We start from the raw sequence: 57671 nt of genomic DNA, 5'->3' as shown, positions 1-57671 counted from the left end.
CACCATCCGGATCATGACCCGGATGAAACTGGAACTGGTCGGTCTCCTGGGTTTTGACGGTTTTCTCCCGTCTCAAATCAGTGGCGGGATGAAGAAACGGGCAGGGCTTGCCAGGGCCATCTCGATGGACCCGGAGATTCTCTATTTTGATGAGCCCACCGCGGGTCTCGACCCGGGAACCTCCGCGGAAATGGACGAACTGATTCTGAAACTCAAAAAGACGTTCAGAATGACCATCGTGGCAGTGACCCATGAACTTCCCAGCATCAAGACCATTGCGGACAGAGTGATCATGCTGGACCAGGGCAGGGTGATCTTTTGCGGAACCCTCCAGGAGATCCTGGCCTCCGCCGACCCCACTGTGCGTCGATTCCTCGACAGGAAGCCGGTGCACGGGGTCTATGACAGCGAAAGCTACCTTGATGCCATAGCAGGAGTCGATATCTGAATCCTCCAAAGGGGAACCTATGAACCACAGGAAAGAGGAGATAAAGGCCGGACTTGTCGTTGTCGCTGCGCTCCTGATATTCGGTGCCATGGTCGTCTTCATCGGTGGATCGGGATTCTGGGAGAGCCTCGACACCTATCGTATCCGGTTTTCCGCAGTCGGCGGTCTGGAAAAGGGAGGCTCTGTCCGCCTGGGTGGGCTTCGGGTGGGCCGGGTACTGTCCATAGCCGTGAGTGGTGAAGACGCCTCCAAGATCGAAGTTACCATAGGGGTGAAGCCCGGAACTCCCATCTATCGAGGCGCCGTGGCAAGGGTGCAGACCCTCGGCCTCGTAGGTGATTACTATGTTCTTCTTACCCAGGAGCCCGGAGCCACCGATCCCCTTCCTCCTCGCAGTATGATTCCCTCCCGGGATATGGTGGAGATGGGAGACCTGCTGGCCCAGGCGGCCGAGCTCTCCCAGACGCTCAACACCTCCATCCAACGGGTCATCCATGCGGTCAACCGGATTTTGAACGAAGAGAATCTCATGGCCGTGCAGCAGACCCTCCACTCGGTCAACAGGCTGGCGGTTGAGGGAGAGAAGAGCCTCTCAACCCTGACCCTTGAGGTGGAGAACCTTCTAAAGGGTCTCAACACGGCGGTGGGCCATGTAGACGGGCTCGTTGTCAAGAACAGCCGCACCGTCCGGCGGACCCTTCTGGCTGTCAGGAGGTCTGCGGAACGCCTCGATGCCCTTTCACGCACTCTCGCTCAGACCGTGGCAGAGAATCGAGAGGATCTGCGGTCCACTCTCGCCACTGTCAAGGAGGACTCTCGGAAAGCAGGAGATCTCATCGACAACCTCAACGGCCGCATCTCTATCACCGGTGACTATCTCGAGGACACCATGGCCAATCTCCTGGAGGTCTCCGAGCAGTTGAGGCTCCTCTCGAGTCAACTCAAAAGGCAGCCGTGGCGACTGATCTACCGCGAAAAGGCAAAAAGATGATCAAACCGTATTCCAGGCTATCGATCGCCCTGCTGGCCTTCATCTGTGGATGCACCACGGTACCTACGCCGAAGTACTACCGAATCCCCTTGGATACCCCTCCGGCCTCCGATGCCTCTCTCCGGCCCTGCCGGGAGTCGCTGCGGATTGCCCGTTTCCATGCAGTCGCCCCCTTGAGACAGGACAGTGTGGTGACCTATCAGGAGGGCTCCCCCCTTGTCTCCTTCTCGCCTTCCGAGTGCTGGGAAAGCTCCCCTCCGGATATGGTGACCCGGAAACTCACGCAGGCCTTTTGGGCAGTCCGATTGTTCAGTCGCGTTGACAGTCGCCCGAGCACTCCTCCGGCGACCTATCTGATCCGGGGTAAGATTCTCCGGTTCAACAGGCTGCAAACCGCACACGGCCTCTACGGAGAGGTCGAACTTCAGGTGGAGTTCGTCGACATGAGGAACCGTGAGATCCTCTGGTCGGCCCGGATCCAGGCACGGAAAAAGGCGAGGGACCGCGGCCGAGAAGCGGCCATTCTGGCCGTGGGCGCGGCCTTGCAGCAATGCATCGGCCAAGTCGTGCAGAGAGTAGAACAGGCCTCGGCCTACCGCAGGCCGTCGTTCTGAACGGGAAAACTCTATCCTGCTCGTTCGGAGAGCTCCGGCGTACTCGCCCTCTTCCCTCTGGTCCTTTTTGAAGCTTTACGGTCTTGTCCCTTGACACCCCAGATCCGTCTCGCTATACTCCCCTCGAATCGACGGATACACGGGCTTGGGGTCGATTCGCGGGGCGACAGGGAGATTTCATCCGGAACTGAGTAGAAGACCCAGGTGGGGGGAACAAGGGCAATGGACCTCGGACTGGAGCGGTTTTTTCACGACATTCGATACCGGAGGGAGCGTTATCGTCAATTCGTCGGTGTAGCCTTTGTGGTCCTGGTCAGTGCGGCAGGCCGACCGGACAGGGCTGTCTTTATCCCCGGGGCCATCCTTGTCGTACTGGGAGTGGCAACCCGCCTCTGGGCCTCGGGTTATATCAAGAAGAACCAGGCCCTTGCCACCGACGGACCTTACGCCTATGTGAGACACCCCCTTTACGTGGGCAACATCACGATGGGGTTTGGCTTTGCCTTGGCCTCAGGCCTGTGGTGGAGCTTCCCCCTGCTCCTCGGCATTCTCCTGGCCTTCTATCCTCCTGCCATCCGCCGGGAGGATCGGAAACTCCACCGCAGATTCGGGGAAGCCTGGGAGGAGTGGTGTAGAGAGACCCGTGCCTTGCTTCCACGTCTCACCCCTTATCGCCAGGACCAGCAGGGCAACTGGTCGTTCTGGCAGAGCCTGCGGCAGAACGGCGAACCCCTTATTGCTCTTTTCCTGCTGTCTTGCCTTTACTTTCTCTACCTCAATCTCTACTGACCCCCGGTAATGGCCATGTTGGAGTGTATGGAAAACCTCACAGAAGAAGAGCTGCTCCACTGGCTGAGGAGCAGCGCCAAGAGCGGGTCGCATATCTTCAGCCACGGCTATCAGGGTCATGTGTATCTTTACGAACACAAGGGGGAGCGCCTCATCCTCAAGGCGCCCACGGGCTGGGGAGTCGGCCGACTCATTCGCCAGGCCATGCTCCGTAACGAGTACAGGGTCTACTCGAGGCTCTCCGGCATGGAAGGCGTGCCCCGGTGTTACGGCCTTCTCCGGGGACGGTATCTGGTACTACAATGGGTCGACGGAATTCCCTTTCGGAGGGCTCGGATCGTCGATCCAGAGATCTTCTTCAGGACCCTCCTCGACCTTATCAAAAGGCTCCACCGGGCAGGGGTGGCCCATGGCGATCTGAAGAAGAAGGACAATCTCCTTGTCATCGACGGCCGAAGGCCCTGCTTGGTCGATTTCGGCGTGGCCGTCATAAAGAAGCCGGGTTTCTCGCCCCTGAACGGTTACCTCTTCAACCTGGCGAGAAGGTTCGATTTCAATGCCTGGGCGAAGTTGAAGTACGGCAGAAGGTTGGAGGCGATGAGCAGGGAGGACCGGGATTACTACCGCAGGACCCTGGTCGAGAAGGTGGCACGCCGCGTGAAGCGGGCCTATAGGGGAATAAGGAAGGGTCTTGGAATCCCGCATAGAAGGCACGAAACGTCCTAACCCCTGGAAAGGGGCCGGGCTGGCTAACAACGGGTGTGAACCCATCATGATCAGAAGGTTCGAGCTTAGAGACTTGGAGGAGGTGCTCCAGATCGAGGCCCAGGCCTTTCCGAAATCCTCCTACACACGGGAAATGTTCCTCCATTACTACCGTGTCCATCCAGAGACCTTTCTCGTCTTCGAGGAAGACCGAGTGTGGGGCTATATCATCTTCAAGCCCGACGGTCATGTGATCTCTCTGGCCGTGGCCCCGCCTAGCCGGAGAAGGGGGGTGGGAAGGAGGCTCATGGAGGCATGCGGGTCCGTGTGTCGGACCGGGAGGCTCCGGGTCGAGGTGAGGGAAGGCAACACGGGAGCTCAGAGCTTCTATAAGAGCCTGGGATTCCAGCTGAAGTCCAGAATCCCCTTCTACTACGGTACGGAAGACGCCTACGTCATGGAAAAGAAGATCGAGTCCTTTGGTCTGCCGGGAAGGGCGGATTGAAAAGCGACTCCCATCAGGACCAGCCGGGTCCATAACAGGATCGCGAGATCTCCAAGAAGGAGCGGCCATGCGAAAGCTCAACCCCGCCTATGTCCAGGCAGCGACCCTTGTGGTGAACCGTTCTCCCTACTTTGCCCTCCTTTCCATGTCGATCCGTGAGATCGGCACGGGATACGCCCTTCTCGATATCGAGGTTCAAAACAAGCACCTTCAACCCTTTGGAGTCGTCCACGGAGGAGTCTTTGCTTCTATCGTCGATGCCGCCGCTTTCTGGGCAGTTTTTTCAGAGGTTGACGAGGACACGGCCATGACCTCGGTAGACCTGAAGGTCAACTTTCTCGCTCCTGCCCGGGCCGGCAAACTCATCGCCCGGGGCCGACGGATCAAGCTCGGCAAGACTCTCGCACTGGCCGACGCGGAGGTGGTCGACGAGGAGAACAGAATACTCGCTCACGGGACCTCGACCTTGATGGTCATACCGGGACCGGCCCTGGCTCTCGGCGTCTCACCGCCCCCCAAGTTCATCGAAGAACCGTGACCCTTGGACAGGCCAGAGCGGTCCGGATCAACACCGAAAGGGGGCCCGGCTCTGTTCTGTCCCTCCCTCCGGCTTCGCTGCCCTCTATGAGTACCTCACCGCCGCAGCAATCGATGCCCATGGGAACGAGGGGGGTCTTCAAAGGCGGGGGCACTGCAGAAAAAGGGTTGTCCTGCCCGCTGAATCGTGCAAGAATTAGGACAGGGTTGAAACCGAGCAACACGGGGGCGATCCTCAGGTGAACAGAACCTCTCTCCTTCTCGCCACGGCGGGCCTGGCTCTGGTCGGCGTTGCGGGGTGCACACACGTCATCTCCCGTCAGGCCAGAGAGACGGCTCTCAAGGGCCTCACGCCGCAATCGATTCTCCGGGACTTTGAAACCTACAGGGGGAGGCTTGTCATCATGGGTGGAGAGGTGATCCAGACCCAGAATCTCGAAGATGAAACCATCATAGAAGTCCTCCAGAGACCCCTGAGCCGGGGTACGGATCGCCCTCGCGAAGACAAGGAAGGGGATGGTCGATTTCTGGTAAGGTACAAAACCTTCAAGGATCCGTATGTTTTCAGCCAGGGAAGAGAGCTCACCGTCGCGGGCATCGTCGTGGAAACCAAGACCTCAAAGATCGACCACAAGAGCTACACGTATCCGGTTCTGGAAAACAGGGAGACCCATCTCTGGCCTGAGAGGGAAGAGATCCCCCCTTCTTACTGGTATCCGTACCACCCCTGGCCGTACCCTTACTACCCGTGGCCCTACCACTGGTACTACGGCCCCTGCCGCTATTACTGATATGAAAGGAACAGGAGAATCGATGGGTTTCCAGTGTCCACGGAATCCTCCTTTCGGTCGGAGATAACCGCCTGCCAAGGACTCATAAGACGGTCTTGAGACCCTCCAGTTTGGAAAACCGACCGTAGAGCCTCAGGACCTGCTCTGCAGACTCCATCTCCAGCCTCAGGGTCATGGAGAGATACCTCCGCCCTGAGCTCTCCCGTACGGAGAGGCAGCGCCCCTCCTCCACCTCCTGCCCAAGCTCCCGGCGGATCTCCTCCAGAACGCCCTCATAGAAGAGAGACGTGTTCTCACCGATCACCTTGAAAACGTAGAGACCGGGAAATGAATGGCACTGATTGAGAAGATCAACTGCTTCCTGCTCCTCCATAGGCTCCCCGTACAGGCCCGAAAATCCCCCTCCACCCTTCCTGCCCCTTTCCCGTGGTCACCTCCCTCTTCTTCTTCTTGCAGGAGGCCCCTTTACCCGGTCAAGAAAAAGAGGCCGTGAGTTCCGAATCATCGATTCCAGGTCTCCCGGAGAGAGGCGGATCCTCGAGAATATCTCCCTCTCGAGGCTCTTAATGTTTCTTGCCATCTCCTCCAGGCGGGCTCTTTTCTCGGGGGTCTTACCGTACCTGACCATGAGATCGGCAAGCCTGTCCTCCAAGGGAACGACCCTGTCGTGTTGAACCCGCTTGTCACTGTAGTTGACGACCCTTGCCTCGTCGATGGAACCGGCGATTTCCGGACCCGAATCGACGTGGTGTCCCACGATCCATGCCACTTCTGGATAGCCCATTTCCAGGACCATTCTTCGGCCCATCTCAACATGGTCCCCCCCCTCGCGAAGGGAACGGGTCTTGGCAATATCGTGAAGCAGGGCTCCTGCAACAACCAGGGGAATACTGAGACAGGCCCCTTTCTCATTCAAGGCCTCCGCAAGGGCCTTGGCCACCCTGGCGACCAGAAAGGAATGACGCCTGATATTGGGCATCATTCCGCTACTCTTCATGATCCGGCCACACTCAGCCACGGAAGGAATCCGGACCGCAGGAGGCTCGGCGAATCTTTTCCTGTTGGTCTTGCAGGCTCCGCCGGCGAGGTCCGAAGGGGTCATTGGATCATCATCCCCTTCCCGTTCGGGATCCTTCTCTCGTTTGTCTCACGGACAAACCTGTCACGGCATCCCTTTCAGAGGAGAAATCCCATCTCCTCGTACACCTCTCGTTCCAGATCCTCGGGATTGGCCCACTCGATCTCTTGGAGGATCCGATCCATCTCCCCGTCCAGGTCCTCATCGGCGACAGAAAGGAACCCATCAAAATCGGCATAGACCTTTATCTGGACCACGTACTTGAGGCTTCCAGGCGGCAGGTACCGCCCGCATTTGAAGCAGCTCTGTCCTTCCACGGCCCCTTCCTTTCCCTTTCCCCTATCTCCCATATCTCACGGCAATCGCAGAGGATTCCACGGGGCTCCCCTTCCCGCACTTCCTCAACGGGCACCCGGCTACGGGTGTCTGTCAACCGAGGCCTTCCACCGGTCGATCTCTTCGAGCCCTCTCAAGGCCAGCAGCCTCCGCCTCTGCCTCCCTTTCTCCCCCGTTTCCAGCGGGGGGAACAGCCCGAAATTGGCGTTCATGGGCTGAAACGTGGCAGGATTCGCATGAGTTACGTATCGCAGCAGAGATCCTATGGCCGTGGCGGGTGAAGGAGTGACCATGGGCTCCCCTTTCATCCACAAAGAAGCACTGATCCCAGCCAGAAGTCCCATGGCAGCAGATTCCACGTACCCTTCAACCCCGGTAATCTGGCCGGCCAGGAATATCCGGGGATGACCCTTGAGCTGAAGACTCTCCCTGAGGAGCAGAGGGGAGTTAACGAAGGTGTTTCGATGGACGCTTCCAAGCCGGACAAACTCCGCGTCTTGAAGGCCCGGAATCATGCGAAAAACGCGCTTCTGCTCCTCCCATTTGAGCTTGGTCTGGAATCCGACCATACTGTAAAGGGTGCCTTCTCGATTATCCTGTCTCAGCTGAACCACGGCAAAGGGTCTCTCTCCTGTCCTCGGATCGACGAGACCCACCGGCTTGAGCGATCCAAAGGCCAGGGTCTCCCGCCCGCGGCGGGCCAGCTCTTCAACGGGCATGCATCCCTCGAAGTACGCCTCCTTTTCAAACTCCCTCAGCGGAACCCTTTCCGCCCGAACCAGGGCATCCACGAAATCGTAGTACTGCTGCCGGGTCATGGGGCAGTTGACATAATCGTCCCCTCCCCGACCGTACCGGGACGCTTTGAAAGCGACGGCGAAATCAATGGAGTCACCGAGCACGATAGGAGAGACCGCATCGTAGAAATAGAGTGCCTTTCGTCCGGTCATCTCTGAGAGGCTCCGGCCAAAAGGCTCCGAGGTCAGCGGCCCTGTGGCGACAATAACGGCACCTCCGGCCGGCATTTCCGTAATCTCCCGGCGGATGATCTCAACCTGCCCCTCTCTCTCGAGGCTCTCCGTCACAAACCGTGAGAATTCCTCCCTATCGACTGCCAGAGATACACCCGCGGGCACTCGAGTCTGGTCCGCCGCTCGGATGATGAGGGATCCAAGCCTCCGCATCTCCTCCTTGAGGAGCCCCACCGCCTTATCCAGGGATTCGGACTTCAGGGAGTTACTGCAGACCAACTCTGAAAGGAGAGGCGACTTGTGAGCCGGTGAAAACCTGTGGGGCTTCATCTCGTACAATACCGTCCTAATCCCCCGCCGAGAAGCCTGCCATGCAGCCTCACATCCGGCGAGCCCTCCTCCTATGATCAGAAGCCTTTCCTCTCCTGCCAAATAGAACCTCCCACTTGGGGTCATGAATCCCCTTCTGCCTTGTACCCGCATTTTTTGCAAAGGATGACATTCCCCTTCCGGGTACGTTTCTCGGTCATGAAGGGAGCCCCACACTGGGGGCAGGGCCGGCCCACCGGGGGGTCCCAGATGACAAAATCACATTGAGGCCAGCGGGTGCATCCATAGAATCTCTTCCCCTTGCGGGACCTCCTCTCGATGATGAAGCCGTCACACCCCTCCCGGGGACATGGAATATCGAGATGTTTCGGTCTCGTCGTCTTACACTGGGGATATCTCGAACACGCGTAGAACTCTCCGAAGGGACCCCGCTTGAGGAGCATGGGACTCCCGCAGGTCGGGCAAGTACCGTGGCTCCCCTCCTCGGCCTGCCGGACCACCACCTCACCCCGTTCATTCCGCTCGAAGTCGTAGCTGTTCCGGCACTTGGGATATGCGGCACAGGCCAGGAAAAAACCCTTCCGGCCCCACCGGATCACCATGGGGCTCCCGCACTGATCACATACAAGGGGAGTGGCAGTCACCTCCTTCTTCAACTGCGGGATGAGACTCTCGGCTCTTTTCAGGCTCCTGCTGAACCTGCCGTAGAAATCCTCCATGGCCTTGGCCCACTCGATTTTCTCTTCCTCGATCGCATCCAGTACATCCTCCATCCTGGCCGTGAATTCCACACTGAGGATGCCCGGAAAACTCCTGACAAGGAGATCGTTCACCAGAAGACCAAGCTCCGTAGGACGGAATTTCCCCTGATCGAGGCGAACATAGCCCCTCTCCTGGATGGTCGTAAGAATGGTGGCATAGGTTGAGGGCCGCCCGATCCCTTTGTCCTCGAGTTCCTTGACGAGAGTGCTTTCGGAAAACCGCGGCGGCGGTTGGGTGAAGTGCTGTTCCCGCTCAAGGGGAGGCAAGAGTTCCAGAACCTCGCCCTCGGTGAGGGGCGGAACATGGACCTTCTCTTCTCCTGACAGCTCTTCCGTCCCCTGAACAGCCATGAAACCCGGGAACTTCATGGTAGACCCGGTCACGCTGAAGATCGCCTCACCGGCCTCGATGTCAACCACCCTGCGTTGGAACACGGCCGGACTCATCTGACTGGCGACAAAGCGGTTCCAGATGAGCCGATAGAGCCTCTCCTGGTCACTGGTCAGGTAGGGGCTCACCTTTTTCGGTTCGTACCGGAGGTCGGTCGGACGGATCGCCTCGTGGGCCTCCTGGGCCCCCTTCTTGCTCTTGTAGACACGGGGCCTTGCCGGCAGATAGGCATCCCCGTACTGGTCGGCAATCAAGCGGCGCACCGCCTCCAGCGCCTCATTCGACACCCGGGGAGAGTCTGTACGCATATAGGTTATCAGTCCTACAGGCCCCTCGTCGCCGAGCTCGATCCCCTCGTAAAGGTCCTGGGCTATCCGCATGGTCTTCTTGGGCGAGAACCGGAGCCTCCGGGAAGCCTCCTGCTGGAGCTTGCTGGTAATAAAAGGGGGCGGAGGATTTCGAAGGCTCTCCTTCTCCTCTACCCTCTTCACCGTGAATCCGGCTCCTTCCAAAGCCGCAACGATCTCCTCCGCTTCTTTTTTATTGGAGATCTTCGGCTTCTCACCCCCAAACCTCGACAGTTTCGCCTTGAAAGGCTCGGGATGGGCTCGGCTCTTGAGTAGGGCTTCGATCGTCCAGTATTCCTCGGGTGTGAAAGCCCAGATCTCCCTCTCCCGGTCACAGATGAGACGCACGGCCACGGACTGCACGCGGCCTGCACTCAACCCCCTCCTGATCTCCTGCCATAGCAGCGGGCTGATCTTGTATCCCACCAGACGGTCCAAAACCCTCCGAGCCTGCTGGGCCTCATACAGACCGCGCCGGAGTTCTCCGGCGTTCCGGATCGCTTCGAGAACCCCCCGCTTTGTGATCTCATTGATTAAGACCCGGTAGAAGCGACGGCTATCCCCGTTGAGTTCCTCCTTTATGTGCCAGGCAATAGCCTCTCCCTCCCTGTCCGGATCCGGAGCCAGGTAGACTCTGGAAGCTCCCCGGCTGGCTCTCCTCAGCTCCTGAATGATCTTGTTCTTGCCATGGATCACCCCATACCTGGGCCTAAAGCCGTGCTCCACATCGATACCCAAATCGTTCTCCGGCAAATCCTTGACATGCCCGACCGTGGCCTTCACGACAAAGTCATGCCCGAGAAACTTGCTCAGTGTCCTGGCCTTTGTAGGGGATTCCACAACGACGAGAGATTTGGACATGAACGCTCCTCACCAATCGGGTTTGAGCCGGTCTTCGCCTAAACCCGTACAAACCGCTTGCCAGGCAGTTGGCTGATCAGACCGGTCAACTCGAGATCCAGCAGGACCCGTGAGACCCGGTTCGCCTGCCACCCGGTCCGGATGACTAAGTGGTCGATATGAAGCGGCTCGTCTCCCAAAAGGCCGTACACGAATCGCTCCTCATCGGTCAATGTACTTACGGGCCCGATCTCCTCATTCCCCTCTTTCCTATCCCGGTGCTGCCACCGAGGAAGGATCTCTTCGAGAACGTCCTCGGCCCTCTCCACCAGCTTAGCCCCTTGCTTGATGAGCCGGTGGGTCCCCCGGCTATGGGGAAGTCGAACGCTTCCCGGAACGGCAAAAACCTCCCTTCCCTGTTCCAGGGCGTAGTCGGCCGTAATCAAGGATCCGCTCCTGAAGTTCGCTTCCACAACGACCACTCCTGCCACCAGACCGCTGATGATCCGATTACGACGGGGAAAGTTGCCGGGCAGGGGTCCGGTCCCCATCGGAAATTCCGAGATCACTCCCCCGCGCTCCACGATCTCCCTCATGAGCCCCCTGTTCTCGGCCGGGTAGACCACATCCACCCCGCATCCGAGGACCGCCAGGGTCTTCCCCCCGCCGAGCAGTGCTCCCCGGTGAGCAGCAGAATCGATACCCCTTGCCATACCGCTCACCACCGTGACCCCTTGGGCGGCCAAGTCCCGTGCGAGCTGCTCGGTAAAGGCCCTGCCTTGGGCGGTGGCCCTCCGCGACCCTACAATCGCGACTGCCGTAGACCCCGCCGCCTCGAGACTTCCCCGAACATAGAGGACCGGCGGAGGATCGAAGATCTCAAGGAGAATCCTCGGGTACCCTGGTTCCCGGTACGTCACGGCAGACACACCGTATCTGTCCATGAGTCTCAGTTCATCTCTCAATCGCTTTTCCAGGGGAAAGCTCAGGATCGCCTCCGCAAGCTTGGGACCTATCCCCTCGACCTTCCCCAGCCCCTTTGGAGAAGCCTTGAAGACCTGCCTGGGACCATGAAAAACCCCGATGAGATTCCTGTAAGAGACGCTCCCTATGCCGGGCACAAGATTCAAGGCGATCCAGTAGCGGTTGTCCTCCACGGCCATCCCCCGTAGCTCATCTATCCTATTCTATACGGGCGTCCTTTTCAACTGGACGGCTCGTTCACCCGGAGACTATCAACCGAAAGTGATTCTCCGAGTCGGCACAGGTGAGAGTCCCGGATGGAAATCCAGAGGCAAGACCTTAGGGCGAAACCAAAAAATATCTCATGGGTGGGATAAAGACAAGAGCCGACCGGGTGCTCAGTGTGACACATATCTTTCCATCTGCTGGCCGAAAACCGTCCGGCAGAGGCCTCGAAACACCGATCCAAGGAGTAGACCGCCCCGGTCTTGAAACAGAGGGGAGACAAACAGATCGGCCGCCGGGAAAAAGGAGACCGGATCCATCGCCATATTCACCTGAGCCCGACCCCTTGAGGTACTACCTTTTCCACAGACAAAACAGAAAGGCCCTCCGTTGCTGAGGAAGGCCTTGCTAGACGAAGCGAAACTGATCTCACTCGAGGGCCCTGTATGTCATCACCTCGTCCCCCCTCAGGACTGCATCCATCGAATCGGTGATCTCAGCCTGATAAAGGACCCCCTTGACGGCTGTGACCCTCAGTGCACCCACCACGTAGATCTTCTTTGTTGTCTTCTTGCTGTAAGGGTTCTTGAGCATCTTCTTGGTTCTGAAGATGAGAAACCTCTCTCCCACCCGTGCGGGGCGCTCCTTTAGAGCCAAATAGACAAAATCTCCCTGTGCAAGAAGCTTCTTCTCATACCTTGCATCAACGATGGTCCCCAGGGACTCCTCCTCAAGAACCAGGTACTCCACATTCCCCTTGCGGAGAACCTGGGCCACTTCTGTTTCACCCACAGGACCGGTCTCTGTCACCTCCATGGAAGGTGAAACCTCCCCTTTCTCCTCTACCGCAACAGCCTCCTCGGATTCCTTTGGTTGTTCCACAATCTCTGCCGGACCCTCGGGCTTTGAGACGCTCTGCGCTTCTGTCGCCGTCCCGCCTGCCGCCTCACCCACCGTTTCGGCGCCTTTTCTCGCCCCCGTTCGGATCTCTGCCGGTTCCCCGTGAAGGCGCAGGGGATTGCCCGGATAGATAAGATGGGGATTCGTAATGTACTGATTCCTCTCCCACAGCTCAGGCCACTGATACGGACTGCCCAGATACTTGCCCGACACGTCCCAGAGGGTGTCCCCTTTCTTGATCACGTAGACGTCTTCTTTCGTCTCCTGGCCGTAACCGGGAAGAGCCGTTATCACCAAAAGAAAGATCAGCACCGAGAAAAATCGAATCCCCTTGTTCATCGCCCTCTCCTTTTGAGAATGCCGGTTTTTGTCTTCACAATGTATCAAAAATTATGCCAGTTCCATACACAAAAGGTTAATTCCTGACTCCCCGCCTGTCAAGCCCTTCGCCGCCCCCCGACATCCCCGGGCTGTGCGGTCGTAACCAAGATGCAATCTCCTCTCAAGGCACCCACCGGAGACCTTGAGAGGATGATTGGGGCATTCCGACAAATCGCAAATTCTACCTTGAAAGAGATGCAATAGACTGCTATACTATTATTAGCACTCATATTAACTGAGTGCTAATCTTTTGGGTCTCATCTATCCCGATGCCTGGAGGAGACGGAAAAGCCATGCACAATCTGCCTGTTACCACAAGCTCCCTGGAGCTCTATCTGACACAGATCAACCAGTTCCCATTGCTCAGTGCGGATGAGGAGTTCGAGCTGGCCACACGGTTCAGGGAGAAGGGCGACATCGAGGCTGCCCACAGGTTGATTACCTCCAATCTCCGATTCGTGGTGAAGGTGGCTTTGGAGTATAGATCATACGGCGTGAAGCTTCTCGACCTCATCCAGGAAGGCAACATCGGACTCATGATGGCGGTTAAGAAGTTCGATCCCAGGCGGGGGTACCGGTTGATCTCCTACGCGATCTGGTGGATCCGCGCATATATCCAGAATTTCATTATCAAGACTTGGAGTCTGGTCAAAATAGGTACCACTCAGACCCAGAAGAAGCTCTTCTACAGTCTCGGAAAGACCAAGAGGCTCCTCGGCTCGTCGAAAGGGGACGAAAAGAATATCCACGCTCTCGCAGAGGCTCTGGATGTGAAAGACCACGACATAGTCGAGATGGAACAACGGATGAGTCTCAGGGATTTCTCGCTGGATTCGGCTGTGGATGAGGATTCTCAAGTCACCCACCTGGATCTCCTTGCCGACGAGAGGCCGAATCAAGAGGAGCTTGTCGGCCAGATGGAGGAGGAGAGAGAACGGAAAGGACAAGTCCGCCGAGCCCTCCGGTGTCTTAGTTCCAAGGAAAAGTACGTGATAGAAAAGAGAATCATGTCTCATCATCCGGCGACCCTCCAAGAGATCGGGGATTCCCTTAATCTCTCCCGCGAGAGGATTCGACAGATCGAAAACGAGGCTCTGAAGAAGCTGAGGAACGAGTTGGAATACGGCCTTCAGGCGGCAACGGCCTGATGGGGCAGGACAGCTAAGGGGAGAAAGATGCCGGTCTACGAGTATCAGTGTGTGGTGTGCGGAAAAATCTTCGAAGTCCTCCATGGAATCCATGAAGACTACAAAGCCGATTGCCCGAGTTGTCATGGCAGGGTAAAGAGAATCCTGTCACCCTCAAACTTCATTCTCAAGGGAGCCGGATTCTACGTGAACGACTACCCCTCGGAAACCAGGCGGAAGGCCGAATCGAAGGAAAAACATCCGGAAAAGCCGGCAGGGGCTCCAGGTGGAGATAACAAGGCCGAAAAACAGGCGTGACCGGGAGATCGGTCCCGGCCGCCCCGGATTCCCCGTCACGTGGTCGGTATCGGCAGTCAAAAGGGGTTATCTTAGCCCAGAAGCCCTTCCAGGGCCTCGACAAGGGATCTTGCGGTCTGGAGGGTGTCATAGTGAGCAAAACTCGCGCGGCATATACTGTCGCGGCCTAGGTGTCTGTATACGGCAGCAGAATAGTGATTCCTGTCGGCTATCTGAAAGCCGTATTCTTCCCACAGGTATCTCTTGATCTGCTCCGGGCTTGTCCCTTCTATCTCGAATGAGAAGGTAGGGTCTCTCTCAAGAACCCTTTGTGGATCGGTCACCCCGTAACACCGGAACCTCTCTGCATCGAGCGCCTCAAAACCTTCCAAGACCACCTGCGAGAGCTTGCCCTCGTACTCTGTAACCGCCTTCATCACAGAGCTGAATCGCTCCTTCCTCGAGAGGTTCTCACTCCCGGCATCCACCGCGAGCTCGTCGCCCAGCCAAAGCAGATATCCGAGTGCCCCTTCGAGAGAAGCCAGAAGGGCGCTGTTAAGCGTACCCTGTTCAAATTTGTAAGGGGATCGATCCGTGCCGGTCTCGACCCTGTACGGGGCGAGTCTATCGAGAAGAGTCGCCCTCCCCCAGAGCACGCCGAGCATGGGCCCGAACACCTTGTAGCCCGAAAAGGCCAGAAAGTCACAGTCCATCTCTCGAACGTCGACGGGCCCGTGCAAGGCGTGGTGCACGGCATCTACACAGATGAGACAAGTGGGCGACTTTTCTCGGATAAGAGGGATAACGTCCCTCAGTGGAACCACCGAGCCGAGCCCGTTCGAGGCCATGGCAAGGGCGACGAGTCCGGTCTTTCCGTCGACCAGGGAGAGCAAGCTGTCCACATCGAGGCGGCCTTCGCCGTCGACTCTCGCCCGCCGGATCTCACATCCCCTCTCTTCTCCCCAGACATCCTCCCAGGGGGATATGTTGGCCATGTGATCGAGGTCGGTGACGACGAGGTTGTTCTCACTATTGAGAATGGCCCGAAGGGAATAGGCCAGATTGAACAGGGCATGGGTGGTTGAGAAGTGAAAACTGATCTCCTCGGGTCTGCTCGCGTTGATGAAATCGGCGACGAGTTGCCGGACTCGCCACTGGAGTTGATCCGTGGCTATCTCGGCCGGGTCGACATCACCGGGCTGGGGGTTGGCTGAGCCGGCTGTTTGGGCGAGGGCATGGACCGCGGAATCGACCATGAGTGTTCCGCCCCCGCTGTTGAGGTAGGTTCTTCTATTCCCGTAGAGGTCCTGTTCCAGCTGAGGAAACCTCTGCCGTATCTTGGGGTGAATCTCCACGAAGCGGTCGGTCACAGAGGGGTAGAACATCGTCTCTGCCCAATAGAGAACACTGCCGAGGATCGGATAGAATCGAAAAACGAATCAATCCTAAAGCATCCGGACCGGCTTTTCAAGGCCTTTACCCCCCTGAAGCCCTCTTCACAGCCTCCCTGAGGCCGGGGAAAGGCAAAAATGCTTGACAATCCCTTTCCATCGGGTTATCTCTGTAGCGTAATTTTTCCGATGAACCGCATGCCCATGACAGCCACGTCGAATCCTCTTCCAAGGTTCCCGGGTTTAGATCCAGCCATGTCTACGACGATGGGGGCGCTTCCATGAGCCGAATCGACCTTTTCAAAAACCTGACGGTCCTCTCCCTCGAGCAGGCCACAACCCTTCCCTATCTGACCTGGAGACTCGTTCACCAGGGTACCACGGTTATCAGATTGGAGCACCCTGTACACGGCGACCCCAACAGGCGAATCGGTGACAACGTGCTTGGGGAGGACCGGATGCTCTCGTACTTCTTGGCCATAAACTCCGGCAAGAAGGCGATCACCCTCGATCTTTCCAAGCCCGAGGGACAGGAGATTCTCAGAAAGCTCATCATCGAGCTCGATGTGGACATATTCACCACCAATCAACTCCCCAGAAACTACGGCAAGCTCGGGATCGACTACGAGATCCTGAAGACCGTCAAGAAGGACATAATCTGGCTCGGCCTGACAGGTTTCGGCCCTGCCAGCAATGAGGCGGCCTATGATCCAATCCTCCAGGCGAGAGGCGGGCTGATGGAACTGACCGGGGAAAAGGGAGGACCGCCCCAGGTGGTGGGAATCCCTCTTGCAGACATGGGAGCGAGTGAACACGCCTTTGGGGAACTGATGAAGGCCCTGTACAAGCGTGCTGTAACCGGGGAGGGGAGCCGCATCGATGTCTCCATGTTCCAGAGCACGGTCTCGTGGTGTACGGTGCCCATAACCCTCACCAGGAGCTTCGGCAAGAGGATCTCCAGAAGGGGCAATACCCATGAATTCTTTGCACCCGTGTCGGTCTATGCCACCAAAGACGGGTATATCTATCTTGCCATCGGAAACGAGAGGCAGTGGAACACTCTGGTCTCCATGGCCGAGTTCAAACATCTGGCAAGGGAGCAGTACCAGACCAACGCGGGACGGATAGCGGATGTCCAAGAGCTGAACAGAGAGATCGAAAAGGTGACAAAGACAAAGACAACGAGAGAGTGGATCGATATCTTCGTGAGGGCGACGATTCCGGTTGCCAAGGTCAACAACATCGACGAGGTTACCCAGGACCCTCACATAAGAGACGTTCTCATCCGGTCCGAGGACCCTGTCACAGGGACACGCCTCACCCTTTCCCCGCCCCCTGTGACGACAGACTACCTCAGATCAGTCGATTTCACCCTTAGCTTTCCTCCCCGTTTCGGAGGCCATAACGAGGAGATCTATGGGGGCGTCCTGGGCTACAGTGCCGAACAACTCAGGAACCTGAGGGAACGCCAGATCATCTAGGTAATGATCACTGAAAGACGGCCGTGGGGCCGGCATTACGGATTTTCTGAGGCTGCCATTCCTGCCGAGAAGCCTCTCCGAAGAGGCCGGTTCCTGTTGTCTGAGGCCGCCCGGCTGTGTTCAGGGTGTTCCGCGCCTCCATGATGATGACTGGCCGTGTCGGAGGTATGGAGATCAGGAAGGAGGCTTAGTTCATGGCCCTCGATTTCAGTTTCACAGAGGAGCAGGAGTTTTTCAGACAGACCATCAGGGACACTGTGGAACGCCTGATCATCCCCAGGGCGCAGGAACTCGACGATACCGAGGAGTGGCCGGAGGACATATGGAGGGAATTCGCCTCTCTCGGTTGGCTCGGCCTTCGTCACGAGGAGAAATACGGGGGCATGAACCAGCCGGTGATCAACCAGATGATCTTCTATGAGGAGCTCTTCAGGGGCTCCCTGGGTTTTGCCATGGCGACGGCCATGCAGGTCCTGATGGGTACCTATTTTATCAAACGATTCGCCACCGAAGAAACAAAGCAACGAATCCTTGTTCCGGCCATCAAGGGGGAAAAGAAATGCGTCATCTGCTTTACGGAAGACCAATCAGGATCTGACCTGGCAGGCACACGGACCCGGGCAACCAAGGTCCCCGGGGGATGGAGGATCAACGGAACAAAGCAGTGGGTAACCCAGGGGCCCCTGGCGGACGTGGCAACCGTGCTGGCCACCACCGACCCTTCCAAGGGGCTCAAAGGACTCGACTTCTTCCTCGTGGAGAAGAAGACAGAAGATCGAGACGGCTTTGTGCCGGGCCAGATTCTTCACAAGGTGGGCGGCCGTTGTGCCATCACAGGGGAACTCGTCTTCGACGACGTTTTCATCCCTGATGAGAACTTCCTGGGTGAAGAACTCGGCAAGGGCGTCCGTCATGCGAACGAGATACTCAATGAAGTCAGGATCATGACGGGGATGAGCGCTCTTGCCATCGCCAAGTGCGCCCTCGAGGATACGGGCGAATACGCGAACAACAGGATCGCCTTCGGCAATCCCATCGGAACCTACCAGCTTATCCGGGAGAAATTCGCGAGGTGCTGGGCCTGGTACGAAGCCGCCAGGACACAGTGTTACAAGTGCGCCTGGATGATCGAAAACGCAGACACCTGCGGTATCAGCTTCAGGGAGCTCGTGGAACTGTGTATGGCCGCAAAGTTCCATGCCACCGAGATGTGCATAACAACCGTGGAAGAGGCCATGCGGGTCTATGGTGGGAATGCCTTCTGCACCGAATACCCTGTCCAGAGATACTGGAAGAACGCAATGTACGCCCTCTATGGAGGGGGAACCCACGAGGTGATCAAGGATTACCTCGGGCGAATGTACCTGAAAAAACAGGCGGTTTGACCTCGGGAGGAAGACTGGATGAATATCTGTGTCCTTGTCAAGTACGTACCCGATACCGAAGCGATTGTCAGGATCCGGTCTGATTCGGAACTGGAGATCGAGAACAAGTATTTCACGAATTTTTTCGATGAGATAGCCATCGAAGAGGCCGTGAAGTTGAAAGAGAAGTTCGGCGGCACGGTTACCGTCGTGACCGTGGACAACAGGAGAATCGACGCCCTGAGAAGAGGGATAGCCATGGGGGCGGACCATGCGGTCCAGATCAGTGATGCGGCCCTGGAGGGGTCCGACTCATTTGGAATCGCAAGGGTACTGGCGGCCTTCCTCAAGAAGGAACCGTGGGATGTCATCCTCTGTGGCCGCCAGGCCATGGACGATGATGCCGCCATAGTCGGCCCTGCCGTGGCAGAACTGCTCGATCTCCCCCACGTGAGTTCGATCCTGGGACTCGAAATCGCTGAAGACGGCAGGTCTGCACGGGTGGCTCGCCAGGTCGAGGGGGGCAGGGAGATCCTCCTCTGTCCTCTTCCCGCCGTGCTGACGACTCAAAAGGGCCTGAACACCCCGAGAATTCCCCAGGTAATGGGCATGATGAAGGCGATGAAGGTCCAGGTCAGAAAGCTCGATCTCGGAGCCCTGGGCGTCGACCCTGCCGAGGTGGGTGAACGAGGCCGGAAGGTCAGGATTCTGAGGTATCTCCCCCCACCCAAGCGGTCAAAGGCGATGAGAATCGAGGAGGATTTCCCGGACAACGTGAGAAGGCTTGTGAGACTCCTCAGGGAAGAGGCGAAGGCCCTCTAGAGGGGGTGTCTTCAAACCGAAAGACCGTATCCTATAAAAGGAGATATCCATGGGCGGAGAGGTTTGGGTATTTGTTGAGAGCGTAGAGGGCGCCATCCGCAAGGTCAGCCTCGAACTGTTATGCGCGGCTGATGGATTCTCAAAGGAGATCGGGGGACCTGTTGGAGCCGTGCTCCTGGGAAGGCCCACGGATTCGGCACTGGAGAATCTCCGGTCTTACGCTGACCGGGTCTACCTTGCCGAAGATGAGAGACTCGCAGCCTACACCAGCGACGGCTACACACTCGCTCTCGCCTCCCTTGTCAGGAAGCACGGTCCCGCTGTCCTGCTGGCCGGTTCCACCTCCACGGGCAGAGACCTCTTTCCACGGGTCGCGGTGCGTCTGAAAACCGGTCTCATCCCCGACTGTACTGGTCTGGCAATCGGCGACGAGGGGAGACTCCTTGCCACTCGCCCGATATACGGAGGAAAGGTCTTCTGCCAGGTCTCAATCCCCGAGGCCTCCCCTCAGATGGCAACGGTAAGGCCCAACACGTTCACCTTGGAAAAGATGAACAAGAGGGCTGAGGTGATCCGGGACACCACAGGTCTCGAGGGGGGCGAGATCCGGCAGAAAGTCGAGGGGGTTGAGAAGACCACCCAGGAGAAAGTCGACGTGGCTGAAGCCGAGGTGGTTGTCGGCGTGGGTCGAGGCATCAGGGACCCGGGCAACTTCAAGGCCGTTCAGGACCTGGCAGATGCCCTGGGAGCCACCATCGGTGTCACCCGGGCTGTGGTGGACAACGGGTGGTGGGATGTCAACGATCAGATCGGCAAGAGCGGCAAGAACATCTCGGCGCGGCTCTACTTTGCCTTCGGCCTGTCAGGGGCCATCCACCACGTCCTCGGGATCCAGACCTGCAAGACGGTTGTGGCCGTCAACACCGATACCAACGCTTTGATCTTCAACTACGCGGACTATGCCCTGGTGGGAGACATGATGGAGGTGATCCCGGCCCTCAAGGAGGAGATCACGAAGATGAAGGACGAGGTCTGAGTAGACTCGCAGGGGCTGAAACGCTGAACCGGTCAGGCGACACCCCCCGGTAGAGCAGAGGTCGAAGTGGAAAGAATCGATGTAGTAATCGTGGGAGGAGGCCTGGCAGGTCTCTCCTGTGCCTATGGATTGGCCGACTCGGGACTTACGGTGCTGGTGCTCGAGAGGGGAGACTTCTCTGGAAGCAAGAACGTCACGGGCGGCAGAATCTATCTCGAACCCGTCCGGAGGCTTCTCCCCGACCTGTGGGACGAGGCCCCCCTGGAAAGGCACGTGGTACGGGAAAGACTCACGCTGCTGGGCAGGACGAACTCAACATCCATCGACCATTACAGCGACAGGCGCGACCAGCGCCCCTATCCGAGCTACACCATCCTCCGGGCTAGGTTCGACCGGTGGCTTTCCGAGAAGGTGGCCGAGAGAGGGGGCTTCGTTATCCCCCAGAAGCGGGTAGACGACCTGCTCATGGATGGAAAGAGGGTGGTGGGAGTAACAGCAGGAGATGAAGAGATCCCTGCGCGGGTCGTTGTGGCTGCCGACGGCGTGCTCTCCTTCCTGGCAGAGAGAGCCGGCCTTAGGAGGGACTTCGAGCCTGAGGATCTCGCCGTGGGGTACAAGGAGATCATCCACCTGGGGGACCGGAAGATCGAGGACCGCTTCAACCTGGAACCGGGCCAGGGAGCGGCCCAACTCTTTGTGGGAGCTATCACCGGAGGTATGATGGGCGGCGGTTTCATATACACCAACAAGGAGACCATCTCCCTGGGTATGGTCCTCGGCCTCGCACCCTTGACCCGGTTGCAGAACGGTATCGAAGCATACCGGCTCCTCGATGCATTCAAAGAACGCCCCGAGATCAGACGGCTTGTCGAGGGAGGGGAGACCGTAGAGTACTCGGCTCATCTCATTCCGGAGGGCGGAATTCGCAGATTGGCAGGCCTTGTGCGCGATGGAATGCTCGTGGTGGGCGATGCCGCCGGATTCGGCCTCAACATGCTCGTCACGGTCCGCGGCATGGAGTACGCCATGATCTCAGGTGTGCTGGCCGCAGAAACGATCAAGCGTGCCGCACAGTCGAACGATTTCTCGGCTTCCACCCTCTCCCACTATGAATACCTCTTGAAGCGGAGTGTGATCATCAGGGATATGGAGACATTCAGACGTTCCGCCGAGATACTGAAAAACCCGAGACTCTTTTCCCTCTACCCCCAGTCCGTCTGTGACCTTTTAGAAAAGGTGATGGAGATAGACGAAAAACCGAAAGAGAGGCTCTCCTCCACCGTTTTCAAGGAACTTCGAAGAAATATCCTCACCCTCCGGGGGATCAAGGATCTCTGGAGCCTACGGGGTATCTAGCCACTGAAGGAATCGCCATGGAAATCCAGGAAAAACTGGCCGTCGATGCCTTCAAGAACGATACGGAAAGCCACATCACCCTCGACCAGGAAAAATGCATGATCTGCAGGGAGCGGTTCTGCATATACGCCTGTCCGGCCCATCTTTACGAACTGAACGAGGAGAGCAGAAAAATGCAGGTTGAATTCGCCGGCTGCCTCGAATGCGGAACCTGCCTGATCGCGTGTATTTACGGGGCCGTCACATGGAGATATCCCAGGGGCGAGTTCGGCGTACAGTACCGGTACGGATGAGCCGGAGTATCTCCCCCCCTCGCACCATCCTTAGATCGGATACCTGGAAAAAGAGAAGAAAGCCCTGTAACCTCATCGACCGGCAGGACGCTTGAAACGGACCGGCCGGGCCGGCCATCCTCTTCCTTCTACAGGATGTGAGGCTCCGAGAGATTCGATTCATCTTCCGGGCCCGGACTGCCGATAAAGATAGAGGATGCCTGTCGTCTTTTTGTTTCTCAAGGGGGCAGCCTTCGGCCCTGTGAGCGGCCGGCGATACAAGACGCTGGAAAAGACGTCCGATAGCCTTTCGGACCAGAGACAAAACGTCGTCTTCGAGGGTGGCGTGACAACATGAAGCAAAGGGGAGACAAATCGCAGGAGGATCTATCAGGGATCTTCACCATCGACCCCGGACAGGTGGACAGGCAACCGGCTCGGCCACCTGAAATTGTCCGGAGAAAAGCAGGCAGAAAAGAGGCCGAATCCGCTCCAGAGAGAATCGAGCAGATGGGAGGAAGAATCGGCATTCAATCGGATGAATCGGGAGCCGCACAAAACCGGGGAACCGGACCGTCCAAGGACCGGAAGGGTAGGTTCAGCCTCTGCATAAACCAGATCGATACGGAGGAATCCAAACACAGAATAGCAAGCCACCTCAACGGTCTCTTGAACTTGGATTATCTCGTTATCAAGAATGACCTCTTGAGAAGAACCCCGGCTCTCGTGCCCGGCCAATACAGCTACGACGAGGCGGTAAGAATCAGAGGAGATCTCGAAGAGCTGGGATCGAAGGTGTTGATCATCCAGGCGAAGCCAGAGAACAGGGCACCGGCACCGGGGGCTTCCCAGATCCAACGGGCAAGCTCTGTCCTGATAGCAGGCGTCCTGGTGTTGCTCTCCCTTTTCTTCTTGCTCATGATGAATCGTTCTCAGGATGGAAGAGAGAATCTGAAAACCGAGGCCATGTTCGCTTCACGGAAACAGGAGGCTCTCCAGGAGAATGGCCCGGAAAAGAAGGCGGATCTTGCACTCGCCGGAGAGGCTGTCGAGGCCCTGCTGGTGCTCGATGCGGACTACCGGAGCGGGATCTCATATCAGGCCTATGTGGATGAATTGGAGAATGCCAAATCCAGAGTCGAGTCTTTCATGGACAGCGATGAGGCACGAAAGAGACTCACACTGGCCCACTCGATCGGGAATATCCTGATCCATTACGAAAACGTGGCTGAGCTTTGGAGATACAAGGTCAACAACGGCGCCGCCTACCTGTCCCAAGAAGCCGATGCAGCGCGATCCCTGCTCAGGATCTATCCCCGGGCGGCAAGACCCAAAGAAAACGGCGGAGCAAGGGGGACCACAGATAACCAAAGGCAGGTCCTCTGGATCGATCCTCTCATCTCCATCATGGCGACTGAGGCCTCCAAGGAGCTGAAGAGGGTCTCAAGGATACTGGGAGTGGCCTGCCCGGTCTCGGGGCATGCCTCATAACGACGGGCCCGCCGCCTGACCTTGACAGATTTCTCCCTGCCATCTATAATGGGTGCCGTGCTGCGGCGCCTGTCAGCCATTTCCCCAAGCCTTGTTCAACCTCGCAATTCCACCGGCACCTTTGACGGGCCATGAAGGTGAGAGTGGGCGAACCCCATGAGAAAGGGGATTGTGAAGGGGGATCCATGGACTTCGAATTGAGCGAAGAACAGAGAGACATCATCAAGGCTGCCCGGGAATTTGCCGAGGGGGAATTCCCGGATTTGGCCCAGGAGTGCGACCGCTCGGAAGAGTTCCCCAAAGGTGTCTGGAAAAAGGCCTGCGAGCTTGGCTTTGTCGGGGTCTTTATCGAGGAAACCTATGGAGGGGCCGGGCTTGGATTTCTGGAGCACTGTCTGATAAACGAGGAGTTCTGGAGAGTGGATCCCGGAATCGCCGGATCTGTCCTGTCAGCCACTTTCGGTTCGGAGATGATCCAACTCTTCGGCAATGAGGAGCAGAAGACCAGATGGCTCCCTCCTCTGGTTCGTGGAGAGGCCATCACCGGAGCCGCCATCACCGAACCCGATGCAGGAAGCGATGTGGCCTCGGTCAAGACCACGGCCACCCTGGAGAATGACGAGTATGTCATCAACGGTAACAAGATGTTCATCACCAATGGAACGATCGCCGATTTCCTCCAGGTCCTCTGCCTGACAGAGCCAGAGGCTCCTTCCAGGCATGACCGTTTCAGCGTGATCACGGTCGAGACGGATCGAAAAGGTTTTGAAGCCAACAAGCTGACCAACAAACTGGGGATCCGGGCTTCGGACACGGCCGAGATCTCTTTCAGTGATGTCAGGGTGCCGAGGGGAAACCTGGTGGGAACCCCCGGCCGCGGATTCCAACAGCTCATGACCTTCTTCGATCATACCCGCCTCCACATATGCGCCCAGGCAACCGGTCTGGCCCAGGGAGCGATGGAGCAGGCGATCGACCACGTGCGGCAACGGAGACAGTTCGGTAAAGCTCTGGCCTCCTTTCAGGCGGTTCAGTTCAAGATCGCCGAGATGGCCACCCGCATCGAGGCGGGACGTACCCTTTACCAGAAGGCCGCCTGGCTCGTCGACCAAGGCAAGGTGGACCCACACCTGATCTCCATGGCCAAATGGTTCACAGGGGAGACCGCTGTCCACGTCGCAGACGAGGCCCTCCAACTCCACGGAGGCTACGGATATATCGGCGACTACAACATCGAGCGATTCTATCGAGACTCAAAAGTGGTCGAGATATACGAGGGAACCAAGGAGATAGAGAAGATCATCATCGCCCGGAATCTATTGGGCAGGTATTGAAAATCCCTCAAATAGGCCGGATACACTCGCCAAGCGCTCCTCTGCATCGCCTTTCCGGGTTTCTTCTGAAACCCGAAATCTTCAAGAAAGGAACAGTCATGAAGACCAGCTATGATCTCGAGGGTAAGGTCGCCATAGTCACAGGTGGGGGCAGAGGTATCGGCAGGGCCATCGCCCTGGCTCTTGCCCGTTTCGGGGTCAAGGTGGCGATTGCCAGCAGAACCCCGGAGGAACTGGAATCCGTGGCCGGGGAGATCCGTAAGGGGGGAGGTGAGGCGGTCCCCCTGGTGACGGACATTACAGATAGCAGGCAGTTGGAACTCCTCGTCGAGGCCACGGTGAGTGAATTCAAGCGGATCGACATTCTGGTCAACAATGCGGCCAGGAGTTTCCTCAAGTCCCTTATGGAATTGCGGGAGGACGGCTGGAACAAGATCTTCGACACCAACTGCAAGGCCCCTTTTCTCCTCAGCCGCGCCGTGGCTCGGCATATGATCCAACAGGGGGGAGGCGGAAGAATCATAAACATCACCACCATAGGAGCCGAAAGGGCCGGAGCCGGCATGGGTGCATACCACGCCAGCAAGGCGGCCCTCAAGATGCTCACCATGTGTATGGCCGCTGAGTGGGCACAGTACAATATCAATGTCAACGCCGTAGGGCCCGGATTCACAAGAACAGCCTTCAGTGAGCCTGTGTGGAGCACTCCTGAAGTGCAGGACCGGATTGTCAAGAGAATCCCCAAAGGTCGCATCGCGGAGCCGGAAGAGGTGGTCGGAGCGGTTCTGTTCCTGGCCTCCGACGCCTCGGATTATATCACAGGCCAAACCATCTACGTAGACGGTGGCACCATGGTCGCCCTTTAGGGTCTGCCCACAGGCAAGGGGAGGCTGTCCGAGCAATGGGAAGGATCAAGGCGGCGATCTTCGATATGGATGGTCTCATGGTGGAGACCGAGAGTCTCTACTTCCAGGCCGAGTCCGAGGTCGCCAGGCGGTACGGGAAGACTTTCACCCGAGAAGTCATGGAGAAGATGATGGGCTACAAGGCCACCCGGTCGATACAGATCATGATGGAAGCCCTTCTCATACAAGGAGACGTCCACGAGATCGAGACCTTGCGTGACGACCTTTACAGGGAGCTCCTCCTGAAGGGTGTCAAACCCATGGACGGGCTCTTCGACCTTCTCTGCTGGCTTGAGAGTCATGGTTTTCGTAAGGCCGTGGCCACCTCCTCGAAACCGATCTTCAAAGAGATCATTTTCGACCGCCTCCACCTCCACGACCGGTTCGAGCTGGTCGTGACCGGAGAAGACGTCTCCAGAGGCAAGCCATCGCCTGAGATCTATCGACTCGCTCTCCACAGGCTCGGACTCGGCCCGCGGCAGTGTGTGGTATTGGAGGATTCGGCCGTGGGTCTGAAATCCGCAAAAGGGGCAGGATGCTCCTGCATCGTAGTGCCCAACGATTACACCCGCAACCAGGACTTCTCCGGTGCGGACCTGGTCGCTCCCCATCTATTTCACGAAGGAATAAGGCGCTTCTTCCAGACGACATAGGACTGCCTTTGCCGGGCGATCCATCCCCGGCGGGCCCGGGGAGACGGAGAATCGTGAGGTCTGCGACCTGCGAGACCTTTGGCCCAAGAATCGGGGAACTCAGCGAGACCGGCTATTGACTTGCGGCCGAGAAGCCAATATATAGTTATACTTCGGGATCAAAACTGACACGTGTTTCAAGATATCGGTTTTTCCGGGAGCAAGGAGAATGCGCAAGAAGGAGAATAAGATCTACATTATCGACGTCACGAACCGGGACGGCGTCCAGACCTCCCGGTTGGGCCTGGCCAAACTCCAGAAGACCATCATCAACCTGATGTTGAACGAGATGGGAATCTACCAGAGTGAGTTCGGATTCCCTGTGACACGCCACGAAACCCACTACCTCAACGCGAACCTGAAGCTCGCCAAGATGGGGGTTCTGAAACCGATCATCCTCAGCGGATGGATAAGGGCCATCGTGGGAGACGTCAAACAGGCGCTGGCTCTCACAGAGGTGGAGCATCTCAACATCTCGGCCTCCACTTCAAAACAGATGATCCGGGGAAAATACAGGGGCAAAAGGTCAGGCAACGATGTGATCAAGGACATGACCGAAGCCCTTGACTATGCCAAGACCCATGGGATCAAGACCGTGGGCGTCAATGCCGAGGATGCATCGAGGACAGATCTGGATTTTCTCATCCGGTTCGCCCTGGCCGCCAAGGACCACGGGGCGGACCGTTTCCGATACTGCGATACCCTCGGTTATGAGGACCCCTTCACCATCTACGATAGGATCAAGACAGTCGCCCGGAAGGTGGAGATCCCCATAGAGCTCCACTGCCACAACGATCTGGGCATGGTCGTCGCCAATTCGGTGGCAGGAGCCAAAGGGGCAATCGATGCCGGCGTGGACGCCTATATCAATACCTGCATAAACGGAATGGGTGAAAGAGCCGGCAACGCCGATCTCGTATCCGTCATTCTGGCCGTGCAGAAATCGAGCGGATTCGCCGACAAGTACCAACTCGACGAGCGCGTCGACCTCTCTAAGTCCTGGCAGATTGCCACCTACGCCTCCTATGCCTTCGACGTGGCCGTCCCCATCAACCAGCCAGGGGTGGGGGCCAATGCCTTTGCCCACGAATCAGGGATTCACGCCGACGGTGCCCTCAAGGACCGGCACAACTACGAACTCTATGACTACGAGGAGCTAGGCAGAGGGGAGCCGGAAATCATAGAAACCGGGAGGAAGATAACCGCAGGCGAGTACAGTGGAATCAGAGGATTCCGCAATGTCTACGAAAAGCTCGAAGTGCGCTTCAATGACGACGAGGAGGCGACGAGAATCCTCGAACTGGTCAGGTATGCCAACGTCCACACCCAGAAGCCCCTTACCAAGCGGGAATTGCTCTTCATCGCCCGGTATCCTGAGATCGCCAAGGAACTGATGACGTTCACCCCCCTGGCGGAATGGGAAACCAAGAAATGACACGAGCCTTCAGGGATTTCCATGGTCCGTGGGCCTAGAGGAAAGCTCCCGATGAAAAGATTTCTTCGACACACTCCTCGAGCCAACCCATTTCATAGGCCAGATCGAGCACGGTGTACCGTTCGCGGATCATCTGTGCCAGGAAGAAGGTCTCCCTTACCTGCCCGCGCGAGAGATTGATCTGATCCGGTGAGGTGGGGCACTTTGCCCTGGCCAACATCCCCCTCAATTCCGAATAGGGGAGCAACTGAGCTTTCACCCTCGACCGCAGGACGTCCCACCGGGATCGAACCAGTGCAAGCCTTTCCCGCAGTTCGTCCTTTGTCAGATGTTTCGCCAGAGTCGTCGCAACGATCCGGTCCACGACTCCTTTGCCCGCTTGATCGACGATTCGCCTGCCCAGGGATTGGCCGGCCGACAGGCTCTCACTGTCTCTAGGACCCACTCCCGTGCCTGCCGGATTACCGAAAAAAGCGCCTCGGACCTGGTTTTGCCGGTCTTCCAGACTGGGGTACCGATCGCAGGCGGCATCGACATCGAGCCGCCCGATCTCTCTGGCAAAAACCGTCTCCAACATGGCCGAGGCGGCAAGGGTTCCAATGGCGACCTTGAAACCGTGGGAAACCGGAATCCCGTCTTTCTCCAGATTCAGCATCTCCCAAACGTGGCTGAAATGGTGTTCCGTTCCCGATGCCGGGCGGGAACTCCTCTGAGCCTGCATGGCCAGACCCGATACTGTCAGACCTTCAAAAAGCTGCTCAATGGCATGGAGGTCCCCTTCCAGGAGTCTCTCGGGTTGGCCCAACCACTTGCGCAGATCCTTCTGTACCATTTCCCAAGTGAAAGGGTTGACGGCCTCTACATTGACGCTGTCGGCGATAATCCAATCGGCTCCGGCCGTAATCTTTCCGAGGAGATCGCCGTAACCCGCGGCGGTCATCTCCGGCGGGGCGTCTTTCAAAACGCGTGTATCCGCAACAATCGCCAGGGGAGCCGGAGAATCGATTGTCTGCTTGAAACCATCCACCAGTATCGCGGCGCCATAGGCGGAGTAACCATCGACTGAGGCGGCCGTAGGCACAACCATGTACTTACGGCCGCTTTCGTGTGAGGCCAACTTTGTAATATCATTGATGGTCCCCGATCCCACCGCGATCGGAATCGCATCGCACTCGACCAGGAATTGCCTCAGATCCTCCACATGCCTGTAGTCGGCATGGAGCGTCGGCGTACCTGGAAAAACGAATTTTCCTGCAACATCAAGCCCGGCGCCATACAACCCATCGATTACCATTCCCCCGGCTGCCCTGAAGGTATTGTCATCTGCAACAACAGCGATTCTGGAACCCGGAAAGCTCCTCTTGGCAGCCCCCGGGATTTCAGAGACGAACCCGGGTCCCATCAGGAATTCGCGGGTATAACTAACAGACTGGAGAAGTCTTTCGATCCTGGCTTTATCCATCACAGACGCTTCCCCGGCGGCCTTCTCCGCCCTATGAAGACCTTGCAGGTACTATATATACTCTTATCGAGCCGTACAGGTCAATAGCAACGGGCTCCTCCCGGCGGAGGAGAGCCGAACGCCGGAAATACGGGAAGACCCCGGTCCATTTCTGATTGACATACAAGGCCGGTTTCCCTATACTGCTCTCCGTGGCAAGGAAGTAACTGAAATGGAGTACATAGGATCTTCGTGCGAGTGACTTACTCCTTGTCGGCAGACAAACAGGAGGGGAGGGAGGGCTAAGTGCGGCTTCGCATTGGACTGATAACCGACATTCACAGTGGACCGGATATGGATACGCGTCTCGGATCGGCTGCGTTCCCTCTTTTGGATAGGTTCGTGAAGGAGATGTCACGGCGATTTCGGCCGGATCTGATCGTCGACCTTGGAGACCGTATCAACGACGTCAGCGCAAGCGAGGATGTGGAGAGAATCGGAAGGGTGAAGAGTCGTCTGGAATCGGTCGGCGTTCCGGTCCTCTTCCTTCACGGGAACCACGATTTGATCAATATAGACAAGCGACAGATGCGGGAACTTCTCGGCAAGAAATCCGATTACGAATCGATGGACTTTATGGGGTACCACCTGGTTCTTCTGAACACTCAGGATCCGACATTCGGCGGAGTGGGCGGCACCATCTCAGAAGATCAGCTCAGGTGGCTCGACGAGGACCTTGACAGGTGCACTGGTCCTGTCTTGATTTTTTCCCACCACCCCCTTGACGAACAGAAATTCGACTCTCACTGGTTTTTCGCGAAGCATCCGGACTTCGCTCTGGCGGTAAACCGCGAGCGATCACGGGCTCTCTTCGCGCGTTCCGGCAAAGTCAAGGCCGTCTTCAACGGGCATATGCACTGGAACAACGTGGAGGTGATCGATGGAATTCCGTATATCACCATCGGATCCCTCGTGGACGGCGGCCTCACCGACGGACGCCCGGCCAGTGCTTTTGCCGAGGTGACCTTGGATGAAGGCGTACGGGTCAGCGTCGAAGTGAGGGGAGAACTGCCGATGTCGTTCTCGTATCCGTGATGCGAGTACCCGCCTCCCAACACCCCCCTACGTGTCACCCTGCAAGTGGGGAACGGCTTCCCTCTGCCGGCCCAAAAAACAGGGGCGGTCGGTCTACCCGGCCGCCCCAACGGCGTAGGTCTTAAGGCGCCGAGGCGTGATCCTTGTTGTAAGGAGCCATGATCTGGTTGGCCTTCTTCTGCGCCTCTGCTGCGGCCTTCTCAACGGTCGTCTTGTTGTTGAGGAGCGCGTGCATCTCGTCTTCGAGGGCCTTGCGGACGGCGATCGAATTGTAGACCTGGAGGATCGGATAACCGTAGAGTCGGAGCTGGTCCAACCCCACCACGGCATCCGGGTGGGCCGCGGTGAATTCCTTCATCACCGGGAGGTCGTAGGAGCTCTTACGCGGTGCAAAGTAGCCCGTAAACCGGCTCCAGCGGGCGAGGTTCTCGGCGTTCGTAAGCCACTTCAGGAAATCCCAGGCAGCCTTCTTCTTCTCAGGGCTCAACCCTTTCATTATCACCATGAACGCGCCGCCGAGGGGCGCCTTGTGGCGCACGTTCCTCGGAATGAAGGCGACGTTGTACTTGAACTTCGCATTCTTCCGCACGGCGGTGAGGGAACCCGTACTCAGCATGACCATCGATGCCTTTCCAGCAAAGAACGCGGCTCCGACCTCCCTGCCTTCGGTCACACCCGCAGGCATCACGCCGTGTTTGTAGACGAAATCGTACCAGAGTTGAAGCGCCCCCTTGGTTGTAGGGGTGTCGTAGTAGACCTCGCCACGGTAGTCGGTGTTGAAGAAACGGCCGCCGTTCGTGAGGGTCAGCGCCTCCAAAAGCCAGCCGAGGTAGTCGTAGTTCGAGGGCATCATGATGCCCCAGCGGATGACCTTGTTGCCCTGTTTCTTGGTCAGCTTCTTGGCCGCAGCAACGAGCTCCTTCCAGGTGGCCGGAGGCTTCTCGCAGCTGAGGCCGACCTCTGCCAGATGCTCGCAGTTGACGTAGAGCAGGGGAGTCGACATCTGGAACGGCACGGCGACGATCGTGCCGTCGAAAATCGCGTTGGGGTGGGCAGCCTCCCAGAAGTCAGCGAAAAACTCCTCGGGGTCCATGCCGTCCGCCTTGATCATTGGGTTGAGAGGCTCGAGATAGTCGCTCAGTACGAAGTCGAATATCGAGAAAGGCGACATCAACACGACCGCCGGGGGTTTGCCGGCCTCGAAGGCCGCCTGGGCCTTGATCTTTGTCTCGTCGTAGGTGCCGGTATAGGCGGCGATGACCTTTACCTGGTCCTGCATCTTGTTGTACTCGTTGACAATCTTGGTCATCTCCCGAGCCAGCGGTCCTTCCACCATGGTCGGGAAGAAATACTCGATCTTGGTTCTCGCAAATGCCGACAGGGGCAACACCATTGCAACGATTGCAAGGACCACAACTGCCACTACTGCGTGCCTTGAAAGCTTCATCAATCCATCCTCCTTTCCAGATGATCAGATCACAATACGAGATCCGTCGACACCAGGGCGGCTCCGCCCTATACACGATCCACACGGGGTAACGCCTATCCGCTCAAACCCTTTGATTCACCTCCTTTCTCGATTGTTCAGGATACGGCCAAGCAAGAAACTATTTGATCCCCGAGAACATGAAGCTGTTCACGAACTGCTTCTGGAAGGCGATAAAGGCGACCCCCAGCGGAAGAATTACGATCACGGTGCCGGCTGCGATGACGCCCCATTCAGATGCTCCCTCAGCGGCCTGGGTGAAACTGGCCAGGCCGATTGTCAGCGTCCGCGTGCTGGGGGAACTGGTCACCATCAAAGGCCAAAGGTACTCATTCCAATGATAAACAACGCTGACGATCCCAAATGCGGTCAGGGCCGGCCTGGCAAGGGGCAGCAAAACATGCCACAGGACCTGAAAGAAGGAGGCACCGTCGATTATCGCCGCTTCCTCGAAATCCGCGGGAATCGTCTTGAAAGTCTGCCGCATGAGAAAGGTGCCGAAGGCAGAAGCAAAATAGGGGGCCATGATCCCCAGCAGGGTATCATACAGGCCCAATTTGACAAGGGTCGACAGGTTGGGGACGATGAGGATCGGCGGAACGATCATGAGTTGCAGGAGAAAAAGGTAGAAAAGCGTATTCTTGAACGGAAAGGTGAGGCGGGCGAATACGTAGCCTGAAAACGAGACCGTAACCAGCTGGACAATCAGGATGCCGAGAACCACGATGACCGTATTCATGTAGTAGATAAGAAACGGCGCGCTCTCCCAGGCCAGTTTGAAATTGATCAAAGAGGGTGAAAAATCCGGCCACAGCGAAGCCATGTCCAGGCCGCCGTAGAGCTTGGGCCGGAACGAGGTTATCATCATCCAGATAAAGGGAGTGGACCAGAAAAAGGCGACCGCGCTCATCACCATGACGAAGACAAAGGCCAGGACCCGCTTTCTAGATTTCATAATGGATCCCTCGTTCGAGCACACGCAATCCCACGATGGAGACGGCCAGAAGGATCACCACGTTCAAAACCGTGGCCGCAGAAGCTTTGCCTACGTCGTAGAACTCGTTCAGATTCTGGTAGATATAGAAGAGCAGGAGATTGGTCGAGTTCTGGGGCCCTCCTTTGGTCATGACGATCACGTGGTCCACGTTACTGAGCATCTGCATGAAGGCGATAACCAGGACAAAGGCGGTGGTCGGCCTGAGAAGGGGCAGAGTGACATAGCGGAGCTGCTGCCACCAATTCGCCCCTTCGATCACCGCCGCTTCGGTCACGTCCTGCGGGATCCCCTGCAATCCGGCAAGAAAAAACACCATGTAGTACCCGGCGTTCTTCCACACCGTGAGGAGCATCAGCGAATAGAGGGCGATATCGGAATCACCCAGCCAGTGGGTCTCGCTAAAGCCGAGTTTGGCCAGATAATAGTCCAGCAAGCCGTAACCGGGAAAAAAGAAAAACCACCAAAGGCCTGCCGCTGCAACAAGCGGAATGAGGGTTGGGAAGAAAAAGAGGGAACGGATAAAGTTGTTGAACCGGTTCGACCTGTTCAACAACAGCGCCAATGCCAAGGCCAGGACGATGCTGGGCACGACCGTGCCAAGGGCGTAAAGGCCATTGTTTTTCATGGCCTTTTGAAATGCCATATCACGGAACATTCGGGCATAGTTGCCGGCACCGACGAAGATCTCAGCCCTTTCTCCATGGGGCTTGGTGAACATGGATTGCCGCAAAACCTTGACCATGGGATAGTAGGTAAACATCGTCAGGAAGAAAAAGGCGGGCAGCAGGAGCAGGTAGGGCTTGAGTTGCGTCCGAACACGAAACCCTTTTGCCGACCTCCATTCGGTCAGTCTCCGAAGCGATCTATCGGCTACATTCATGGCAGGAAAAGTCTTTTCCCAAGGAACTCGAAAGTGACCGCGAGCAAACCTTGCAGAGGGATCTCTCCCCTGTTAAGACGTCAGAATACCAGACCTTGAAACAAATCCCGAATTTCCAGCAGAGATCGGGTGCCAGTCCTTACCGTCTGCCCCATCGGGGAGATCTCTTTATTAGGCAGCAAGTATAGAAGAAATCGAAGTATGTGTCAAGAAAAAACCAGGTGGAGTTTCCTGACTTTTCGAGGACACCCCTGTCCACGAGCGTTGTCGCGCAAACGGTGGAGCAGCATCTCTCCCCCATTCCCCCGTGCGCAGGCGGAACTCGGCATCCTCCAATCGGCCGGGCAAAACGCCACACAGAAGCGGTCACAACGGCAGCCTCGGGATAAGATCGGCCAGATCTGCACTCTCCACAACCAGGTCGGCCTCCCTTACGAGCTCCGGAGAAGAGGAATTGAAGGAGACCCGGAAGCCCGACAGCGAAAACATCCCGAGATCACCCCGGCTGTCCCCCACGGCGACAATCTCTCTGCCTTGGACACCGAACCTCCTCATCACCTCTTCCATCCAGGTCCGTTTGCCGTCATGGGCGACCTTGATCCTCACCTCCCCTGTTAGGACCCCTTTCTCTACGAGGAGGTCGTTGGCCACCGAAAAATCGAGGCCCAGTTCCCGCTCCACCCTCGTGGAAAGTATCGAGAGGCCTGACGAGATCCCTGCCAGCCGCAACCCCTTGGCCCTGAGAAAGTCCCGAAGCTCAAACACCCCCGCATGGTAGGGAACCGAGTCTGCGATTGCCCTCAAGTCATCGGCCCTCATGCCCTTCCACACCATGGCGTCCCGCCTGCAGAACTCCTCGTAAGAGATACTCCCCGCAAGAAAAAGCCTCTGGAAATGCTCGGCGTGACCCTCCCAAGTACCCAGCACCCTGTGAATATGCTGCCAGATGCTCCTCTCGGTGGTCAGCGTCCCGTCCAGGTCGAAAACAACGACCTTGAACCCCTTCATATTCGGTTCTCGCCGATACGGCATCTCGATGGTTTCCCGGTCCTAAACACTACGGGCGGGGTAAACCCCACCCCTACTCTTCTCACGCCCAACGCTGCACGTTATGGGCGGGGCGCCCCCACCTCGTCATCCTCCCATATCCGGAAAGCAGGCATGCCCGTCCGATCCCATCGCTCCCGAACTCTGACTTCCGCCCCCTCACCCCCCTATTCAACACCCAGGCTCCTCTCAAGGGATTCGATCTCCTCCTTGGAACGACGGATGCGGAGGGCCCGATCCTCCTCCCACTTGACATATCCCTTGAGTCTCTTCCTGAGTGCAGAGATGCTCCTCCTGGCAGCAGAAGGGCCGGGGCCTCCAAAAAGCCTCTCTCCCTCCAGGATCCTTGTCGGATCCTGCCATTTGGCCACATCACCGGGTCTCAGCCGCAGCTCAGCCCCGGTCTCTCGCGCCGCATGCTCCAGATCGGCGAGATCCACCTCTTCTCTTCCTGCCGCTTCCGCATGGCGCACGGCCTTCTCCACAAGAATCTTTGCCTGCCGGAACGGGAGACCCGAGTGTTTCACGATCGACTCGAGCAGATGGGTGGCTCCGAGAAACCCCCTGCGCGCCTGGGCTTCCATGACCGCCTCATCGACCCTGAGCAGTTCTATAACCTCTCCCATCATCGAAACCGCTGGGGCACACTCCGCAATCAGATCCATAATCAGATACTTCGTCCACTGGGAATCCCTGTTGTATCCTACCATGTTACCCTTTCCCATGGAGACGAGACCGGCCAGCATGCCGTGGGCCAAGGAGGCCTTGCCCTTGATCACCTCGAGGAGGTCCGGATTCCTTTTCTGGGGCATGATCGAACTTCCGGCAGAGTGCCTGTCGTCCAGTCGAATCATGCCGAACTCCGTGGTACTCATCAGGATGAATGTCTGGGCAGCGCTGCTCAGGTGGTTCATGACCATGGATATGGCAAAGGCCAGATCCGCTTCCGGCTCCCAACGGTTGGTCATGGGATCGGTCGAATGGTCTTGGGGTCCGTCAAAGGCCAGGAGTCTGGAGGTAAGATGACGGTCGATGGCAAAGGAGGTCCCGTACCCGGCCACCCCACCCAGGGGATTCCGGTTGAAGAGGCCGTACCAATTCACAAAACGGAGAAGATCCCTCTCCAGGGGCATGGCAAGACCCATCAGCAGGTGACCGAAGGTGGTCATCATTCCATGCTGGAGATGGGTGAAACCAGGCATGACGGTCCTGACGTGCCGCTCTGCCCGCGTCGCGATCCTCTCGAGGAGATCTATCAAATCCCTGATGAAACCCGATGCCTGATCTCTCAGGTAGAGACGCATGTCCAGGGCGATCTGGTCGTTTCGGCTTCGAGCCGTGTGCATCTTGCCCGCCGACTCGATCCCCCGCCGTGCCGTGAGTTCGCTTTCGACGTTCGAATGAACGTCCTCCCGGGAAGCCTCCAGTCTCAACCGCCCGGACACGTACAGATTCTCGAGCTCCTTCAGACCCGACAGGATCTCCCGGGCGTCCTTTTCCGAGACTATTCCCTGCTTCCAGAGCATGATGGTGTGAGCCCTGCTTCCCCAGATGTCATAGGGAAGGAGCATCTCGTCACAGGGCGGCCTTGCTCGAAGGTCCCGGCCCGAGAGGAAATCGAGAACCCGACGGGGCATCTCATCTTCAAACCTGGCTCCCCAGAGTCTCTCAACCCCCATACTCCCTTCCCCCCGTCACACCTTTCCCTCAAGCCACCCGATCCTGCAACCGCTTCTCCCGTCAAAGGCGGGCACATAGGGCTTGATGTCGAGCAGAGGGCTTCCCTCCAACACGTCGACACCGCGGATCTTGAGAATGTTCCCTTTCTTCTCCAGAAGACGCACCACGCTGAATCCCAACCTGTTCGGCCGCCTGAGGTCCCTTGTGGCAAAGATACCGTGGGTTCTGGTCCCCAGCACGGGCTTCACTTCGAGGCGCGTCTCTCCCGTCTCGTAGTAATACAGCAGGATAATGTGGGAGAATCCTTCGAGATCTCTCAGCCCTCTCTCGTATTCCTTGTTGACTTCGACCCATCCCAACTCATCCGAATGAAAAGACTGGACGGGGATACCGGTCTTGTCCGTGAAAGGGGAGTGAATGACACCGATCGGTTTCAAAAGGATCTCCATCTCCTGGCACCCCTCTCCGTATACTGCAGAGTCACGTGCTTCAAAGATTTCCACAGGCGTGCAGAGATGTCAAGTGAATCTTGTCGCCGGGGTCTCCCGGCTTTGAATCAAGCATCCGTGGAAGTCTTCGAGTCCAAGACCCCTTCTGTCTGACAGTATCACGCCCCTATCCCCTGGCGACATCGCACGAGCGGTTGGCTACCCCTAGGGCGAGGCCCCGAATGCCATTCTCACTTCCTGGGTTGATATTCTTGGAGCCGGCCTTGACAACTCACCGAGAGGGCTGGTACTTTCTGGTAGAACATAAAGGAAACTCGTTTCACATAGGGAGACAACCCAAAGGGCCTGCTCCTTCTTGTTGAGGGGTCCTGTGGCAGGAACGATGAGAGTGGTTATCATCGGAGGCGGTGCCGCGGCGGTGAGCGCCATCGAGGCCTTCCGCAAGCATGACCGGACAAGTGCGATTCTCCTGGTCTCCTCTGAAAAGCACCCGCCGTACTCCCGTGTTCTTCTCCCGTATCTTGTTTTGGGGAGGACGGATATCCAGGGTCTTTTCTATCGGTCCACCCGTTTCTATGACCGGTTCAACGTCAGGACTCTGTTGGGCCGGTCGGTTGTAGGAACGGACCTTTCCCAAAAAAGGCTCTATCTCGATACGGGCGAGACGATCCCCTTTGACAGGCTGCTGATCGCCTCGGGTTCCTCACCTGTGAAGCCCACTGTCCGAGGCCTGGACAGCGAGGAGATAGGGCATTTCTGGACCATGGAAGATGCCCTCCGAGTCGGCAGGTGCTTCAAGGGGAACAGGCGCCTCATGATCATGGGGGGAGGCTTTATCTCCCTCATGCTTGCATGGGTTGCGGTGCAGAGGAATCTGGAGGTGACGATCACTGAAATAATGGACCATGTCATGCCCCAGAGTCTCGATAGAACAGGGGCTGAAATGGTGGAGACGGCAATGCGCCGCGAGAGAGTCCGCGTCCTGACGGGAACGGCTGTCCAAAGGGTGGAAAAGAGATCGAGGGGCCAGTACAGGGTCTACCCGGCGGACCGGCGTCCCTTCGATGTGGACATGGTGGTCGTGGCAGCAGGGGTGCGGCCCAACATCGCTTTCCTGGAGACCGACTCGGTTCGCACCGACAGGGGCATCCTGGTGAGCGACACAATGGAGACGAGTGTACCGGGAATCTATGCAGCCGGTGATGTCGCCCAGGGGCCCTCTGTTCTCGGAGATCGGTGGGCAACCCATGCTCTCTGGACAACTGCCGTAGAGCACGGCACAATTGCCGGGAGCAATATGGCGGGGAGGGAGGTTCACTATCGGGGCAGCCTCAGCGGCAATGTGAGCGAATTCTTCCATTTGACGGTGGCATCCATGGGAATGGTGAGGAAATCTCCCGAAATAGATGAACAAGCCTACCTCGATAGGGAAGGCGGGGTCTACGTTAAGCTCCTGCTCCACCGTAGAGTTCCTGTGGGCGGAGTCCTAATAGGCCGAGCCGAGGACGTCGCCTCTTTTGGCATCCTGAGATCCTGCATACTCAGAAAGAGAGAGATACCCCGGACCGAGGACCTGCGGGTGCACCCCCTGAGATTACTCCGCCCTCTGGTTGGCAGGAGCTAGAACCGGGTCCGGGGAATTCCCGGTCTCAACAGGAGAGCCCATGAGAATAATCTACATCGACCTCGACCGCTGCATCGGATGCCGGAACTGCGAACAGGCGTGTTCCCTTTACGGAACAGGGGGGTTCAGGCGAGAGGATTCAAACATTCGGGTCAACCTCTATCCCGGCGAACGGTTCATTTCGACTCTGACCTGCTCCCAGTGTGAAACACCACCCTGCATGGAGATCTGTCCCAGCGGTGCCCTCAGCCGAGACCCCCGCACCGGGGCGATCGTGGTCGACCAGGACCGCTGTGTAGGATGCAAGATGTGCATGATGGCCTGCCCCTTCGGGAATATCCATTTCAATACAGAAAGGCATGTGATCCAGAAGTGCAACCTCTGTGAAGGCGAACCGAGATGCATCATGTTCTGCATGCCTCATGCCCTGAACTACATCGAGGCCGCGGATCTGTCAGATCTGAGGAGGAGAATCGTGGACAACCGTTTGATGAGATGCCTTGTGGTCCACCAGTGAGGAATCCCAAGATGACGGGAGAAACAGTCGTGAGAAACGGGACGGTCCAGACCCTCTGCCGCCAATGTGACATGCGCTGCGGGGTTGATGTCCATATCAGGGACGGCAGGATAGCGGAGATCAAGGGATTCAAAGATCACCCACAGAACCGGGGCAGGATCTGCCACAAGGGACATGCCGCGGCGGACCTGGTCTACAAAGAGGACCGCCTCCTTAAGCCGCTAAAGAAAAAGCCGGACGGAACCTTCCGCGAGATCTCCTACGACCAGGCACTCGATGAAATCGCCGCAAAAATGGAGGCCATCAAGAAGACCTATGGGGCGAGATCGATGGGGGTTTGGAAGGGGGAAGCGCTCGGGTTTTTTCAGCAGGAGGAATATGCCAGGCGGTTCGTCCATGCCTTTGGATCTCCCAACTACTTTTCGAACGACTCGGAGTGTTTCAACGGCCGCTACATCGGGTACGGACTCGTCCAGGGTTACTGGAACGGCTGCCCCGACTTTGAAAACGCCGACCTCATCGTTCTCTGGGGAACCAACCTCCCCTTCTCGCATCCACCTTTTATGAGGCTCATCGCCGACGCCCGGGCCAGAGGGGCGAAGCTCGTCGTCATCGACCCCCGTCTGGTCTCTGTGGCTTATAAGGCGGATATCTTCGTGCAGCCCTTTCCGGGCACCGATGGCGCTCTGGCCTGGGGGCTGGCCAACCACCTCATCCAGACCGGGAACTACGACCGGCCCTTTGTCGAGAAGTACTCGATAGGCTTTGACGGATTTGCCGAATACGCCGAGAGGTTCACCCCCGAGTTCGTCGAGAAAGAGACAGGAATCGAGGGGCAGAGGCTCGTGGAGATCGCCCAGATGATCGTTCAAAACAAGCCGAGAGTCATCAACTACGTGGGAAACGGCCTGGAACACCACGAGAACGGGATAAACAACATACGGGTCGTAGCCTGTCTGGGCGGTCTCTGCGGAGCCATCGACGTAAAGGGAGGACAGACCTGGCCGCAAGGGATGGGAGGGCGGAGCCTGACACTCTATGATGAGCTCCCCCTCCTCGATCAAAACCCTATCGGGGCGGACAGATACCCCGTCCTCTACCGGTTCCGCCGGGAATGCCACACCATGACGGCCATGGACTATATTCTCGGCAAGGGAGACTACCCCTTGCGCGGGCTCATCGTGACGGGGGCGAACCCCGTGCTCACCAACCCCAATGCAAGAAAGGTGCGTGATGCCTTTGCGAGTCTCGAGCTTCTGGTCGTGAGGGAACTCTTCCTCACCGAAAGCGCGAAACTGGCCCACTACGTTCTTCCTGCAGCGTCCTTCCTCGAAAGGTCCGAACTCCACTACCACACGGACCGGCAGCTCGTAACCCTTACTACCAAGGTGCTCGATATTCCAGGCGTCACGGACGAGTATACCTTCTGGAGGGATCTGGCCCACCGGCTCGGTTTCGGCGAGAGGTACTTCCCCTGGGAGAACGAGGAGCAGGTCAACCGCTGGATCCTTGAACCGACGGGCATCTCCCTGGACGATCTGAAGAAACACCCTGAGGGCTATGTATACAGCCCCTTGAGATACAATAAGTACAAGGAACAACCATTTCCGACACCTACGGGAAAGTTCGAATTCGCCTCCCGCTATTTGAAAGAACTCGGCTATCCGGAACTGCCCGTCTACGAGCCGCCTCGCTACATGAGCCACCCGAGCAGGGAGTATCCCCTTGTCCTCATCACCGGTGCAAGGAAGTATCTCTTCTATCATTCGAGATACCGTAACATTCACCGCTTCCGCACCGCCGTGCCTGCGCCCGAGGTGGAGATCCATCCCGATGATGCCGCGAAATTGGGCATCGGAGACAAAGAACGGGTCCGGGTAGTATCGGAGATCGGTGCCGTGGAGATCCAGGCAAAGATCGTCCATACAAGGCAGATCCTTCCAGGGGTCCTCCAGATCACCCACGGCTGGGAGGAGGCCAACGTGAATCTGATAACCTACGATTCCGTGAACGATCCCATCAGCGGGTTCCCCCTGCTCAAGGCCGTGCCTGTAAGGATCGAAAAGGATGGCCAGCGTGATGAAGAAATCAAATTCCCTTAGATTGCGGGTCCTCTCCGAAGAAGAAACGGAACAGATACACCGGACAGCCCTCCGGGTCCTGGGCGAGATCGGCATGGACGTCCAGGACGAAGAGACGCGAAAGAGATTGAAGGAGATGGGATGCCGAGAGGGGGGAGACGGATACCTCCTCTTTGGACCAGAACTGGTCGCGCGGTCTCTTGCCACTGTTCCCCCCAGCCTGACACTGTACGATCGAAACGGCAACGTGGCCGTAAACACCGGTGACGGCAGACCCAGGTTCAGTCCGGGTACAGGGTGCCTCAACATTCTGGACTACAGAACGGGAGTCCACCGGCCCTTCCTCCTCGAGGATATTGTCAGGACGGCCCGGGTATGCGACAGGCTTTCCAATATAGATCTCGTCCTGTCGCTTGGGGCTCCGAGTGACGTCCCCCCCCAGCAAGAGGCCATACGGACTGTCCGGGCAATGGTCGAGCATACGGGCAAACCCCTGGCCTTTCTCGGCCACAACGAGAAGGAGACCGGACAGGTCTGGCAGTTTCTCGCCGACGTGGCCGGTGGCTGGCAGGCTCTCTCCCAGAGGCCTTTCGGGATGGACCTCACCGGCCCCACTTCTCCCCTGAGACTCGGCGAGGAGGCATGCAGACGGCTACGTTTCGCCGCAAAGCGGTCTCTTCCCGTGGTCTGCTTCCCCGCAGTCATGCCGGGAGCAACTGCCCCAATGACCCTTGCCGGAGCACTGGCACAGACGGCAGCGGAAATCCTGGGAGGAATCGTAGTCCACCAGATGGAGGGCCCCGGAGCACCGGTCATGTCGGGAGCGGCGATTATCCCCATGGACATGCGGACGGGCAGCATCTGCTACGGGAGCCCGGAATACGGACTGGTCTGCCTTGCCACGGCGGACTATTTCTCCGACATAGGCGTCCCGAGTTGGTCCGGCTCGGGCTGCTCCGATGCGCACACCGTCGATTCCCAGGCGGCCGCAGAGGCGGGAATGAACATGGTGATGTCTGTCCTCATGGGAACCGGTTTGACCCACAACCTCGGTTTTCTATCCTCGGGCAAGACCGGGTCCCTCGAGATGCTCGTCCTGTGCGACGAATTGGCAGGTATGGTATCGAGGATCGCCGGAGGGATCGCCGTGGACGAGGAAAGGCTGGCCTACCGTGTCATCAGGGATGCGGGAAAGAAGGGGGCTTTCATAAGCAGCAACCACACTCTCGAGCACGCCCGCACGGAGATGTGGACACCCTCGCTCCTATGCAGGGTGCCTCTGGCCCAATGGACCGAGTCGGGTTCAAAAACGATGCACGAGAGGACAAGAGAAAAACTGAGGGATCTGCTTGGTGAATGACACCGAATCGGCCTAACCGGCCTGCAGGAAGCCCGAGTTTTCTCCCTGTACCCTCCGCCGAGGAAGATTCCTAGGCCACGCAACTCGACCGAGCCCGCTACCGCCCGGCAGTCCGTGACTGCAGAGCCGTGAAGCACGGAGAGTCAAAGCAGGGCGGAATTTTTCGAAGAGAATCAACCGCTACTACGATCCAAACCCATCATTGAGAGGTTGTCGATGAACTCGAAGACCGCTGTCGCAAACGGAGAGATTCAGACCCTATGCCGCCAGTGTGACATGCGCTGCGGGCTCAATGTCCATGTCGCTCACGGGAAGATACACAGAATCAGCGGGTTCAAAGACCACCCGGCCAGCCGCGGACTGATCTGTGCCAAAGGGCGTGCTGCGGTAGATCTCGTCTACCATCCCCGCCGCCTCCTCAATCCTCTAAGGAGGAAACCCGACCGGACCTTTGAGGAGATCTCATACGAACAGGCCATGGATGAGATCGCCGGCAGGATGCGTGACATCAAGGAAGATTACGGGGCCAGATCAGTGGGGGTTTGGACCGGTGAGGCCGTGGGTTTCTTCCAGCAGGAGCAATACGCCCGCCGTTTTATCCATGCCTTTGGATCGCCGAACTTCTTTTCCGCCGACTCGGTTTGCTTCAGCGCCCGTTACATCGCCTACCGACTGGTGCAGGGATACCTGAACCCGTGCCCGGATTTCGAAAGGGCGGCCCTCATTATTCTCTGGGGATCGAATCCCCCTGTCTCACATCCCACTTTTATGAGCAGGATCACCGAGGGAAGGAAAAAAGGGGCAAAACTCGTGGTCATCGATCCCCGCCGCACCGCCATTGCCCGCAAGGCCGATATCTTTGTTCAACCCCTCCCAGGAACGGACGGCGCGCTCGCCCTGGGCCTAGCCCGCTATCTGATCGAAACAGGAAACTACGATCGCCATTTCGTAAACAACCATACCGTCGGATTTGATCGATTTGCAAGTTACGCCAGGACCTGTACCCCCGAATGGGTCGAGAGACAGACCGGAGTCGACCGGACCAGAATCCTTCAGATCGGCGGAATGCTGGCTGCGAGCCGCCCGAGAGTCGCCGGTTATGTCGGAACCGGCCTGGAACACCACGACAATGTGCTCGACACCGTCAGAGCCGTTGCCTGCCTGGGCGGACTCTGCGGCGCGGTCGATGTCGAGGGGGGCGACCCCTGGCCAGAGACGATGGGAGGACGTACCCTAACACTCTACGACGAGATCCCTCTGGAAGGGCAAGAGCCCATAGGTGCTGCAGAATATCCGACTCTCTACCGGTACACCAAAGACTGTCACTCCCTCACTGCCATGGATCGGATTCTCTTCTCAGACGGCTATCCTTTGAAGGGGCTGATCGTAACGGGAGCCAACCCGGTACTCACCAATCCGAATGCCCAAAAGGTCGCAAGAGCATTTGCCCGGTTGGATCTACTGGTTTTCAGAGATCTCTTTCTGACCGAGAGTGCAAAGCTCGCCCACTACATCCTCCCTGCGGCATCCTTTCTCGAAAGATCTGAGCTTCACTACCATACCCATCTCCAGCTTGTCACCCTCACGACCAAGGTTTTGGATATTCCCGGTGTCCGGGATGAGTACACCTTCTGGCGGGATCTTGCCTGCCGGCTCGGTTTCGGGGAGAGGTACTTTCCCTGGGAAAACGAAGAGCAGGTCAACCAGTGGATCCTGGAACCGGCAGGCATATCCCTCGATGAACTGAGAAGGCATCCAGAGGGATATACCTATCGACCCCTCAGATACAGGAAGTATACAAATCGGCCTCTTCCAACCCCCACGGGAAAGTTCGAGTTCTCGTCGGCGTATTTAGGCGAATCGGGCCATCCTGAGCTACCCGAATACCGACCCCCCCGTTATCGGAGCCGTTCGAACCCCGACTATCCCTTCATCCTTATCACAGGAGCCAGGAAGTCTCTCTACTATCATTCGAGGTACCGTAATATTGCGCGGTTTCGCGCATCCATCCCCGTGCCGCAAGTCGAGATCCATCCTGACGATGCCGCCCGGATGGGAATCACCGAAGGGCAACGGGTAAAGGTAACCTCAACGGTGGGCTCCATTGAGATTCCGGCAAGGGTTATGGGCGAAAAAGACATCCTCCCGGGTGTCCTCCAGATCACCCACGGGTGGGACGAGGCCAATGTAAACCTTCTCACAGATGATCGCGTCACCGATCCTGTCACGGGCTTCCCCCTTCTGAAGGCCGTGCCGGTGAGGATCGAAAAGCTACAATAGAAAGAGAACGTTCAGCCCCTTGCCTCTCTCCGATCCACCGGGTCGGCCGGTGGCAGTCAAAGAACCGCTCAGCCTCTTCTGACAGGAATCCAAAGGTTCACAGGGGTTCCACATGGGCAAGGCAGGACCTTCCTGCCCATGATGGACTACTAATAGCATAACATACCGAATGTCCAAGATAAATCGGTTACAAGACTCAAATCGAGATTTGACCCTATGGGGGACCCCATGGGGTCTACCGGAAAAATCGGCGGAATGACTCACAACGAGACTCGACCCTCGTCCTTGACTCCCGTCCCCTATCCTCCCGTCTGCCCCCCCTCTCACGTCTGTGCCAATCTACTTGACATTCGAAAAGAAATATATTATTAAGAACAGGCTACGAAATATAGAAATATTTCGGGGAAACTTTGCGAATAGAAGGTCTTTGTTCTCTTTGCCTCTTGTGAAGCGGGTCCGGCGACACCGCTCTTTGCCTTCCCGAGGAGGCGCAGATGGATTCGGAAACCCCGGAGATAGTTCCCTTCGTCTCCGCCCTGAAAAAGGAACTGCTCACCCAGTCCCAGGTCGAAACCCTTCGTGGCGGAACGCTCCGCCTGCTGGAAGAGGTGGGTGTCCACTTTCCCTCCCGGACCGCCCTCGAGCTTTTTTCCGACCACGGGGCCCTGGTGGATATGGATAGACAGATCGTTCGCATCCCGCCCGGCCTTGTGACCAAGGCCATGTCCACGGCGCCCCGGTCATTTGTCCTGGCAGGACGACACGAACGCTTCGACCTGGTCCTCGATGGGAGCCGGTCCTACCTCTGCACGGACGGGTGCGGGGTCCACGTGGTCGACCTGTGGACCCGAAAGCAGAGACCTTCCAGAAAGGACGACGTGGCCCGGATGGCCCGTGTCTGCGACGCCCTGCCCATGATCAGCTTTTTCTGGCCCATGGTCAGTGCCCAGGATCACGGGCGTACAGCACCTCTCCACGAGTGTCACGCAGGTCTGGTCAACACGCTCAAGCACGTGCGGGGCGGCACGACGGTTTTCGCCCCTCTGGCACGTTACATAGTCGAGATGGCTACCGTCGTGGCCGGCAGCGGCGTGGAGCTGCGACGGCGTCCCCCTATCAACGCCAACATATGCACCATCGCGCCTCTGGCCCAGGATGCCGATGGGATCGAGTCGGCCCTGGTCTATGCAGAGGCAGGCATCCCTGTCAGCTTCATGGCCATGACCACCATGGGGTCGACAGCACCGGCCACTCCCCTCGGGGCCCTCGTCACGGGCGATGCAGAGGTGGTGAGCGCCATGGTGCTGATCCAGTTGGCCTACCCCGGAGCACCTGTGTTTCACTCGGTCCTCGTGTCGCTCATGGACCCCAGGACCGGAGACTATGTCAGCGAGGTGCCGTTGCCTGTCAACATGATTTCCGTCCAACTCGCCCATGCCTGGGGTGTGCCCAGCCTGGGGGGAGGGGGGGTGAGCAGCGACGCCCTCGACATAGGCTGGCAGTCCGGCATGGAGGCGGGAATGGGTGCGGCCCTCATCCCCCTGTGCGGTGGAGAGATCTGCGGATACCTGGGGCTGCTCGGAGGGTCCATGGTTCTCTACCCCGAGCAGGTGATCCTCGACCACGAGGTCTGCCGGGCCGCCTACGACCTGTTCCGCGGATTCGAATTCGAGGGATACGACATGGCTCTCGACGTGATCGAGAAAGTGGGTCCCAGGGGACACTTCCTGATGGAGGACCACACCTGCGACCACGTACGGGATTTTCGCCTCTCTCGCTTGCTGGGAAGGAAGGACGGACAGGGCAGGCTACTCGATCCGAGAACCCTGGCCCTCGAGGAATTCAAGCGAATCGATGAGAACCACCACCCCGAGCCTCTGCCCAGGGAGGTTCTTGCAGAGCTCGATCGCATACTGGCGGCCGCCGACCGCGAGGCCCAAAGGATGGCTTAGGCTCATTACCCGGCCCGCGGCGAGAAATCGGTGAAGCTGCTGAAAAACCGAGATTGAAGCAGAAAGAATCGGACGGAGCCGGGGGGGGCGGAATCCCGCGAAAAGGAGGTGAGGAGCCCAGAGAAACCTTTTGGAATCAAGACCCTATGATGAAGGAGGATTGGGATGAAAAAGATCTGGCCAAGAGTATCACCCGGTAGTGTTTTTGTATCCTGTCTGGTTCTTCTCCTGGTCCTGGCCGGCGGGTGCTTTGTGCCGAGCGCTCATGCGGGGCGGAACCATATCGTGGTCCAAACCTGGGGGGGGAGCATCACCGAAGCCCAGGAAAAGGCCTTCTTTGAGCCCTTTACCGAGGAGACCGGCATAAAGGTAGTCGCCGTGGAAGCCGGGGTTTCGGTGGGAGGCAAACTCGATGCCATGATGAGAAGCGGAAATATCGAGTGGGATATGATTTCGGCTGATTACGAAGGGTACAACCAGAAGTACTACGACAAGGGTTACCTCGAAGATATCGACTACGGCATCGTCACCCACACAAAGGACCTCGTCCCCGGTTCACTCAAGAAGTGGGGGGTGGCCCAGTACCTCGAATGTGTGGTACTGGCATACAACACCAAGGTCTTCCCCGAAGGAAAGCGACCCAAGAGCTGGAAGGATTTCTTCGACGTAAAGAGGTTCCCTGGCCCCCGAGCCATGCACAACTGGGGAGGCCCATCGGACAACCTCTCCATCGCCCTCATGTCAGAAGGGGTCAGCCCCGACGACCTCTTCCCCCTCGACTTCGATCGAGCCTTCAAGATCATGGACAAGATCAAACCCCACATAAAGGTCTGGTACACTAGCGGTGAACAGCTCATGCAGGCCCTGATAGACGGAGAGGTGGTCATGGCCGTATCGACCGACGGTCGTGCCAAAACGGCAAAGCGCCTCGGGGCACCCGTTGCAATCGAATGGAACCAGGCGCTGTATTTCCTGGCTTACAACTGTGTGGTCAAGAATTCCCCCATGAAAGAGGCTGCCATGCGGTTGATCGATTTCTGCAATCGGCCCGAGCAGCAGGCCGTGTTCACGAACTATATGGGGTACAGCGGGACCAACAAGAAGGCTGTGCGATACATACACCCCTCCATGCAGAAGGATCTGGCCACCTACCCTGCCAACTTCGGCAAGCTCATCAACCTTTACGGCGTCAAAAACGGGAAGTGGCAGCTTTCCCACATGGATGAAATCGATGAAAGGTGGAACACCTGGATCGCCAAGTAGCTCGGTCCGCTGGCTCCACCCGGGGAAGAGGGAGGGCAGCGAATCCTGCCCCTCTTTCCCCGCCGAATCTTCCCGCACTCGCATGAGCCGTCCCGGCAGGGCGGACCGGTGCCGAATCAGGAGGTTCCGTTGTCTGTAAGATCAAGATTCGTAGGCAGAGAGTCGATAACGAGGTACTCCCTTTTTCAGTCCATTCTTCTCACCGGACCGCTGTTCATCCTTCTGGGTGTATTCTACCTCTACCCTCTCGTCACACTCTTCCCCGAAAGCATCCTGAAAAACGGCCACATCACCTGGGAGCATTACAGGCACTTCTTCAGGGAACCCCTCTACACTTACATTCTGTTGAGAACCGTCAGGGTCGCGGTGGTAGTTACCGTCATCTGCTTTCTTCTGGGCTATCCAATAGCCTACTTTCTGGCCGGCCTGAAGAGCCAGAAGACAGCCAATCTCATGATGATCTGCGTGCTGCTCCCCTTCTTCACCAGCATTCTGGTTCGATCTTACGCGTGGATCGTCCTGCTCCAGACAAAGGGAATCCTCAACCGGTTTCTCATATCCATCGGGCTCATAGAGAGGCCCCTCAACCTGCTCTACACCGAATTCGCGGTTCTTCTCGGGATGGTCCACATTCTGCTGCCGTTCATGATTCTGCCCGTCTACAGCGTGTTGAAGAACATCGACAGGAATCTGCTCAGGGCCGCCCGGAACCTCGGCGCCAATGCCGTAAAGGCCTTTGCCCTGGTCACCTTTCCGCTGAGTCTGCCCGGTGTGGGGGCCGGGGTGATGTTCGTGTTCATTCTCTCCCTGGGGTTCTATATCACCCCTGCCCTGCTGGGCGGCCCCAAGACACTCATGATTACTACGCTCATCGACCAACAGATCAACCGCCTGATCAATTGGGACTTTGCCGGGGCCATCGTGGTGGTCCTCCTTGTGACGACAATCCTCATGATCCTGATTTTCGACAAGATCGTCGGCCTGGACAAGATCTACAGGGACTAGTCGAGACCCCAGGTGCAAACAGGCCTGGGAAATCCGGGGGGAAGCGAGGAGATGAAAAATCGGCCGGAAACAGACTACGGGAGAATCATTCTGGGGTGCTTTGTGGCGGCTGTCTTCGTCTTCCTGGTTATTCCCACCATCCTCGCGGTGCCCATGTCCTTCAGCACGACCAAGTATCTGGTCTTTCCACCAAAGGGTTTCACCCTCTACTGGCACCAGAAATTCTTCACCGACCATCGCTGGACCGCGGCGACGCTTTTCAGCTTGAAACTCGCGTTTATCGCGACCGCGGTCTCCCTTGTCATAGGAACCCTTGCCTCCCTGGCCCTGGTAAGGGGCATCCTGCCCGGCAAGAGGCTGCTCCACCTCTTTTTTATCTCCCCTCTGATGATTCCCGTCATCGTCACGGCCTTTGCAGTATACGGGATCTTTGCAAGGCTTCATCTCATAGGGACGCTTGTTGGAATGGTTATAGCCCACACGATCATATGTGTCCCCTACGTGATCCTGGTGGTTACCGCCAATCTCTACCGCTTCGATATCTCGCTGGAAATGGCATCCAGGAACCTCGGGGCCGATGCTTTCAGAACCTTCATGTACATCACCCTGCCCCTGATAAAACCCGGCATCATCGCCTCGGGTGTCTTCTGCTTCATCGAGTCCCTTGACGAGTTGCTCCTCGCCATGTTTCTTATCGGTACGACAAAGATGACTCTTCCTCTGCGGATGTTTTCAGAGATTCAGTTCCGGATCAACCCCGTGGTGGCTGCAGCCTCTACGGTTTTCATAGTGGCCGCAGTCGGTACCATCATCGCCCTCTCATTCATGGGCAAAGAGAAAAAAGCAGTCGAGCTTCAGGAGTAGGCTCATGAACCCATCCAAGACGAAACCTATTCTCCGGCTAAGGAACCTGAGCAAGCGGTTCGGCGAGGTTCTGGCTGTCGACGACGTATCCCTCGATATCGGTGACGGTGAGTTCCTCACCCTCCTCGGCCCGAGCGGGTCTGGCAAGACCACCATCCTTCTGATGATCGCCGGCTTTGAGTTCCCAACCAGGGGGGAAGTGGTCCTCCAGGACAGGCCTATCAGCGTCCTTCCCCCGGAAAAGCGGAATATCGGCATGGTCTTCCAGAACTACGCCCTCTTCCCCCACATGACGATCTACGACAACATCGCATTTCCCTTGAAGATGCGGAGGTTTCAGAAGGATGAGATCCGTGACAGGGTCGCAGCTGCCCTCGATCTGGTCCGCCTGCAGGGATATGAGAAACGCTTTCCCAAACAGCTGAGCGGCGGCCAGCAGCAGCGCATAGCCCTGGCACGGGCCCTGGTGTTCGATCCTCCGCTGCTCCTTCTCGACGAACCCCTGGGCGCTCTGGACAAGAAGCTCAGGGAACATATGCAGCTCGAGCTGAAGCACATCCACACGCGGCTGAAAAGAACCATGATCTATGTCACCCATGACCAGGAGGAGGCACTGGTCATGTCGAACAGGATCGCAGTGATGGATCGGGGCAGGATAGAACAGATCGGCACGCCGGACGAACTCTATGAGAAGCCCGCAAACCAGTTCGTCGCCAGTTTCATAGGAGAGTCCAACTTTCTCAAGGGCAAGGTCATTGAGAGCCAAGGCGGAAAGGTGACCCTCCAGATCAGCGACGGATCAAAACATCGAATCCCCTGGACCGGCGAGGCGGTACCGGGAAAAGAGGTGACCTTCTGCATCAGGCCGGAAAAGATCTTCTTTGTCGGTGAGGATTTCAACGGTTTCTCCCTCAGCGGCGTTATCGAAGAGACGATCTACGTGGGAGAGACAAAGAGATACAAGGTCAGGATCAGCAAGGACAAGACCCTCAATGTGAGGGAGATGAGCGTCAGGACAGGGGGCGGCCGCGGGGAAGGGGAAAGAGTCAGGATCAGCTGGCACAAGGAGAGCCTCAGAAGGATCTAGCCACGGCCTATCCCCTGGCGAAGCGCGACCGGGTGTGGCTCGGAAAGGCAGGGTGGAGAAGACCGGGGTCGACTGCGTGCAGGAGTACCTGATCGAAATATGAGAAAACTCCAAGGGGGAGGAGCCATGTTTACTCCACTCGACAAGGGAGAGGTGGAAAGGATCCATCGCATGAGCCTGGAGATCCTGGACAGGGCGGGAATCGAGGTGAAGAGCGAAAAGGCCCTCTCTCTCTTCAAGGGAAGGGGAGCCCGGGTGGATTGTGAGGGAAGCCGATATCTCGTCCGCATTCCCCCGTCTCTCGTTGAAGATGCCCTGGGCGAGGTGCCCAGATCCTACGTTCTCTATGGCCGCAAACACGGGTGTGAGGTCCGTTTCGAAAGGGGGAATCCCCCTCTGTTCGGGCCAAGCGGGGTCCCATGCATCATCTACGATCTAGAGACAGGAGTGAGGCGCAGGGCCGGCCTGAAGGATTTCGTCTCTCTCATAAAGCTCTTCGATGGTCTGGAAAACGTGGATTTTGTCACGACCCCCTGCACTTTCGACGACGTGCCGAGCGAGGTTACCGAGGTCTCCACCTTCTTCCACTTGGTCAACACCACCCAAAAGCCCTTCGATATGGACTTCTCCGGCCAAACCGGGTTTAAAGACGTCCTTTCAATGGTGGATTTGCTCAAGGAGACGGTTTTTGAGGGCAGGCCCTTCGTTTCGTTCGGGTTCTGCCCGGTCATAAGCCCCCTCCGGTTGGACACCGTCCCCACGGATCAGCTCATCGAGGCCGCTCGGGCAGGCATTCCAGTCGCCCCCATAACGATGGTTCAACCCGGTCTGAGTGCTCCTGCTACCCTGGCGGGAACTCTGGTCGTGATGAACGCAGAGATTCTGGCACTCCTGGTCCTCGCCCAGGCGGCCAGGCCTGGGACACCCTTTCTCTACGGGACCATCCCCGGAACCACCAACTTCGCCACCGGCCGGATGCTCACGGCCTCCCCCGAACTCCCCCTTCTGAACGCGGCGGCAACCCAGCTTGCCGGACACTGCGGACTGCCCAACTGGGCTACCGCAGGCAGGACAGATGCCAACCTTCTCGACATTCAGGCAGGCTACGAGCACTGCTTCGCAATCCCCTGGGTCGTCCTGTCAGGCGCGACCTACATCAGTGCCATAGGAGGATTCCTGGAATCGGTCTCCGCCCTTTCTTTCGAAAAGTTCGTCATCGATGATGAAGTCGTCGGAATGACGAGGAGGGTTCTCAGAGGACTCGACACGGATCCCGAACACTGCGCGGTGGAGCTCGTCTCTTCGATGGGTCCTGGGGCGAATTTTCTTGCAGAGGATCACACGATCGACCATATGAGGAGGGAATTCTTCCGGCCTTCGGTGAGTGAAACCTCAGACTGGGAGGATTGGAACCAGAGGGGAAGGCCCACCGCTCTCCAGAGGGCCAGGCAAAAGGCCAAAAGGATCATAGAAACCCATTCGGCTCCTCCCCTTCCGCCTCAGGTCATCAAACAGGTAAGGGACCTTTTCCCCGGCATCGTGATCGATTTGGATCAGGCAGGGACCCGGCAGACCGGCCTCTCTGACTAGAATGGCACGGCGAGCCCGCTCTAAACGTGATTCCCGCCGAACCCGAAGCTCCGGAGACCGCGCATTGGCACACCCGTCAGAAGGTTCGCTTCCAGACAACCGGGAACTCAAATTCGCCTCCTATCTCGGTATGTTCAATTCCGGCCTGCTCAACAGCGCCGTAGGCCCCCTTCTGATCGAGCTCACGGGTTTCTACCAACTGAACGTGGCCCGGGTGGGACTCCCCGTCCTGCTTGACGGAACCGGGTATCTCCTCGGGACCATCATCCTCTCTTTTGTCTGGAAGGTCCACCGGGCCAGACTCGTCCTCTGCCTCTCCACCCTCTCCCTTGTCTTCTTGCTCGTCAGTATCGGGCCCTTCCATAGCAGGTTCGAGGTCTTCCTCGGTCTCATGTTCTTCCTCGGTTCCGGGTTCGGCTTTTTGACCGTCGGTCTGGATTCCCTCTTTTCGGAGATCTACAGGCAGAACCGAGCAAAGTACCTGAATATCCTCCATCTCTTTTTCGGTGTGGGGTCTTTTCTCGGCCCTCTGGCGGTCGTCGCAATCCTCAAAGCGACGGGGAAGTGGTTTTACTTTTATCCCCTCATCGGTCTCCTTAACATACCGATGCTCCCACTTCTCCTGAGAAGGAAGAACTACCCCTTCGGCTTGGATCTGGAGGGGGGTGAGACGGACGGCCGTCACGAAGGGATCAGGAACCTCATGGGTTCCGCCGCCTTCTGGGCCATTATCGCCGCCATGTTTCTCCATCTGGGCATGGAGGCCTCCTTTGGTGCGTGGATGCCCCTGTTTCTGAAGAGTACGAGAAACATGACACCGACCCTGGCAAGCTACTGTGTCTCGATCTTCTGGCTCGCCTTTCTCCTGGGCAGGGCGTCCTACGCCCGGCTATTCCCAGATGTCAATCTCTTCCTCTCCTTGATCGTAGCGATCTCCGGGGCCGCCCTGTTCATGTGTCTCACGTTTCTGAGCAGAGACGCGGCCCTCATCTTCTCCTCCACATTCTGTGCGGGCCTCCTCCTATCCATCGTCTACCCCAACTTCCTCGCTCTGGGAGCAGGTATCTTCCCGAACCGGATCGGCTTTATCACCGGGACACTCAGCGCGAGCGGAGGAGTCGGCTACATGTTTTTCCCATGGCTGATCGGCCCTGTATCTCAATCCCTCGGCCTGGCAAAGGGAGTATTCATGATCCCCCTACTGGGCACGGCCTCGATAGGCATTCTCCTGTTGCTAAGGAGCCACAAAAAAGGAGGGGCCACAACGACCCCTCCTTCTTGAGGGAAAACCGGCGGCAAGACTTACAAGAGCATGGGATCCCGGGCTTCCCCGGGACTCTTCCCGAACCGGCTGGAGACCCGCCACTTACACTTTCAATTCATCTGCGACCCAGCCGAGACCGAGGCGCTCCAGGGTCTGCCGTGTCGGCGTTCCGGTCTTTACATCCCATCCGGCCTGGCGGTAATACTCCTCCAGAGCAGCCTCGAACTGATCCCTCTCCACCTTGAAGCCGTCGCTGGGCCCCCCCTTCAGGGGACGCTTGAAGAACTTCTCGGGAAGCCTATCCTGGTTCCGGTTGATGCCCTCACGGGCGTTGAAGGCACGGAGCATGTTCAAACGGCGCTCGCCCACCTTCTGAAGTTCATCGACCGTTACATCCCAGCCGGTCACGGCCCGCACCATCTTCACTACCTCTTCCGGCCCATAGAGCTGCCAGGCCGGACCGCAGGCGAACTGGCAGAGGTTCAGACTGTCCATCATGCTGTAGAAGTACTCCGTCTTCAGGGCGAACTCCACCTTCTCCGGCCCGAGGCTCTGGGGCTTCTGCGGCTTGGTGAGACCCAGGGCACCGAGTCTGTCTGCATAGTACTCGTACTCGTCTTCGTAGGCGGGGTCGTGTTCGCTGCTCTGGTGATCCGCTCCAAAGGGGTTGACAGCGTAAATCAGGGCCAGGCTCCGTTTGACCTGGGGCATGTGAGCCGGTGCCTCCTGTCCTTTGCTGGTTATGAGAAAATCCCTGCCCCGGCCCAGCCGCTCAGCCGCACGAGCCGAGCCCTCTGCGAGCACGTCGCCGAAGCCCTCTCGTTTGCCGATCATCTCGACCAGCTTCACCAGGGCCTCGGCATTTCCAAACCTGAGTTCCAGCCCCCCCGTGTCCTCCAGGGTCAGCTCTCCTGCCTCGAAGGTCTCCATGGCCCAGGCGATCGTCGCCCCGCAGGAAATAGTATCCATCCCGTACTTGTTGCACAGCTCGTTCGCCTTGGCGATGGCGGCGAGATTATCGTTGCCGCAGTAATTGCCGAAGGTGCTGGTCGTTTCGTATTCGGGACCACCGTAGTGGGGATCCACCTGAAAGGGTCCCTCCTTGATCTCAACGACCCGCTTGCACCGGATGACGCAGCCGAAACAGGTGTCACGGCCGTACCGATCCTGCTCTCCCTTCTCCCTCCCCCTTAGAACGGTATCATACATGGTCGTTCCATCGATGGCTTTCCATCCGTCAAAGACACCTCTGGTGAAGTTGTAGCTCGGCAGCCCGCCCACGGCCTGTTGCTTGCCTGTGGTCTCGGCCGTTCCGTACTTGCCCAATCCTACCACGTATGATTCCGGAAAGGTCTTCGCCCCCCACCGAGCCAGATCATTCAAGGCCTTCCGGTCGGCCAGCGGCGGCCTCGCCGTGCCCCGCACGGCCACGGCTCTCAGGTTCTTACTCCCCATTACCGCACCCATACCCGTCCTTCCGTTGGCCCGGCAAGACATGTTTATCAATGCCGCGAAACGCACCCCCTTCTCACCGGCTGGACCGATCTGGACGACCTCGATCTTTGAGTCTCCCAGTTCCTTCCTGATAGCCTCTTCCGCCTCTCCCGTGAGTTTTCCCCAGAGATGCGAAGCATCACGGATCTCCGCCTTCCCGTCCCGGATCCACAGATAGACAGGAGACGGGGCCTTCCCTCTTATGATGATCGCATCGAAACCGGCAAACTTCATCTCTGCGGGTAGGAAACCGCCGCACTGAGAATCGCCGATCGCCCCGGTCAAGGGTGATTTGGCATTGGCCGTCATTCGGCTCTGGCCGGAAACAGGGGCACCGGTCGTCACACCCACACTGAGGGCCAAGATGTTCTCCGGTCCCAGGGGGTCGGCACCCGGCGCCATCTCTTTGAGGAGATAGTGGAGGTTTAGGCCACTGCCTCCCATGTAGGTCCGATAGAACTCCTCCGGCGGCTCCTCAACACTGAGGGTCGAGGACGAGAGGTCAACGTGCAGGATCTTTCCGTTGTATCCGTACGGCATCGCATCCTCCTCAAAAGTGGTTTCTAAAAAACCCCGCGACTGTCCGGGCGGTTAGTGGCAAATTTAGCATGTTCCCTCCCCGCTAATCAATACCTTTTTCCCTGGGCTCGAGGCCTTCGGTCGGTTCACACCGTGCCCCGGTCCCCGAGGCCCCTCTATCCAAGGCGGTGCCGCTCTTCAATCTTTTGGTGAACCTCGATTCGGCGCTTTGCCAGTTCGGCGATAAATACGTGGGGATCGAGGGCCGTTTCAGGCGGGACCACTCCCCTCTCGCTCACATCCCCCCGGGCGATCATCTGAGCACCGATGCTCAGAGGGATCCCGATATTCTTGAAATAGGCCGCCTGCCCCCCCCACTCCTCCTGGGGCGGGTGGCGATTCCAGAGCGTGACCTTCGTGTCGCGTCCCTGCCGCTTCCCGTAGACCTCGACCAGAAGGCCGTATGCCCACAGGGGGGTCTGCTTGCTCTCCGGCAGGCGTATCAACAGTTCATGCATGATCTCCAGGGGGGTCGTCTCGATCCCCTTGATCGTCACCGGCTCCTCACTGTACAGGCCGTGATCCAACATGGCCCTTGTCAGCCTCATCGCCTGGGGCGGAAAACACCCCTGGACCGAGACACGCTTGGCCCCCAGGCTCTTGGGCAGGGTGACCGTTTCAGGGTGTGGAATGTAACAGACCTCCTGCCGGCCGATGGGCCCAGGGAAGTCGACCGTCTTTATTCCCTCGAAAGGCCCCACGGACCTGAATTCTCCCTCCTCGTACACAAGCCGTTCCTCCTCGATGTGGGGATGGAACTCCCAGAGAAAGGTGACCAGCAAACCCGGAGCCGGCGCTATGCAGCGGAATGCGGCAAAGTGTATGCGGATCTCCTCCACCTCGTCCATCTGGTCCGCTCCATGTCTGGCCATGACATTGGTGATGCCCGGGGTGGCGCCGACTCCCGGCACAAAGACGATGCCCTTTTCCCTTGCCGGCCCGTCAAGATCCCACTGTTTCTCCTCGGTGGAAACGTCCAGGCCGTTGACGCCCGCCTCCACACAGGCCCTGGTAACGGCCAGGTCGTATTTGAAGGGCAGCCCGTTTAGAATCAGATCAAAGTCCCCGAACAGGCCCACAAGCCCTTTCTCGTCGCCGGCATCCACCTTCAGCGCCTTGACTCTGGGATCGCCTATCTCGGCGGCCAGTTTTTCCGCCGCATCCACATTGTAGTCACCTATCACGATTTCGTCGAATTCGGAAAACTCGGCAAGATCCCTGGTTGCATGTCGGCAGACGGCACCGCATCCGCCTAAGGATAAGACTCGCATCGCTGCTCCTCCTCTCTTCGATTCCGGTGAATCCCACTGACCCCCGCGTGAAGGGGAAAATCGCCTGTCCTCCCCTCGCCGAGGGGCCAGACCTCCAGTACCCAGATTTATAGTCTCCCGGCCGGGGATTGTCAAGCCTTGACATGCGAAATGAACTACATTATCCTCAAGAGATTACGAAATACCTAAGTACCTTACTCCAAAGTTGCGAATACTTCTCGGTTTCCATCTCAGTCCCGCAGGGTTCACATGACGCCCGACGAAGTAGGAAAACAAAGAAAGAAGGTTCTTGCCATGACCAAACCGCTCGATGCGACAGACTTGAGGATAATCGACCTGCTCCAACAAGACGGGAGAATTTCCAACATCAGGATCGCCAGGACCCTCGGGGTCTCGGAGGCGACCGTGAGAAACCGCCTCCAGAAGCTGCTGGAGGAAAAAGTAGTTCAAATCGTCGCG

52 protein-coding genes (1 of these 52 running past the window's edge) are annotated in these 57671 nt (G+C 57.7%); 35 read left to right on the top strand and 17 right to left on the bottom strand.

The window, feature by feature from the left end; all coding sequences use genetic code 11:
- From JRJ26_04525 to JRJ26_04490, 8 genes are all read left to right on the top strand, one after another.
- Window positions 1-448: the 3' portion of an ABC transporter ATP-binding protein gene (locus JRJ26_04525; GenBank protein ID MBW2056746.1), read on the top strand. 347 nt of this gene lie to the left of the window's left edge; only the last 448 of its 795 coding nucleotides appear in the window; its start codon lies off the left edge, out of view; the stop codon is at window positions 446-448.
- Between the two features lie 19 nt (window positions 449-467).
- Window positions 468-1439 carry an MCE family protein gene (locus tag JRJ26_04520; GenBank protein ID MBW2056745.1) on the top strand — a complete coding sequence of 324 codons (972 nt, stop codon included), beginning with the start codon at window positions 468-470 and terminating at the stop codon, window positions 1437-1439.
- Complete coding sequence (locus tag JRJ26_04515; GenBank protein ID MBW2056744.1) at window positions 1436-2053, top strand: membrane integrity-associated transporter subunit PqiC; 618 nt, start codon at window positions 1436-1438, stop codon at window positions 2051-2053. The genes JRJ26_04520 and JRJ26_04515 overlap by 4 nt, the downstream gene beginning before the upstream one ends.
- Window positions 2054-2275: 222 nt before the next feature.
- Window positions 2276-2842, top strand: a complete 567-nt coding sequence (locus JRJ26_04510) for an isoprenylcysteine carboxylmethyltransferase family protein (GenBank protein ID MBW2056743.1) — start codon at window positions 2276-2278, stop codon at window positions 2840-2842.
- Window positions 2843-2869: 27 nt separating this feature from the next.
- Window positions 2870-3568 (top strand): hypothetical protein, encoded by a 699-nt coding sequence (locus JRJ26_04505; protein ID MBW2056742.1) that lies wholly within the window; start codon window positions 2870-2872, stop codon window positions 3566-3568.
- A 46-nt stretch (window positions 3569-3614) separates the two neighbouring features.
- Complete coding sequence (locus JRJ26_04500) at window positions 3615-4052, top strand: GNAT family N-acetyltransferase (protein MBW2056741.1); 438 nt, start codon at window positions 3615-3617, stop codon at window positions 4050-4052.
- A gap of 67 nt (window positions 4053-4119) precedes the next feature.
- Window positions 4120-4590, top strand: a complete 471-nt coding sequence (locus JRJ26_04495; protein MBW2056740.1) for a PaaI family thioesterase — start codon at window positions 4120-4122, stop codon at window positions 4588-4590.
- Between the two features lie 238 nt (window positions 4591-4828).
- Window positions 4829-5380 carry a Slp/YeaY family lipoprotein gene (locus JRJ26_04490; protein ID MBW2056739.1) on the top strand — a complete coding sequence of 184 codons (552 nt, stop codon included), beginning with the start codon at window positions 4829-4831 and terminating at the stop codon, window positions 5378-5380.
- 82 nt (window positions 5381-5462) lie between these two features.
- Here JRJ26_04490 and JRJ26_04485 read toward each other — a convergent pair whose 3' ends face one another.
- The 7 genes from JRJ26_04485 to JRJ26_04455 form a co-directional block, all read right to left on the bottom strand.
- Entirely contained in the window at window positions 5463-5753 is a 291-nt protein-coding gene (locus JRJ26_04485) for a DUF493 domain-containing protein (protein MBW2056738.1), read from the bottom strand.
- Window positions 5754-5810: 57 nt separating this feature from the next.
- Window positions 5811-6482, bottom strand: a complete 672-nt coding sequence (locus JRJ26_04480; protein ID MBW2056737.1) for an HD domain-containing protein — start codon at window positions 6480-6482, stop codon at window positions 5811-5813.
- 74 nt (window positions 6483-6556) lie between these two features.
- Window positions 6557-6775 (bottom strand): hypothetical protein, encoded by a 219-nt coding sequence (locus JRJ26_04475; protein MBW2056736.1) that lies wholly within the window; start codon window positions 6773-6775, stop codon window positions 6557-6559.
- Window positions 6776-6874: 99 nt separating this feature from the next.
- Window positions 6875-8221 (bottom strand): methylenetetrahydrofolate--tRNA-(uracil(54)-C(5))-methyltransferase (FADH(2)-oxidizing) TrmFO, encoded by a 1347-nt coding sequence (gene trmFO, locus JRJ26_04470; GenBank protein MBW2056735.1) that lies wholly within the window; start codon window positions 8219-8221, stop codon window positions 6875-6877.
- Window positions 8218-10455 (bottom strand): type I DNA topoisomerase, encoded by a 2238-nt coding sequence (gene topA / locus JRJ26_04465; GenBank protein ID MBW2056734.1) that lies wholly within the window; start codon window positions 10453-10455, stop codon window positions 8218-8220. The genes trmFO and topA overlap by 4 nt, the downstream gene beginning before the upstream one ends.
- A gap of 38 nt (window positions 10456-10493) precedes the next feature.
- The gene (gene dprA / locus JRJ26_04460) at window positions 10494-11597 is read right to left on the bottom strand and encodes a DNA-protecting protein DprA (GenBank protein ID MBW2056733.1); all 1104 of its coding nucleotides are present in this window, start codon (window positions 11595-11597) and stop codon (window positions 10494-10496) included.
- Window positions 11598-12051: 454 nt separating this feature from the next.
- Window positions 12052-12861: a LysM peptidoglycan-binding domain-containing protein gene (locus tag JRJ26_04455; protein ID MBW2056732.1), complete on the bottom strand. Its 810-nt coding sequence runs from the start codon at window positions 12859-12861 to the stop codon at window positions 12052-12054.
- A gap of 335 nt (window positions 12862-13196) precedes the next feature.
- On the opposite strand from JRJ26_04455, the gene rpoH reads away from it, so the two are divergent.
- The gene (gene rpoH, locus JRJ26_04450; GenBank protein MBW2056731.1) at window positions 13197-14051 is read left to right on the top strand and encodes an RNA polymerase sigma factor RpoH; all 855 of its coding nucleotides are present in this window, start codon (window positions 13197-13199) and stop codon (window positions 14049-14051) included.
- Window positions 14052-14078: 27 nt separating this feature from the next.
- Window positions 14079-14348 (top strand): zinc ribbon domain-containing protein, encoded by a 270-nt coding sequence (locus tag JRJ26_04445; GenBank protein ID MBW2056730.1) that lies wholly within the window; start codon window positions 14079-14081, stop codon window positions 14346-14348.
- Between the two features lie 71 nt (window positions 14349-14419).
- Here JRJ26_04445 and JRJ26_04440 read toward each other — a convergent pair whose 3' ends face one another.
- A complete protein-coding gene (locus JRJ26_04440) occupies window positions 14420-15712 on the bottom strand; it encodes an aminotransferase class V-fold PLP-dependent enzyme (protein ID MBW2056729.1) in 1293 nt (430 codons plus the stop codon).
- Window positions 15713-16008: 296 nt separating this feature from the next.
- Here JRJ26_04440 and JRJ26_04435 point away from each other — a divergent pair, with 296 nt between their 5' ends.
- From JRJ26_04435 to JRJ26_04385, 11 genes are all read left to right on the top strand, one after another.
- A complete protein-coding gene (locus JRJ26_04435; protein ID MBW2056728.1) occupies window positions 16009-17199 on the top strand; it encodes a CoA transferase in 1191 nt (396 codons plus the stop codon).
- 194 nt (window positions 17200-17393) lie between these two features.
- A complete protein-coding gene (locus JRJ26_04430) occupies window positions 17394-18584 on the top strand; it encodes an acyl-CoA/acyl-ACP dehydrogenase (protein MBW2056727.1) in 1191 nt (396 codons plus the stop codon).
- 18 nt (window positions 18585-18602) lie between these two features.
- Window positions 18603-19385 (top strand): electron transfer flavoprotein subunit beta/FixA family protein, encoded by a 783-nt coding sequence (locus JRJ26_04425; GenBank protein MBW2056726.1) that lies wholly within the window; start codon window positions 18603-18605, stop codon window positions 19383-19385.
- A gap of 49 nt (window positions 19386-19434) precedes the next feature.
- Window positions 19435-20421, top strand: coding sequence for an electron transfer flavoprotein subunit alpha/FixB family protein (locus tag JRJ26_04420; protein MBW2056725.1), 987 nt, complete (start codon window positions 19435-19437; stop codon window positions 20419-20421).
- A gap of 66 nt (window positions 20422-20487) precedes the next feature.
- On the top strand, window positions 20488-21777 hold the full coding sequence (locus JRJ26_04415) for an FAD-dependent oxidoreductase (GenBank protein MBW2056724.1): 1290 nt from the start codon (window positions 20488-20490) through the stop codon (window positions 21775-21777).
- 17 nt (window positions 21778-21794) lie between these two features.
- Entirely contained in the window at window positions 21795-22070 is a 276-nt protein-coding gene (locus tag JRJ26_04410) for a 4Fe-4S dicluster domain-containing protein (protein MBW2056723.1), read from the top strand.
- A gap of 333 nt (window positions 22071-22403) precedes the next feature.
- The gene (locus tag JRJ26_04405) at window positions 22404-23540 is read left to right on the top strand and encodes a hypothetical protein (GenBank protein ID MBW2056722.1); all 1137 of its coding nucleotides are present in this window, start codon (window positions 22404-22406) and stop codon (window positions 23538-23540) included.
- Between the two features lie 185 nt (window positions 23541-23725).
- On the top strand, window positions 23726-24874 hold the full coding sequence (locus tag JRJ26_04400) for an acyl-CoA dehydrogenase family protein (protein MBW2056721.1): 1149 nt from the start codon (window positions 23726-23728) through the stop codon (window positions 24872-24874).
- A gap of 98 nt (window positions 24875-24972) precedes the next feature.
- A complete protein-coding gene (locus JRJ26_04395; protein ID MBW2056720.1) occupies window positions 24973-25740 on the top strand; it encodes a glucose 1-dehydrogenase in 768 nt (255 codons plus the stop codon).
- Between the two features lie 35 nt (window positions 25741-25775).
- Complete coding sequence (locus JRJ26_04390; GenBank protein MBW2056719.1) at window positions 25776-26432, top strand: HAD family phosphatase; 657 nt, start codon at window positions 25776-25778, stop codon at window positions 26430-26432.
- A gap of 208 nt (window positions 26433-26640) precedes the next feature.
- Entirely contained in the window at window positions 26641-27906 is a 1266-nt protein-coding gene (locus tag JRJ26_04385; GenBank protein ID MBW2056718.1) for a homocitrate synthase, read from the top strand.
- 34 nt (window positions 27907-27940) lie between these two features.
- On the opposite strand, the gene JRJ26_04380 is transcribed toward JRJ26_04385, so the two are convergent.
- Window positions 27941-29368 carry a sn-glycerol-1-phosphate dehydrogenase gene (locus JRJ26_04380; protein MBW2056717.1) on the bottom strand — a complete coding sequence of 476 codons (1428 nt, stop codon included), beginning with the start codon at window positions 29366-29368 and terminating at the stop codon, window positions 27941-27943.
- A gap of 285 nt (window positions 29369-29653) precedes the next feature.
- Here JRJ26_04380 and JRJ26_04375 point away from each other — a divergent pair, with 285 nt between their 5' ends.
- The gene (locus JRJ26_04375; GenBank protein ID MBW2056716.1) at window positions 29654-30442 is read left to right on the top strand and encodes a metallophosphoesterase; all 789 of its coding nucleotides are present in this window, start codon (window positions 29654-29656) and stop codon (window positions 30440-30442) included.
- Window positions 30443-30563: 121 nt separating this feature from the next.
- Here JRJ26_04375 and JRJ26_04370 read toward each other — a convergent pair whose 3' ends face one another.
- From JRJ26_04370 to tsaA, 6 genes are all read right to left on the bottom strand, one after another.
- On the bottom strand, window positions 30564-31889 hold the full coding sequence (locus JRJ26_04370; GenBank protein MBW2056715.1) for an ABC transporter substrate-binding protein: 1326 nt from the start codon (window positions 31887-31889) through the stop codon (window positions 30564-30566).
- 160 nt (window positions 31890-32049) lie between these two features.
- Window positions 32050-32883 carry a carbohydrate ABC transporter permease gene (locus tag JRJ26_04365; protein MBW2056714.1) on the bottom strand — a complete coding sequence of 278 codons (834 nt, stop codon included), beginning with the start codon at window positions 32881-32883 and terminating at the stop codon, window positions 32050-32052.
- The gene (locus tag JRJ26_04360) at window positions 32873-33805 is read right to left on the bottom strand and encodes a sugar ABC transporter permease (GenBank protein MBW2056713.1); all 933 of its coding nucleotides are present in this window, start codon (window positions 33803-33805) and stop codon (window positions 32873-32875) included. Before JRJ26_04360 ends, JRJ26_04365 begins: the two co-directional genes overlap by 11 nt.
- A gap of 366 nt (window positions 33806-34171) precedes the next feature.
- Window positions 34172-34837, bottom strand: coding sequence for an HAD-IB family phosphatase (locus JRJ26_04355; GenBank protein ID MBW2056712.1), 666 nt, complete (start codon window positions 34835-34837; stop codon window positions 34172-34174).
- Between the two features lie 182 nt (window positions 34838-35019).
- Entirely contained in the window at window positions 35020-36531 is a 1512-nt protein-coding gene (gene argH / locus JRJ26_04350; protein ID MBW2056711.1) for an argininosuccinate lyase, read from the bottom strand.
- Window positions 36532-36546: 15 nt separating this feature from the next.
- Window positions 36547-36981 carry a tRNA (N6-threonylcarbamoyladenosine(37)-N6)-methyltransferase TrmO gene (gene tsaA, locus JRJ26_04345; protein ID MBW2056710.1) on the bottom strand — a complete coding sequence of 145 codons (435 nt, stop codon included), beginning with the start codon at window positions 36979-36981 and terminating at the stop codon, window positions 36547-36549.
- Window positions 36982-37363: 382 nt separating this feature from the next.
- On the opposite strand from tsaA, the gene JRJ26_04340 reads away from it, so the two are divergent.
- From JRJ26_04340 to JRJ26_04285, 12 genes are all read left to right on the top strand, one after another.
- The gene (locus JRJ26_04340; GenBank protein ID MBW2056709.1) at window positions 37364-38605 is read left to right on the top strand and encodes an NAD(P)/FAD-dependent oxidoreductase; all 1242 of its coding nucleotides are present in this window, start codon (window positions 37364-37366) and stop codon (window positions 38603-38605) included.
- A 40-nt stretch (window positions 38606-38645) separates the two neighbouring features.
- Window positions 38646-39122 (top strand): 4Fe-4S dicluster domain-containing protein, encoded by a 477-nt coding sequence (locus tag JRJ26_04335; protein ID MBW2056708.1) that lies wholly within the window; start codon window positions 38646-38648, stop codon window positions 39120-39122.
- Window positions 39123-39133: 11 nt separating this feature from the next.
- Window positions 39134-41224, top strand: coding sequence for a molybdopterin-dependent oxidoreductase (locus JRJ26_04330; GenBank protein MBW2056707.1), 2091 nt, complete (start codon window positions 39134-39136; stop codon window positions 41222-41224).
- Window positions 41202-42563: a trimethylamine methyltransferase family protein gene (locus JRJ26_04325; protein MBW2056706.1), complete on the top strand. Its 1362-nt coding sequence runs from the start codon at window positions 41202-41204 to the stop codon at window positions 42561-42563. The genes JRJ26_04330 and JRJ26_04325 overlap by 23 nt, the downstream gene beginning before the upstream one ends.
- 216 nt (window positions 42564-42779) lie before the next feature.
- Window positions 42780-44843, top strand: coding sequence for a molybdopterin-dependent oxidoreductase (locus JRJ26_04320; GenBank protein MBW2056705.1), 2064 nt, complete (start codon window positions 42780-42782; stop codon window positions 44841-44843).
- A 494-nt stretch (window positions 44844-45337) separates the two neighbouring features.
- A complete protein-coding gene (locus tag JRJ26_04315; GenBank protein ID MBW2056704.1) occupies window positions 45338-46795 on the top strand; it encodes a trimethylamine methyltransferase family protein in 1458 nt (485 codons plus the stop codon).
- Window positions 46796-46960: 165 nt separating this feature from the next.
- Window positions 46961-48058, top strand: a complete 1098-nt coding sequence (locus tag JRJ26_04310) for an ABC transporter substrate-binding protein (GenBank protein MBW2056703.1) — start codon at window positions 46961-46963, stop codon at window positions 48056-48058.
- 129 nt (window positions 48059-48187) lie between these two features.
- Window positions 48188-49063, top strand: a complete 876-nt coding sequence (locus JRJ26_04305) for an ABC transporter permease (GenBank protein MBW2056702.1) — start codon at window positions 48188-48190, stop codon at window positions 49061-49063.
- A gap of 51 nt (window positions 49064-49114) precedes the next feature.
- Window positions 49115-49927: an ABC transporter permease gene (locus JRJ26_04300; GenBank protein MBW2056701.1), complete on the top strand. Its 813-nt coding sequence runs from the start codon at window positions 49115-49117 to the stop codon at window positions 49925-49927.
- A gap of 4 nt (window positions 49928-49931) precedes the next feature.
- Complete coding sequence (locus tag JRJ26_04295) at window positions 49932-51014, top strand: ABC transporter ATP-binding protein (protein MBW2056700.1); 1083 nt, start codon at window positions 49932-49934, stop codon at window positions 51012-51014.
- Between the two features lie 9 nt (window positions 51015-51023).
- On the top strand, window positions 51024-52604 hold the full coding sequence (locus JRJ26_04290) for a trimethylamine methyltransferase family protein (GenBank protein ID MBW2056699.1): 1581 nt from the start codon (window positions 51024-51026) through the stop codon (window positions 52602-52604).
- 64 nt (window positions 52605-52668) lie between these two features.
- Window positions 52669-53886 (top strand): MFS transporter, encoded by a 1218-nt coding sequence (locus tag JRJ26_04285; GenBank protein ID MBW2056698.1) that lies wholly within the window; start codon window positions 52669-52671, stop codon window positions 53884-53886.
- Window positions 53887-53970: 84 nt separating this feature from the next.
- On the opposite strand, the gene JRJ26_04280 is transcribed toward JRJ26_04285, so the two are convergent.
- Both JRJ26_04280 and JRJ26_04275 read right to left on the bottom strand, forming a co-directional pair.
- On the bottom strand, window positions 53971-55902 hold the full coding sequence (locus tag JRJ26_04280; protein MBW2056697.1) for an aldehyde ferredoxin oxidoreductase family protein: 1932 nt from the start codon (window positions 55900-55902) through the stop codon (window positions 53971-53973).
- A 155-nt stretch (window positions 55903-56057) separates the two neighbouring features.
- Window positions 56058-57212, bottom strand: coding sequence for a saccharopine dehydrogenase NADP-binding domain-containing protein (locus tag JRJ26_04275; protein ID MBW2056696.1), 1155 nt, complete (start codon window positions 57210-57212; stop codon window positions 56058-56060).
- Window positions 57213-57506: 294 nt separating this feature from the next.
- Between JRJ26_04275 and JRJ26_04270 the strand changes: the two genes are divergently transcribed.
- The coding region (locus JRJ26_04270; GenBank protein MBW2056695.1) for an AsnC family transcriptional regulator at window positions 57507-57671 on the top strand (165 nt) is incomplete at its 3' end.

The sequence above is a fragment of the Deltaproteobacteria bacterium genome (assembly GCA_019308905.1).
Lineage (GTDB): Bacteria > Desulfobacterota > BSN033 > WVXP01 > WVXP01 > JAFDHF01.
This window is presented reverse-complemented; position numbering and strand designations above follow the sequence as displayed.

What these genes read in the sequence shown, in the direction of transcription:
- JRJ26_04520 (MBW2056745.1), top strand. Translation starts at nt 468, where the DNA reads ATGAACCACAGGAAAGAGGAGATAAAGGCCGGACTTGTCGTTGTCGCT.
- JRJ26_04515 (MBW2056744.1), top strand. Translation starts at nt 1,436, where the DNA reads ATGATCAAACCGTATTCCAGGCTATCGATCGCCCTGCTGGCCTTCATC.
- JRJ26_04510 (MBW2056743.1), top strand. Translation starts at nt 2,276, where the DNA reads ATGGACCTCGGACTGGAGCGGTTTTTTCACGACATTCGATACCGGAGG.
- JRJ26_04505 (MBW2056742.1), top strand. Translation starts at nt 2,870, where the DNA reads ATGGAAAACCTCACAGAAGAAGAGCTGCTCCACTGGCTGAGGAGCAGC.
- JRJ26_04500 (MBW2056741.1), top strand. Translation starts at nt 3,615, where the DNA reads ATGATCAGAAGGTTCGAGCTTAGAGACTTGGAGGAGGTGCTCCAGATC.
- JRJ26_04495 (MBW2056740.1), top strand. Translation starts at nt 4,120, where the DNA reads ATGCGAAAGCTCAACCCCGCCTATGTCCAGGCAGCGACCCTTGTGGTG.
- JRJ26_04485 (MBW2056738.1), bottom strand. Translation starts at nt 5,753, where the DNA reads ATGGAGGAGCAGGAAGCAGTTGATCTTCTCAATCAGTGCCATTCATTT.
- JRJ26_04480 (MBW2056737.1), bottom strand. Translation starts at nt 6,482, where the DNA reads ATGACCCCTTCGGACCTCGCCGGCGGAGCCTGCAAGACCAACAGGAAA.
- trmFO (MBW2056735.1), bottom strand. Translation starts at nt 8,221, where the DNA reads ATGACCCCAAGTGGGAGGTTCTATTTGGCAGGAGAGGAAAGGCTTCTG.
- topA (MBW2056734.1), bottom strand. Translation starts at nt 10,455, where the DNA reads ATGTCCAAATCTCTCGTCGTTGTGGAATCCCCTACAAAGGCCAGGACA.
- dprA (MBW2056733.1), bottom strand. Translation starts at nt 11,597, where the DNA reads ATGGCCGTGGAGGACAACCGCTACTGGATCGCCTTGAATCTTGTGCCC.
- JRJ26_04455 (MBW2056732.1), bottom strand. Translation starts at nt 12,861, where the DNA reads ATGAACAAGGGGATTCGATTTTTCTCGGTGCTGATCTTTCTTTTGGTG.
- rpoH (MBW2056731.1), top strand. Translation starts at nt 13,197, where the DNA reads ATGCACAATCTGCCTGTTACCACAAGCTCCCTGGAGCTCTATCTGACA.
- JRJ26_04445 (MBW2056730.1), top strand. Translation starts at nt 14,079, where the DNA reads ATGCCGGTCTACGAGTATCAGTGTGTGGTGTGCGGAAAAATCTTCGAA.
- JRJ26_04440 (MBW2056729.1), bottom strand. Translation starts at nt 15,712, where the DNA reads ATGTTCTACCCCTCTGTGACCGACCGCTTCGTGGAGATTCACCCCAAG.
- JRJ26_04430 (MBW2056727.1), top strand. Translation starts at nt 17,394, where the DNA reads ATGGCCCTCGATTTCAGTTTCACAGAGGAGCAGGAGTTTTTCAGACAG.
- JRJ26_04425 (MBW2056726.1), top strand. Translation starts at nt 18,603, where the DNA reads ATGAATATCTGTGTCCTTGTCAAGTACGTACCCGATACCGAAGCGATT.
- JRJ26_04420 (MBW2056725.1), top strand. Translation starts at nt 19,435, where the DNA reads ATGGGCGGAGAGGTTTGGGTATTTGTTGAGAGCGTAGAGGGCGCCATC.
- JRJ26_04410 (MBW2056723.1), top strand. Translation starts at nt 21,795, where the DNA reads ATGGAAATCCAGGAAAAACTGGCCGTCGATGCCTTCAAGAACGATACG.
- JRJ26_04405 (MBW2056722.1), top strand. Translation starts at nt 22,404, where the DNA reads ATGAAGCAAAGGGGAGACAAATCGCAGGAGGATCTATCAGGGATCTTC.
- JRJ26_04400 (MBW2056721.1), top strand. Translation starts at nt 23,726, where the DNA reads ATGGACTTCGAATTGAGCGAAGAACAGAGAGACATCATCAAGGCTGCC.
- JRJ26_04395 (MBW2056720.1), top strand. Translation starts at nt 24,973, where the DNA reads ATGAAGACCAGCTATGATCTCGAGGGTAAGGTCGCCATAGTCACAGGT.
- JRJ26_04390 (MBW2056719.1), top strand. Translation starts at nt 25,776, where the DNA reads ATGGGAAGGATCAAGGCGGCGATCTTCGATATGGATGGTCTCATGGTG.
- JRJ26_04385 (MBW2056718.1), top strand. Translation starts at nt 26,641, where the DNA reads ATGCGCAAGAAGGAGAATAAGATCTACATTATCGACGTCACGAACCGG.
- JRJ26_04380 (MBW2056717.1), bottom strand. Translation starts at nt 29,368, where the DNA reads ATGGATAAAGCCAGGATCGAAAGACTTCTCCAGTCTGTTAGTTATACC.
- JRJ26_04370 (MBW2056715.1), bottom strand. Translation starts at nt 31,889, where the DNA reads ATGAAGCTTTCAAGGCACGCAGTAGTGGCAGTTGTGGTCCTTGCAATC.
- JRJ26_04365 (MBW2056714.1), bottom strand. Translation starts at nt 32,883, where the DNA reads ATGAAATCTAGAAAGCGGGTCCTGGCCTTTGTCTTCGTCATGGTGATG.
- JRJ26_04360 (MBW2056713.1), bottom strand. Translation starts at nt 33,805, where the DNA reads ATGAATGTAGCCGATAGATCGCTTCGGAGACTGACCGAATGGAGGTCG.
- JRJ26_04355 (MBW2056712.1), bottom strand. Translation starts at nt 34,837, where the DNA reads ATGCCGTATCGGCGAGAACCGAATATGAAGGGGTTCAAGGTCGTTGTT.
- argH (MBW2056711.1), bottom strand. Translation starts at nt 36,531, where the DNA reads ATGGGGGTTGAGAGACTCTGGGGAGCCAGGTTTGAAGATGAGATGCCC.
- tsaA (MBW2056710.1), bottom strand. Translation starts at nt 36,981, where the DNA reads ATGGAGATCCTTTTGAAACCGATCGGTGTCATTCACTCCCCTTTCACG.
- JRJ26_04340 (MBW2056709.1), top strand. Translation starts at nt 37,364, where the DNA reads ATGAGAGTGGTTATCATCGGAGGCGGTGCCGCGGCGGTGAGCGCCATC.
- JRJ26_04335 (MBW2056708.1), top strand. Translation starts at nt 38,646, where the DNA reads ATGAGAATAATCTACATCGACCTCGACCGCTGCATCGGATGCCGGAAC.
- JRJ26_04330 (MBW2056707.1), top strand. Translation starts at nt 39,134, where the DNA reads ATGACGGGAGAAACAGTCGTGAGAAACGGGACGGTCCAGACCCTCTGC.
- JRJ26_04325 (MBW2056706.1), top strand. Translation starts at nt 41,202, where the DNA reads ATGAAGAAATCAAATTCCCTTAGATTGCGGGTCCTCTCCGAAGAAGAA.
- JRJ26_04320 (MBW2056705.1), top strand. Translation starts at nt 42,780, where the DNA reads ATGAACTCGAAGACCGCTGTCGCAAACGGAGAGATTCAGACCCTATGC.
- JRJ26_04315 (MBW2056704.1), top strand. Translation starts at nt 45,338, where the DNA reads ATGGATTCGGAAACCCCGGAGATAGTTCCCTTCGTCTCCGCCCTGAAA.
- JRJ26_04310 (MBW2056703.1), top strand. Translation starts at nt 46,961, where the DNA reads ATGAAAAAGATCTGGCCAAGAGTATCACCCGGTAGTGTTTTTGTATCC.
- JRJ26_04300 (MBW2056701.1), top strand. Translation starts at nt 49,115, where the DNA reads ATGAAAAATCGGCCGGAAACAGACTACGGGAGAATCATTCTGGGGTGC.
- JRJ26_04295 (MBW2056700.1), top strand. Translation starts at nt 49,932, where the DNA reads ATGAACCCATCCAAGACGAAACCTATTCTCCGGCTAAGGAACCTGAGC.
- JRJ26_04280 (MBW2056697.1), bottom strand. Translation starts at nt 55,902, where the DNA reads ATGCCGTACGGATACAACGGAAAGATCCTGCACGTTGACCTCTCGTCC.
- JRJ26_04275 (MBW2056696.1), bottom strand. Translation starts at nt 57,212, where the DNA reads ATGCGAGTCTTATCCTTAGGCGGATGCGGTGCCGTCTGCCGACATGCA.